Here is a 57,017-nt window from a genome sequence, read left to right on the forward strand (position 1 = left end):
AGTGTTCTTCTGCCCGGCGCCGTCCTGCCTTGCCCATTTCACGGGCGCGGGCTGGATCAGCAACCACTTCGTTGAGGGCAGCGGCGAAATCGCTGACGAACTTCTCCGGATCCAGCGGTGTGCCGGTTCCGTCCGTCACCTGTTCCAGCTCAACGAGCAGTCCTGTTTCGCCGTGCTGCACAACTTCCGGGATGCCTCCGGTGGCGCTGGCAACAACAGCTGCGCCGCACGCCATGGCCTCCAGGTTCACTATGCCCAAGGGTTCGTAAATGGAAGGGCAGGCAAAGGCCGTGGCGTGGCTGAGAACCTGGATGAGTTCGCGTCGCGGCAGCATTCGCTCGATAACGACGACGCCCTCACGCTTGGTCTGCAGCTCCTCAATGAGGCGGGCCGTCTCGGCAGCCAGCTCCGGAGTGTCGGCAGCACCGAGGCAGAGGACCAGCTGGACGTCGTCCGGCAGGCTCGAGGCGGCGCGAAGCAGGTACGGAACACCTTTTTGACGGGTGTTGCGGCCCACGAACACCACGCTGGGCTTGGCAGAATCGATGCCCAGTGCGCGGATCGCGTCATCCTCTTCATCGCGTTCCCACAGGGAAACGTCGATGCCGTTGTGGACAACACGAACCTTGTCCGGATCAACGTTGGGGTAACTGCGGAGGATGTCCTGGCGCATGCCGTCGGACACGGCAATGATGGCGGCGGCCGCCTCATAGGCCGTCTTCTCAACCCAGGAGGACAGGGCATAGCCGCCTCCGAGCTGCTCAGCCTTCCACGGGCGCAGAGGCTCCAGGCTGTGGGCGCTGAGAACGTGCGGGATGCCATGCAGGAGTGATGCAAGGTGGCCTGCCATGTTGGCGTACCAGGTGTGCGAGTGGACGAGGTCCGCTCCCGCAATGTCCGGAACGATCCGCAGGTCTACGCCGAGGGTCTGGATGGCAGCGTTGGCCTCGCCGAGGTCTTCCGGCGTGGCGTAGGACGCCACCGAAGCCCCGTGATAGTCGGCATCACGGGGCGCACCGAACGCCCGGACATGAAGGTCAACGTGCTTTGCCAGCACCCGGCTGAGCTCGGCAACGTGGACACCGGCACCGCCATAAATTTCCGGAGGGAATTCTTTAGTCACAATGTCTATTCGCACGCTAACCAACGTAGTCGTTCCGGCGTATGTGTTCTAGTGTGAAAGAGTCCGGAAAATCGGACTTTTGGGGGCTACGAAGACGTACGGGGAGCTGTGACCATGGCGTTGAAGAAAGTTTTGGCAATCGTATTGGCAGGCGGAGAGGGCAACCGACTCATGCCGCTGACGGCGGACCGGGCCAAGCCCGCGGTTCCGTTTGCCGGCGGCTACCGCCTGATTGACTTTGCACTATCCAATCTCGTTAATTCGGGATATTTGAAAATTGTTGTTCTGACGCAGTACAAATCGCACAGCCTTGACCGCCACATCTCGGAAACCTGGCGCATGTCCACGCAGTTGGGCCGTTATGTGGCATCTGTTCCCGCGCAGCAGCGTGTGGGCAAGAGCTGGTTCCTTGGCAGCGCCAATGCCATTTATCAATCGCTGAACCTCATCCACGACGACGCCCCGGACATCGTGGTAGTGGTTGGCGCTGACCACGTGTACCGGATGGACTTCTCCCAGATGGTGGAGCAGCACATTGCAAGTGGGGCGAAGGCTACGGTCGCGGCCGTCCGCCAGCCACTGAACATGGCCAACCAATTCGGCGTGATCGAAGTAGACCAAAACGATCCCCAGAAGATTGCAGCCTTTGTGGAGAAGCCTGCCAGCACCCCCGGGCTGGCCGCGGACCCCACGCAGTTCCTTGCGTCAATGGGCAACTATGTCTTTAACGCAGACGCCTTGGTTGAAGCTTTGCACGTGGATGCGGAACGCCTCGACACCAAGCACGACATGGGTGGCGACATCATTCCGTATTTCGTGGATCAGGGCGAAGCCGGCGTGTACGACTTCACACTCAACGACATCCCCGGTGCTACAGACCGCGACCGGACCTACTGGCGCGACGTTGGCACCATCGATTCGTTCTACGACGCGCACATGGATCTCATTTCCCCCGTGCCGGTCTTTAACCTGTACAACTCCGAGTGGCCCATCTACACCCGCCAGAGCATTTCTCCGCCCGCAAAGTTTGTCCGCGGTGAGAACAACACGGTGGGCACGGCGCTGGATTCCATCGTGGCGAGTGGTGTGGTTATTTCCGGAGGGATCGTGGAGGGTTCCGTCCTGTCCAACGATGCTTACGTGGCAGCCGGCAGCCGTGTACAGGACTCCGTATTGATGGACAAAGTCCGGGTCGGCGAAGGCGCCGTCATCAAGCGGGCCATCCTGGACAAGAACGTCAAGGTTCCGGCAGGCGCCGCCATCGGCCTGGACCCTGCCTTGGACAAAGCCCGCGGTTACAAGGTGACCGAGTCCGGCATCACTGTCCTGGCGAAGGGCCAAGTGGTTCCTGAGCCGGGGGAGGCAGAGTTGGCCTTGTCCGCGCAATACCGCCGGGGTCTTCCCGAGGCCGTTAAAGCTGCAACGCATGACGACCCCGACATTCGCGACTCTGCTGAAAAGGTAGCTGCCGGGATCCAGTCACGCGTGGCAGATGCTGCAACCCAGAGTGCGACGCACTAAGCGGCAGCCACTCCCCTGACGCGAACAGAACCCGAGGCAGGCCACGCGGTCCCAAGGCTGTAAAATCAGGTCAATGAGCTCCACCGATCTGACGCCTGAAGAGATCCAGGCCTGCCTCAAGGTTCTGACCACGATTCACGTCTATGACGAAGAGCACCCGGACTATGTTGCCGTCCGGCGTGCTACCGGCAAGATGTTCAAGGCCGTCAAACGACACCGCCGCGTCACCAAGCGTGACTCCATTGCCGAAGCTGACCGTGCTGTGATTGCCCTGACGGCCACCGCGGCGCCGGACAGGATTGACGACGAAACCCGCGGCAACAAGCTGGCACCCTCCACTACCGGCGAGATCGCGGGACACCTTATCCGTTCCCGTCCCTGCTACATCTGCAAGAAGCACTACACGCAGGTGGATGCTTTCTACCACCAGCTCTGCCCTGAATGCGCGGCTTTCAGCCACAGTAAGCGGGATGCGCGTACCGACCTCACGGGCCGCAGGGCGTTGTTGACCGGTGGACGCGCCAAGATTGGCATGTACATCGCGTTGCGCCTGCTTCGCGACGGTGCGCACACCACCATCACTACTCGCTTTCCCAAGGACGCGGCCCGTCGCTTCGCTGCCATGGAAGACAGCGCAGACTGGCTGCACCGCCTGCGCATCGTTGGCATCGATCTCCGTGATCCGGCGCAGGTCATGGCCCTCACGGACTCGTTGGATGAAGCCGGCCCCCTGGACATCATCATCAACAATGCGGCCCAGACCGTGCGACGCTCCGGGAATGCCTACAAGCCGTTGGTGGACGCAGAGGACGAGCCCTTGCCGGCCGCCTTGGAAGCCGCCAACGGTGGACCTGAGCTGGTGACATTCGGCCATGCGCATGACAAGCACCCACTGGCACTGGCGAGCAGCGTCACCGAACACCCGGTCCTGGCCGGCGATGCCATCACCTCGCTGGCGTTGTCCACCGGATCGGCGTCACTGGAAAGGATCGAGTCAGGGACAGCCATCGATGCCGGTGGCTTGGTTCCGGACCTCGCCTCGATCAACAGCTGGACCCAGGTGGTGGATGAGGTGGACCCCCTGGAAATGCTCGAAGTCCAGTTGTGCAACGTCACGGCACCCTTCCTGCTGGTGAGCCGGCTCCGTGGTGCCATGAAGCGGTCCTCTGCGCACCGGAAATACATCGTCAACGTCTCCGCCATGGAGGGGCAGTTCTCCCGGGCATACAAGGGCCCTGGACACCCCCACACCAACATGGCCAAGGCAGCCCTCAACATGATGACGCGCACCAGCGCCCAGGAGATGCTGGATTCCGATGGGATTCTCATGACTGCGGTGGACACCGGTTGGATCACCGACGAGCGTCCCCATTACACCAAGGTCAGGCTCATGGAAGAAGGGTTCCACGCTCCGTTGGACCTGGTGGACGGCGCTGCCCGCGTTTACGACCCCATTGTGATGGGTGAAAACGGCGAAGACCAATACGGCGTCTTCCTGAAGGATTACAAGCCGTCACCCTGGTAGAAAGACCCCGAGTTTCAGTACTGATGTTTGAGTACGAATAAGGCCCTTAAGAGCGACTCTTGAGGGCCTTATCCGTACAAAAAATCCTAAGCGAGGCGGGTGATCTCCACGGAAACGGAGAGCCCCGACCCGCCGCCACCGGACAGGATGCCCTTCAGGGGAGGAACGTCACGATAATCCCGTCCCCTGGCAACGGTGACGTGGTAGTCGCCGGCCGGCTTGTGGTTGGTGGGGTCCCAACTGCGCCACTCACCGTCCCACCATTCCAGCCACGCGTGGGACTGTCCTGCAACGGTTTCCCCGATGTCCGCCGACGACCGCGGGTGGATGTAGCCGGAAACGTAGCGGGCAGGTATGCCGCTGCATCGCAAGGCCCCAATGGCAAGGTGCGCCAAGTCCTGACAGACACCTTGCCGCTGCGACCACGCCTGCTCCGCATTGGTGGTTACACCAGTGGTGCCCTTCATATAGGTCATTTCGCCGGCCATCCACTCAAAGACCGCCAGTGCAGCCTCGTGTGGATTCTTGCCCTGCACAATACCGGGAACAATCCCCAGGACTTCCTCGCCGGGACCGCTGAGCCTGGATTGTGGTAGCCAATCGCTGAACTCGTCCTGGACCTTATCCGAGGCAATGACATCCCAGCCCACGATGTCGTCGTCAGTGGCAACGCGCTCGGTGCGATGCACTTCCACGGTGGCCGTGGCGAGGACCTCAAGGCTCTCATGGGGCATCTGCATATCAAACGCCGTGACGCGCGTTCCCCAGTAGTCGCGGTACGTGCTGACCGATGCCTGGTTGGGCGAAACCTTCAGCGAGGATTCCAGGACCACTTGCTGCCCATCGGTCAGCGGAGTCATCCGGGCCTCGTTGTAGGACAAGGTCACGCGGCGGTTGTACTTGTAGGCCGTCTTATGGACGATGCTCAGCCGGGTCATGAAACTTCTCCCACCCAGGCGTGCTCATCAGCCTGATTGAAGTACTTACGGGAAATGGCATCCGAAGCCTGCGTCACGGCCTTCTGTACGCGTTCCATGTGTTCCGGCAGCTCGGACATGAGATCGTCCGTGCGGTGGAACTCCAGGAATGTACGGGCCTGGCCCACGATGCGCCGGGCATCGTTGATGAAACCCACGCGCTGCGCTGACGGATCCAGCTTTGCAAGGCACTCGTCGGCGTCGCGCAAAGCGTAAACGATCGATCGCGGGAAGAGGCGGTCCAACAGCAGGAATTCGGCTGCGTGCTGGTCGCCGAACGCTGCCCTGCGGGTACGGATGAAGGACTCATAGGCGCCGGCGCAGCGGAGCATGTTGACCCACGACATTCCAGCGGACTGGACATCCCGCGTCGAGAGCATGCGGGCTGTCATGTCGGCCCGCTCAAGGGAGCGCCCCAGTACCATGAACAGCCAGCTCTCATCGTGGCTGACAGTGGTGTCTGCAAGGCCGCGCACCATGGCGGTCCGTTCCAGGACCCAGTTGCAAAAACGGTAGGTCCCCACAACGTCCTTACGGTGCTGGTTGAGGCCGTAGTACGTGGTGTTCAGGCTCTCCCAGAGGGACTGCGAAACGGTCTCCCGTGCACGGCGGGCATTCTCGCGCGCGGCACCGAGCGAACCGGCAATGGAGGATGCGCTCTGCTTGTCATAGGCCAGCGCGTGCAGCAGTTCAGGGAGGCCGAAATCTTCGCTCTGGGGCTTGGCGCCCATCACCGCGAGGAGTTCGCGGGCGACGCTTCGCTGTTCCTCCAGTGGCAGGTGGTTCAGTCGCTCGAGGTGCACGTCCAGGATCCTGGATGTGCCATCGGCGCGTTCTACGTAGCGTCCGATCCAGAAAAGTGACTCAGCAATGCGGCTCAGCATGGAACTGCCTCCTTCGCGTGGTGCATATCGAAGTTCAAGTGGTGGTGGAGCGCGGTCACTGCTGCTGCTCCGTTTGGCGGTCACGCCAGTTGCTTTCCACGGGCCACACGGAGACTTGTTCCCGCACGGTGACGGACTGCCGTGGGATCAACTCGGCCGGCAGTTGAGGCGAGTCGGCCAAGACCCACGTATCCTTCGAGCCGCCACCCTGGCTGGAGTTCACAATCAAGGAGCCCTCCTTGAGGGCCACACGGGTGAGGCCGCCGGGCAGGACCCAGACGTCGTCGCCGTCGTTAACCGCAAAGGGCCGCAGGTCCACGTGGCGTGGGCCGAACTTGTCTCCGGACAGAGTGGGAACCGTGGAGAGCTGCAGGACGGGCTGTGCGATCCAACCACGGGGATCGGCAATGACGCGCTTCCGCAAGGCGTCCAGTTCGTCCTTGGTGGCGTCCGGTCCAATGACCAATCCCTTGCCGCCTGAACCGTCAACAGGCTTGACCACCAGTTCGTCCAGGCGGTCCAAAACATGCTCCCTGGCTTCCTTTTCCTCGAGCCGGAAAGTGTCGACGTTGGCGATGATCGGCTCTTCGTGCAGGTAGTACCGGATCAGGTCAGGCACGTAACTGTACACGAGCTTGTCATCAGCAACCCCGTTGCCCACCGCGTTGGCGATGGTCACTCCCCCGGCGCGGGCTGCGTTAACCAATCCCGGGCAACCGAGCATGGAATCAGAGCGGAACTGAAGCGGATCCAGGAAGTCGTCATCGATGCGCTTGTAAATGACATCCACCCGCTGTTCACCGGCTGTGGTGCGCATGTAGACGCGGTTACCCCTGCAAATGAGGTCGCGCCCTTCCACCAACTCCACGCCCATGAGCCCTGCAAGGAGGGTGTGCTCAAAATAGGCACTGTTGAAGACGCCAGGTGTCAGGACCACCACGGTGGGATCGTCCACGCCTGCCGGTGCGGTTTTGCGGAGCGCGGACAGGAGCCGGCGGGGGTATTCCTCAACCGGTCGGATGTGTTGTTGGCCGAAAGCCTCAGGGAGGCCTTTGGCCATGGCGCGGCGGTTCTCCAGGACGTAGCTGACGCCGGAAGGTACCCGCACGTTGTCCTCGAGGACCCGGAAGGTGCCGGCGGCATCACGCACCACGTCAATGCCCGAAACATGCACGCGGACGCCGCCCGCCGGCTCGAAGCCATGGACAGCCCGGTGGAAGTGTGCGCTGGTGGTCACGAGTTGCCGTGGGATCACACCGTCGGTAACCACGGCCATGCGTCCGTAGACGTCATTCAGAAACGCTTCGAGCGCTTTGACGCGCTGGGCCACGCCGCGCTCCAGCACATCCCACTCATCGGCGGGAATAACCCGGGGAACAATGTCCAGCGGGAACGGCCGCTCCTCCCCCGCATAATCGAACGTCACTCCACGGTCCAGAAATGTACGCGCCATGGAGTCGGCGCGGGCAGTGACGTCAGCCAGGGAAAGCTCACGCAAAGCGCCGGAAACCTGACCGTAGGATTTTCTGGCAACGTGGCCTGGGGCAAACATCTCGTCGTAGGCGCCACTACGCGCAGCGGCCTCGGAGTAATCCTGGAATAGGTCAGACATGGGAATTAGACAATCACCTTTTTGAGTCGAGCGCATTACGCGCTGATTGTGTCGCGGTTTCCGAGTACTCCCGGTTCGCCTTTCCGTGCCCCCATCCGGCAGGGTTGAGGCATGCCCTTCAACAGTCTTGCGCCCCAGCTGTCCCGGCTGGGGCCCGGGTTGGTCCTGAGCATTGCCGCGACGGGGCTTGCCTTCACCATCCACGCGGTCATTCCAGCCATTCCGGCAATGACGCTCGCTGTCGCCTTGGGCTTGCTCTCAGCAAATATACCGGGCACGTCGGTGTTGACTGCGGGACGCGCCCGCCCAGGCCTGGACTTCGCCGGGAAGCACCTTATGCGTGCCGGGATTGTTCTGCTCGGCCTGAAGGTCAGCATCCAGGACGTGCTCGGCCTTGGCTGGGTATCCTTGCTGCTCATTGCCGGTGTGGTGCTGGTCAGCTTCGTGGGGACCTACGGCCTTGCGCGGCTGCTCCGCCTCCCAGGGGAAACTGCCCTGCTGATCGCTACCGGATTTTCCATTTGCGGTGCCTCGGCCATTGGTGCCATGGCCGCCGTGCGTCGGATCAAGCACCAGGACACCGTTCTGCCCGTGGCATTGGTGACGTTGTGTGGCACCTTGGCCATCGGAGTACTGCCGCTGCTCATGCACCCCCTGAACCTGAACCCGGAACAATTTGGGGCATGGACCGGCGCGTCCGTGCATGATGTGGGCCAAGTGGTGGCCACAGCCCAAACTGCCGGTACAGCGGCGCTGGCGATCGCCGTCGTCGTCAAATTGACGCGGGTGGTCTTACTGGCGCCCATCGCGGCAGCCGCCGGGCTCCACCAGCGATTCGACCATATGAGGCAGCGCGCCAACGGACCTGCCGATGCAGGGGCCGACGGCGATGGAAAGTTCCCCCCGATTGTCCCGCTGTTCGTCCTTGGTTTCATCGCGATGGTGGCCGTCCGATCCTTGGGATGGGCCCCACCTGTGGCTTTGGAAGTTGCTGCGGTGCTGCAGGACATCCTCCTGGCCACGGCGCTCTTTGGCTTGGGATCTGCAGTAAGGGTCCGCACCCTGATCCACACCGGAGGGCGGGCAGCGCTGGTGGCCTTGGGCTCGTGGCTGATCATCGCATCGCTGGGTCTGGGCGCTGCGTGGATCATGATTAGATAGCTGTGTGTCGAATCACAACCTGTCGCGCGATGAAGCCGCCACCCGTTCAGCCCTGATCACCACCCACAGCTACGACGTCACCCTCGATGTCCGCGACGCGGCAGATCCCGCAGTCGCCGGTTACCCGAGTACCAGTACCATCACGTTCTCAGCCACGCCTGGCTCCGCTACTTTCCTGGATTTCATCAGCGGTGGCGTGCAATCGGTGGTGCTGAACGGGCAGGAGCTGGACGTCGCGTCAGTGGTGGACCGGAACAGGATCATCCTGGAAGGCCTCGCGGACCAGAACACGGTGACAGTGGCAGGAACGGCATTGTACAGCCGTTCAGGCGAGGGAATGCACCGCTTCGTGGACCCTGCGGATGGCCAGTGCTACCTCTACACCCAGTACGAACCCGCGGACAGCCGGCGCGTCTTCGCAAATTTCGAACAGCCTGACCTCAAGGCTGAATTTACTTTCCACGTGATCGCTCCAAGTGGCTGGGAGGTCGCATCCAACGGGACGGAGACGGCCCGCACGCCGCTGACAGGTGACCCTGTTGCCGCACAATGGGACTTCGCCACCACCAAGCGCATGTCCACCTACATCACCACCGTGCTGGCGGGCCCTTATTTCAAGGCAACAGATCACTGGGGAGCAACGCTCGACGACGGCACCCGCCTTGACGTCCCGCTGGCCCTTTTCTGCCGCGCCTCCTTGGCGGACTCCTTCGATGCCGACGAGCTGTTCCGTCTGACGAAGAACGGGCTCCAATTCTTCAATGAACTCTTCGACTACCCGTATCCCTGGGGCAAGTACGATCAGGCGTTCGTTCCCGAGTACAACCTCGGGGCCATGGAAAATCCTGGATTGGTGACCTTCACGGAGAAGTACGTCTACGCTTCGCGAGCCACGGATGCCCAATACCAAGCCCGCGCAAACACGCTGATGCACGAGATGGCGCACATGTGGTTTGGAGACCTCGTCACCATGAACTGGTGGGACGACCTCTGGCTCAAGGAGTCGTTCGCCGACTACATGGGGACCCTGGGCGTGGACTGCGCCACCGATTGGGATACGGCGTGGGTGAACTTCGCGAGCAAACGGAAAGCCTGGGCCTACATCCAGGACCAACTGCCAACCACACACCCGATTGTGGCCAACATCCCGGACCTGGAAGCTGCCAAGCAAAACTTCGACGGCATCACCTACGCCAAGGGCGCCTCCGTCTTGAAGCAGCTGGTGGCCTACGTTGGTTTTGAAGCCTTCGTCGCTGGATCCCGGCAGTACTTCCGCGACCACGCCTTCGGCAACACATCCCTCCAGGATCTTCTGAAAGCCCTGAGCGTTGCGTCCGGCAGGGATCTGGCCGCTTGGGCACGCCAATGGCTGCAGACCTCGGGCATCTCCACCATCTCTGCGGACATCGTGGACGACGGCGGCACCCTGGGCGCTGTGACTCTCCGCCAAGACGCCGTCGACCCCATCACAGGCCACCAGGAACTCCGTCCGCACCGCATGCGGCTGGGTTTGTACAACTCCGACTCAACGGGCGCCTTGGTACGGACTGAAAGCATCGATGTGGACGTCACGGGACCCAGTACCTTGGTGGGTGCGTTGAACGGGAAACGGCGTCCGGCGCTGCTGCTGGTCAACGACGACGACCTGAGCTATGCAAAGGTGCGGCTGGATCCCGTTTCTGAGCACACGGTACGGACCACGCTGGACAAAATCCAGGACCCCATGGCGCGCGCCCTGTGCTGGACAGCGTTGTGGGATTCGGCCCGTGACGGCGTTACGCCTGCGGCCCGGTATGTGGCTGCCGTTGAACAGTTCGCGCCCGCAGAAACAGGAATTGGTGTCCTCCTGAACGTATTGGGCAACGCCTCAAGTGCCATCGAGCGATTCGTGCCCCCAGCCGTGCGGGACGGTGTGCGCAAGGTCTTCCTTGCCGTTGCCGCCGCGCAGTTGCGGGCCGCCCGGCCGGGGTCGGATCAGCAACTTGCCTGGGCCAGGACCCTCGCTGATGTCTCCCGGCACGGCGACAGTGAGCTTTCCCTGCTGCGGAGCATCCTGGAAGGTGCCACCGTGATCGACGGACTGGCTGTAGACGCCGAACTGCGCTGGAGCCTCTGGCAGGCACTGGCAGCCCACGGACAGGCTTCGCAAGCTGAGCTGGACAGGGAACTGTCAGCGGATAGAACCGCTTCGGGCAGAGAAGGCCACGCCCTTGCCTCTGCAGCGCGTCCCGACGCCTCGGTGAAGGCGGCAGCATGGGACTCTGCGGTTACCGGCACCGGGCTCTCCAACGAGATCCTGAGCGCTACCATCGCTGGATTCGCCACGGCCCCCAGGGTCATGCTGGAACCTTATGTGGAGCCGTACTTCGAGTGCCTTGAAAAGGTCTGGGCGGAGCGCAGTATTGAAATTGCGGGCAGGATCGTCCGGGGGCTGTTCCCGGCCGCCCAGGATCTTGGGGAGGGCATGCACGCCGCCGAGCACCCGGTCATTGTCCGGACGGACGACTGGCTTGGAGCGCATGCTGACGCACCCAGGGCACTGCGGCGCATCATAGTGGAGCAACGCAGCCACCTCTTCCGCGCACTGACAGCCCAGGGCGCCACGGGCTAGGCGGCGACCCCGGGCCTTCAGGAACAGGGCCTGCATTACCCGCACATTAGGGAACCCGGTTCAACCATTCCGCTGTGCCAAATTTCGCTTCCACGCGGTTCCTGGCCTCACTCAATTCCGCATCGGTGAGCCGGGACTCCACCGCGCCGTAGCGCTCCGTGAAGACCTCCTGCATGGCCTGAAGGATCGCTGCACGGGCGAGCCCGGTCTGTCGTCGCAAGGGATCCACTCGTTTCTTCGCACTGCGGGTTCCCTTATCGCTGAGCTTCTCCTTGCCGATGCGCAGAACCTCCAGCATTTTGTCGGCATCGATGTCGTAGCTCATGGTCACATGGTGGAGCATTCCGCCGTTGGCGAGGCGTTTCTGCGCTGCTCCGCCAATCTTGCCTTGGTCTGTGGCGATGTCATTGAGGGGAACGTAGAACGCCGTGATGCCGAGTTTCTCCAGCGCGGCCATGACCCAGGCATCCAGGAAAGCATAGGAGTCGGCGAAACTGATGCCGTCCACGAGGGTTTGCGGAAGATACAAGGAGTAGGTGATGCAGTTGCCGGCCTCCATGAACATGGCTCCGCCGCCGCTGATCCTGCGCACCACCGTGATGCCGTGACGGGACACGCCCTCTGGATCCACCTCGTTCCGGACGGATTGGAAACTGCCGATCACCACGGAGGGTTCTTCCCAGTCCCAGAAACGAAGCGTCGGGTTTCGCCGTCCAGAGCCGACTTCCTCTGTCAGGACTTCGTCCAAGGCTACGTTGACCTGTGTGGGCAGGACTGAGGGCGGGATAACTTCCCACTGGTGGTCAGCCCAGCCGGTGGCTTTTGACAGTGCACGGCGGACGGTGATGGCCACCGCTTCTGCGGAAAACCCGAACAGTACGGCCCCTTCGGGCAACCCCGCGGTGACGGCTGTGGCTATCTCTGTCGCTGTTGAGCTCTCTGGAAGGCCCGTCAGCGCCCGGTTGATGTCCTGTAGTGATTCATCGGGCTCCAGGAAGAAATCGCCGCTCAGCGAGACATTGGTGAAGCGTCCGTCCATGACGTCCAGGTCAACCACCACGAGTTTCCCGCCGGGTACCTTGTATTCCCCGTGGGGGCGCGTTCCGTCGTCGTGGGTTTGCGGTGAGTGCAGGGGCTGGGAAGTCATGCTGTCCATCTTGCCGGAAAACGCAAAGGCCCGCATTGCCGGAAATCCAGCAATGCGGGCCTTCGAAAGCCTTGGGGTGAAGTGGTTACTTCTTGCCGCCGAAGCCCTTGAAGCGAGCGTTGAAGCGCTCGACGCGGCCAGCAGAGTCCATGATGCGCTGCTTGCCCGTGTAGAACGGGTGGGACTCCGAAGAGATTTCGACGTCGATAACCGGGTAGGTGTTTCCGTCTTCCCACTCGATGGTCTTCGAGGAAGACACGGTGGACTTGGTCAGGAACTGCGTACCGGAGGCCAGGTCGTTGAAGACAACAGCTTCGTACTTCGGGTGAATATCAGACTTCATAATGGGACCTTTTGTTCGCGCAACTGGATTTTGCCAGCTGCCAGGTATGAATGGAGGTGGTCAGATACTGAAAAGTGAATATTTCAGTGCCCGGGCCAACAACCAATCATAGCGGATACCGCCATGCCATACGAAACCGGGATCAGGACTTCGGGCGAAGTTCCCAAAACGCTACCGCGGAGGCAGCTGCTACGTTCAATGAATCAACACCTGCCCGCATCGGGATCTTAACCGCGAGGTCGACGACGGCCAGCGTTTCGGCGCTCATACCTGCACCTTCGGTTCCAAGCACCAGGGCGAGTTTCGGTATTTGCTGCATCGCCAGGTCGTCCACGTCCAGGGCGTCGTCCGTCAATTCCATGGCGGCCACCGTGAAACCTTGGTCCTGTAAGCGGACCAGGTCATCGGGCCAGCTTTCCAGCCGCGCCCACGGCACTTGGAAGACCGTGCCCATGCTGACCCGAACGCTGCGCCTGTACAACGGATCGCCGCACCGGGGCGAGACGAGGACAGCATCGATACCCAGCGCGGCGGCCGAGCGGAAGATCGCACCCACATTGGTGTGGTCCACTATGTCCTCAAGAACGGCCACACGTTGAGCGTTGGCGAGGAGTTCCTCCAGTGGAACGGGAGCCGGCCGGTGCATGGCAGCCATCGCACCGCGGTGAAGGTGGAATCCGGTGATCTCCTCCAGCAGGGAAGCTTTGCCAATGAAGACGGGAACGTCGGGGTACGCCTGAAAAACGTCGTCCAGATCGTCCAGCCACTTTTCCGCCAGAAAAAAGGAACGAGGCTGATGTCCTGCAGCCAGTGCCCTGCGAAGGACCCGGGAGGACTCAGCGATGTACATGCCTTCCTGAGGCTCGCGGAGCTTCCGGAGGTGTACATCGGTGAGCGTGGTGTAGTCCGCGACGCGGGGATCAGCTGCAGACTCGAGATAGTGAAAGGTCACCGGGGGACTATTTCAGCAGGTTGGCGATCATGAAGCCAAGTGCCACGATGCCGAGCGCGAAAATGACGGCCCGCAGGACTTTCGGGGAAAGCTTCCGCCCTACTTTCGAACCGATGAGGCCGCCGATGGTGGAGCTCACGGCAATGAGGAGGACAAAGAACCACTCGATGCGGTCAAAGGCGAAAATCAGGTAGGAAACGGCGGCAACCATGTTGACGCCCAGCACCAGGATGTTCTTCATGGCATTCGCATTTTGCATGGTTCCGGAGAGGAAAACCCCCAGGATTCCCACTAGGAGGATCCCCTGGGCTGCGACGAAGTAGCCTCCATAGACACCGGCAAGGTACACGAGGACCACCAGCAGGATGCCGTGGCTTCGATCGCGGATGGCATGCTCAGGGTTTTCTTCCCGGCTGCGCACCCATGCCTGCAGTCTGGGCTGGAAGACCACCATCAGCAGGGCAACCACCAGCAACACCGGGGCAACGTAGTGGAACACCTTCTCCGGCAGGTGCAGCAGCAGCCAGGCTCCGGTGATACCGCCCAGCAAAGAGGCCGGCAACAGCTTCATCAGCTGCCTGCCGCGACCGGCAAGTTCGCGCCGGTAGCCCCATGCGCCGGCGGCGTTGCCCGCCACAAGGCCCATCGCATTGCTCATGGAGGCAACAACAGGCGTCACGCCAATAGCGATGAGTACGGGGAACGTGACCAGCGTGCCGGAGCCGACAACGGCGTTGATGGTGCCGGCCCACAAGCCCGCGAAAAAGACCAGGATGCTGCTAAGAATCTCCACTTTAAGTTACCGGATCCTTTTAGCGGCGGGCAGTAGCCGTGTAACGGCCACCGTTTTCGGAAACGTCCAGCGCGAGCCCGAAGGTATTGCTGAGGTGCTCGTCAGTGAGGACTTCCTTGATGGGGCCCGCGGCAACCACGCCACCTTCACGAAGCAGCATTGCGTGGGTAAAGCCAGGAGGAACTTCTTCAAGGTGGTGGGTCACCAGGACCATGGCTGGAGCAGCTTCGTCGCTGGCAAGCTCGCCGAGCTTGTGGACCAGTTCTTCACGGCCGCCGAGGTCGAGGCCGGCCGCTGGTTCATCAAGGAGCAGCAGTTCAGGGTCCGTCATGAGGGCACGCGCGATTTGGACACGCTTGCGCTCTCCCTCCGACAACGTGGCAAACGTCCGGTTGAGCAGGGGGCCCATCCCCCAGTCATTCAGGAGGCTGAAGGCGCGGCGTTCGTCGTCGCGCTCGTAACCCTCGCGCCAGCGGCCCGTGACGCCGTAGGCGGCGGTGACCACAACGTTCAAGACGTTCTCGTGCTCGGGAATCTGGGTAGCCAACGCAGCGGAGGAAAGACCGATCCGGGGGCGGAGTTCAAAGACGTCTACGCGGCCCAGGGTCTCATCAAGGATCCCGGCCTGGCCGCTGCTGGGATGCAGTCGGGCTGCAGCGATCTGGAGAAGGGTGGTCTTACCGGCCCCGTTGGGTCCCAGGATGACCCACCGTTCGCCTTCGTTGACCTGCCAGTCAACCTTGTCCAGCAGGGTCTTCTTGCCTCGGACAACGCTGACGGAAGCCAGTTCCAGAACATCACTCATAGCAGTAGACACTAGGACAAAAATCCATATGACTGATAACCGGTCAGCGTGCAGGCTTTGTGTCGCGAAACGAATTCGGGCGCATGCAGCGCCCTCAGTAGGATTGGGGCCATGACTTCGAACTTGGCTGCGGTCAGCTATGGCGTGAATTTGTCCCCTGAATCCCTCGACAATGTGCGAAAAACACTGGCCGAATCCGGCGTCGCAGTGTCGTCGGAATCACACGGTGGGGATGATCGATTTGCTGTCGTCACGGCGAGCCTCACTGCAGGCACAGAGACTGCAGCGGACCTGGCAGTTGTCCGGCGGAAGATAGCAGAAGCGGCCCAAGCGGGAGTGGACACCGCAATCGTTCCCGAAGGATTGCGGCAGGCTTCCCGGAAACTGCTCATCATGGACGTTGACTCAACGCTGATCCAGCAGGAAGTGATTGAGCTACTGGCAGAGCATGCAGGCAAGCGCGAAGAAGTTACGGCCGTCACTGAAGCAGCCATGAGGGGCGAACTCGACTTCGCCCAGAGCCTGCACGCCCGCGTCGCCGTCCTCGCCGGCCTTCCGGCCGCCGTCGTCGATTCCGTCCGGCACGAGGTGCGGCTTAGCCTCGGCGCCGCAGAGCTCGTGGCAGCTTTCAAAGCAGCCGGCCACGTTGTGGCTGTCGTTTCCGGAGGCTTCAATCAGATTCTGGGTCCCATCGCCCAAGAGCTGGACCTTGATTACTGGATTGCCAATGAGCTTGAAATCGTCGACGGCGCGTTGACCGGCAAGGTGCTGGGCGCAGTTATTGATCGCGCAGCCAAGGAAAAGTACTTGCGCGCGTGGGCAGCGGCGGAGGGAATCAACCTGGAGCACACCATCGCGGTGGGCGATGGAGCCAACGACCTCGACATGCTCAATGCTGCCGGCATTGGTGTTGCCTTTAATGCCAAGCCGGCTGTCCGTGCCGCAGCTGACGCCGTGATCAACATTCCTTACCTGGATGCTGTCCGGCACATCGCCAACGTCTAAGACTCAACCGCCCCTCTTTGACTCCTGTCGGCGGCCACGCTGCCCATCGGTGGCTTCCGTGCGCCCAAAATACCTCCGAAACACTAAACCTTATTTCGTGACGCAGAAACGCGTTAAATTTATTGAATTGTCGTGAACTGATAGCTCAAATAGATGCCGTCGGTCGTTAACTTCACGACGGTTTATGAGAATGTCCCATAATGACCAGTCGCTGGGTTATTAATGTGTAAAGTTTAGAACTCGACGACGAAATCCGTGATGCCTTCGGCAGGGCGGGATGACGGAAGAGCAGGGATAGGGAGTGAACCGTACGGAGCGCACGTGGAAGTGGTGGAAACGGCGCGAAGGAGTCGAGCTGGCGCATCATGAGCTGACTTCCCCCGACGTGCTACCAATGCCGCTTCACGATATCTTCCATGAGCTCACGGATTCCGGTGAATACACAACAGAAGAGGATGAATATCTTATGAGCTCACTCGATGAAGCCACCAAGCAACTACTATCCATTGAAGGCGCCACAGGGGCGGCAATCGTGGATTACTCCAGTGGCATGGCCCTGGCCCAAGGTGGCAACCCCGGCTTCGACCTTGGGGTTGCTGCTGCCGGAAACTCCAATGTTGTCAGCTCCAAGCTGAGGACCATGGCTGACCTTGGCCTGAACAGCAATATCGAAGATATCCTCATCACCCTGGACACCCAGTACCACCTGATCAACGTCCTGAACTCGGACGGGTCCAAGGGCCTCTTCGTGTATCTGGTGTTGGACCGTACCTACGCAAACCTCGCTTTGGCACGGCACAAGCTCAAGAACATCGCAAAGGAAATCGCCATCTGATAGCTCACGGAACCACTCAGGGACGGTCGCGGGATTCGCGACCGTCCCTTGTTGTTAACCGGACGGGCGTCTTCAACCGGACAGGCGTCTTCAACCGGACAGGCGCCTACAACCGGACGGGCGCCTTCTGCGGGTCGGACTAGTTTCTTGCGCGCCGGGCTTCGCCGTTTCCAGATTCAAATTTCACGCCAAGCATGTGATGTACCAGGACATCTTCATTGGTGTTGGCATTGGCCTCAATAGTCACGAGTTCCCCGTCCCGCATCACGCCGATGCGCTGACACCAACTGACCATTTCTGACAGGTCTGAAGACAGGAGGATGATCGCAACCCCGGTCCGGCTCAGCTCGTTCAGCATCTTGTAGACGACTTCTTTGGCGCCGATGTCGATTCCGCGGCTGGGATGGCTAAGGATCAGCACATCGCAGTCGGTGGCCATCCACTTGGCGAGCTGCACTTTCTGCCGGTCGCCACCAGACAAGGTGCTGATGGAGCCTTGAATGTTAGTGGTGTTGATGCGCATCCGGCGGACCACGTCCACCACACCACGTAGCTGGGAGATTTCGTCGTTCAGGGTCACGCCGGCCGTGCCGGCATCCGATTGAAGCCCGTCCACGATGCTGGTGCTGGATTCCAGTGAGTCGGAGCTCTCCGACGAATAGCCAATCTTCAACCGCCGGGCATCCTGCCGGCTCCGTATCTGCACCGGCGTTCCGTTCATGAGGATTTTCCCGGCCGTGCTGGGATGAATGCCTGCGATCGCCTCTACGAGTTCGTGGACCCCCGAACGGTGTGTGCCTACCAGGCCGAAGATTTCCCCTTTAGCGACAGTAAAGGTCACATCCCGAACCGTATCCCCCACACCGAGGTTCAGGACGCTCAACGCGTCACCGCTTCCCTCCGGCGCAGTGGGCCGGGAGACTTTCTCCCGTTCCTGCTGAAGCAAGAGGAAAGCGAGTTCGTCTTCGTTAACACCGCCGGCGTCCAGAACCTTGTGCACCCTTCCGTCGCGCATGACCGCGATGCGGTGCGCAATGGATCGGACTTCGTCGAGGCGGTGGGTGATGTAGATGATGGCCCGCCCTTGCCGGATGAGCATCCGCAGGACCTGATGCAGAACAGCAACATCGTGGTCGGGCAGTGAGGCGGCAACCTCATCCATGATCACCAACTGCGCCTCTTCGGCAACCATCCTGAGGACTTCCACGAGGGCTTGCTCGGCACGAATCAGGGTGCCGACTTTGGCGTCCGGATTCATGCTGATGCCGATGTCCCGAATCAACTGACTGGCTTGATCCCGGAGCTGTTCATGGGATTTCCCTGACTGGAAGGTTCCCCGAAAGATGGCTTGGGTGATGGTCAGCTGGGGGTCGATTTTGAAGTTCTGGGGTATGAGTCCAACCCCGCAGGCCTGGGCCTCGTCCATCGAGTCCGGCTTGTATGTTTCGCCGCCCAGGGTGATCCGGCCACCATCGTGCTGATGGGATCCGGCCAACACGCCCATAAGGGTGGTCTTCCCTGCGCCGTTGGTTCCGATCAATCCCAGGATCTCTCCCCGATGCAGGGATAGTTCTACGCCTTTGAGGATTCGCCGCTGGTCATAGGAGGCGTGAATATCGTCAGCATGCAATAACAGGTCCAAAGAAGCTCCTAAGGCCAGGGACAAAGTCCGCCCGTCATCAGCATTCATTTATCCACACTGCTGGGAACTATGGACGAGGGCGCCTTTGAGAGTCAAACAGATGGAATCCCTTAATGCAAAAGACTAAAACTGAAACAGCAAGGAACATGTCGTGACGCGAAATTTCCAATAATTTATAGAATTGTCATCATAGTGTTTCGCTGGTTGAAGGATTCGGAATCACGTGCGCACCGATGGCCAACGATTGGAGGCTTAAATAGATGTGGTCCGGGACAGGTGTCCCGGACCACAACTAATAACGAGTGCTCTATTCGGCTGCCTTGTTGAAGTAATCGGCGCCGCCCACGTATTCGGTGTGGCCGGTTTCGACATCGGCGGTAACCATTCTGGCCACCTCAGCAGCGAACTCCTCTACGGAATACAACTTGCCCGCTTCCGCGCGGCGGGCCTCAATGGCGCCAGGGTTGGAGCGGTCAAGAAGCGTTGCCGTGACGGTGCCCTCGATCATATCGCCGGATACCACCACCAGGGAGATGCCCTTGTCAGCCAGGTTTGGGACGAGGGCGCGCAGCGCGTCTTCCCCGGCGCGCTTGCTCTTTGCCACCGGCTCGTACTCGGGCATGGTGGGCACGGTCTCAACGAAGTGCGCCTGATGGCTGGTGACGAAGACAACGCGCGAGCCTTCAGGCATGAGCGGGACGGCCGCATTGAGCATGTTGATCTGGGCATCGCGGTTCAGCTTGAGCGCATAGCCTTCTTCCATGCCCGATTCCATGCCACCGGAGGCGTTAAGGACCAGGACGTCCAGTGAGCCGAATTCCTCCATGGCAGTGCTGGCAAGTGCGTGCACGCCTTCATCGGTGGTCAGGTCAGCGCCGACAGCCGCTGCGCGTCCGCCTGCGGCCTGAATCCCGGCCACTACCTTGTTGGCGCGCGGCGCCTTCTGGCGGTAATTAACAACGACGGCGGCACCCTCGCCGGCGAGAATCTTGGCAACTTCAGCGCCAATTCCGCGGGAAGAACCCGTGACGATGGCGGTCTTGTTATCCAGCAGTCCCATTCGTGCTCCTTTTGTTCACTTCATCCAAATTCCGTGGGCTCGACATCCATCATGCCAGCGGCAGGGATGAAATCTGTTGTCGACCCCGGACAAAAAACTGCGCTAGCGGCTAGTGGCCCATTCCGAGGCCACCATCCACCGGGATGACCGCACCTGAGATGTACGCGGCTTCGTCACTCGCAACCCAGCGCACGACGTCCGCTACCTCGGAGGCTTCGGCGAAGCGCCCTGCGGGAACGCTGGCCAGATAGGACTTCTGGGTATCCTCCGGCAATTCTGCGGTCATGTCGGTGTTGATAAAGCCCGGTGCCACCACGTTGGCCGTGATACCCCGGCTTCCGAGCTCGCGGGTCAGTGAGCGCGCGATCCCCACCATGCCGGCTTTGGAGGCGGAGTAATTGATCTGGCCGGGTGCACCATAGAGGCCTGACACCGAGGAGATGAGGACCACACGTCCCTTGCGAAGCCGGATCATGCCCTTGGACGCCCGCTTGATGACACGGAAAGCGCCGGTCAGGTTGGTATCCAGCACCGACGTGAAGTCTTCTTCGCTCATGCGGAGCAGGAGCGTGTCCTTGGTGATGCCTGCATTGGCTACCAGGACCTGGACCGGCCCGTGTGCCTCTTCGACAATCTTGAACGCCGCATCAATGGAGGCCTCGTCCGTGACGTCGGCTTTCACGCCCAGGATGCCTTCAGGCAATTCTGTTTCACTTCGGTAGGTGACCGCTACTTTGTCACCATTGGCAAGGAACGATTCCGCAATGGCAAGGCCGATCCCTCGGTTGCCGCCGGTGATGAGGACGCTCCGGCCGGTGGATACTGCTTCAGTCATGCTTTCGCTCCAGGTTCCGCGGCACTTAACGGCCGCTATGAAGAGGGATTTTCCTGTGTCGATCTTATCCGCCACCCGCCACAACCGGCCGGTAACCAGCAACGCGCGTGGTTTGGGCGCATAGAGCGTTGGTGAGAGAATTGACAGAGGCCTTTGGAGCGTGATGATTCAGTTGTGACACGAGAAGACAGTCCCCTGCAGCAAGTGCCCGGGGAACCGGACGCTGTTTCCAGTGATCCCGAAGTCCACAGCATCACTGATGCCGCTGCTGCACATTCAGAAGACATGCGCGACCGCATGATCAAGTACGCCGTGGCCATGGGTATCCGCATGGTCTGCATCATTCTGATCTTTGTTGTGGACGGCTGGTTCAAGATCATTGCCATCGCAGGCGCCGTCTTCCTTCCATGGATCGCCGTGGTCATCGCCAATGGGAACGACAAAGCCGAGGACCACAGTGAATCGCTGCTGGACTATGTGGCCGTTCCGGAGATTGAAGGCTCCACACAGCCCGAGCACGAAGTTTCAGAAGAGCCCACTGTTCTCCAGGGCGAACTCGTGGACGACGAACCAGCAAGCAAAGAAGAGGGCCCGTCCACCGGGCATTCAAGCGAGGCCGGACACACCGGCAACGAACGGGCGGCTTCATGAACATCTTCAACCTTGGCGGAGCGAATGCTGCCGGCCAAGCAGATCAACGCGCCACAGCATCGGCCATGTGCTCCCGCAAGGGCTGCCGGGCCGATGCTGACTGGCAGCTTCTATGGAATAACCCACGCATCCATACTCCTGAGCGGCGGAAAGTCTGGTTGTCCTGCGACGAACACCGGGCTTGGCTGGAGGACTACCTCCAGACGAGGGGCCTTTGGAAAGAAAGCGTGCCGTTTTTGGCCGACGAAGAATCTGCGAACGAGGCCCGCTGAATGTACCGTTTCCTTTTCTCCAGCAAATGGCTGGGGTACTTCGTCTTGGCCGTCATCTTCGCCACAGCCTGCGTGTTTCTGGGACGCTGGCAAATGGACCGCAGGGCTGAGACCTTGGCAGAGATCAACCGCGTGGTCAGCAACTATTCGGCCACTCCTGTCCCCTTCGCAGAGGTCAAGGATCAGTTCAACGCCCTGGACCCTGAGAAGGAGTGGACCCAGGTTGAGCTTCGGGGCAGGTACGACATTGACGGTCAGCGGGTTGTCCGGAACCGGCCGCTGAACGGCCAGCCAGGCTACGACGTCGTGGTTCCTTTTCGCCTCACCACCGGCGAAGCAGTGGTGATTGACCGCGGTTGGCTGCCCATCGGCAACAACACGCCGGGGCGTCCCGACGTCGTTCCCGCACCTCCCACAGGTGAGGTCACCGTGGTTGCCCGCCTCAAGCCGGCAGAGCCCAAGCTTGACCGCGGCGCCGTGGACGGGCAGCTCGCCTCGATCGATCTGGCCAGTTTTGCCACGGAACTCCCCTACCCCCTGGCCACCGGCGCTTACGGCCAATTGGCCAGTGAGGATCCTGCGGTCCAGGAGATGCCCACGCCGTTCCCCAAACCAGCCACGGAAGAGGGCACCCATCTCTCCTACTCCCTGCAGTGGTTCGCCTTTGGCGTTTTGATGTTCATCGGCTTTGGCTACGCGGCCCGCCAACAGGCCCGTAATGCCGCCATCGATGCCGAAGACGAAGAGGACGAGCAGATCATCGCTGCAGGCGGAGCGCCCAAGAAGCGGACCCCTGCTCCACGGAAGAACAAACGCCCATCGTCAGAAGAAGAGGAAGACGCGATCCTTGATGCACAAGGCTACTGATTTGAGCGCCGACCCTGTACAACACGTCCGGGCTTCTTTAACAGCAGCCGGCGCCAAGGACACTGTCCGGACTTTTGGCGAGAAGGTTCCTACCGCGGCGGCCGCTGCTTCAGTCCTGGGGTGCGACGTTGCCGCGATCACCAACAGCCTCATCTTCGAGCTCAACGGTGAACCACTGCTCATCCTTGCCAGCGGCGCGGCCAAGGTAGATACATCGCTGGTGGCAGATCAGCTGGGATCCGGCAGAATCCGCCGTGCAAAACCCGACTTCGTGTTGCAACACACGGGCCAGGAAGTAGGCGGAGTCGCCCCTGTAGGCCACCCTGAGAAACTCCGAACCATCCTGGACACCTCGCTCCAAGAACACCCACTACTCTGGGCGGGTGCCGGAGACCACAACTCGATGTTCTCCATCAGCTATGAGGAACTAAGGACCATCACCAACGCTGAGGAACTTCAAGTCCGTTAGTCGCCGTATGGGCTAACAACCCGCAAGCGAAGCGACGCAACCAGGGCTTACGCCAGCGTAATGAGGTCCAGGTAGTCCTCGTTCCAGTGGTCTTCCACGCCGTCCGGAAGCAGCACTACACGCTCTGGATTCAGCGCTGACACCGCACCTTCGTCGTGGCTGACCATGACGACGGCGCCACTGTAGTTCTTGAGCGCCCCCAGGATTTCCGCGCGGCTGGCCGGATCCAGGTTGTTGGTGGGCTCATCCAGGAGAAGCACGTTGGCGCTGGAAGCCACAATGGTGGCAAGCGCCAGGCGCGTCTTCTCGCCACCGGACAATACGCCTGCAGGCTTTTCAACATCGTCACCGGAGAACAGGAACGAGCCCAGGATGCCGCGTACTTCGGCATCTTTCATGTCCGGCGCTGAGGAGCGCATGTTTTCCAGGACGGTGCGATCGTGGTCCAGCGTTTCGTGCTCCTGGGCGTAGTAGCCCACCTTGAGCCCGTGGCCCGGAATGATATCGCCGGTATCAGGCTTGTCCACACCGGCGAGCATACGGAGCAAGGTGGTCTTGCCTGCGCCGTTCAGGCCGAGGATAACTACCTTGGAGCCACGGTCGATTGCCAGATCCACATCGGTGAAGATTTCGAGTGATCCGTAGGACTTGCTGAGGCCCTCGGCGGTCAAGGGGGTCTTGCCGCAGGGCGAGGGATCCGGGAAGCGCAGGGCTGCCACGCGGTCGTTTTCGCGGACGGCCTCCAAACCGCCCAGGAGACGTTCGGCTCGCTTGGCCATGTTCTGCGCGGCGACGGCCTTGGTGGCCTTGGCGCGCATCTTGTTGGCTTGGTCGATGAGGACCTGGGCCTTCTTTTCAGCGTTCGCACGCTCGCGCTTGCGGGCACGCTCATCTGTTTCGCGTTGCTGGAGGTACCGCTTCCAGCCCATGTTGTAGTAGTCGATCTGGGCCCGGTTGGCGTCCAGGTGGTAGACCTTGTTGACTGTGGCCTCGAGGAGTTCCACATCGTGGCTGATCACGATCAGTCCGCCCTGGTGGTCCTTGAGGAAATCCCGAAGCCACGTGATGGAGTCGGCGTCCAAGTGGTTGGTGGGTTCGTCCAGGAGGAGCGTTTCGGCCGAAGAGTAAAGGATACGGGCCAGCTCCACACGGCGGCGCTGGCCACCTGAAAGGGTCTTCAGCGGCTGATTGAGGATGCGTTCCGGCAAGGCAAGGTTGGAGGAGATGGCGGCCGCCTCGGCTTCTGCCGCGTAACCGCCTCCAGCCAGGAATTCAGCTTCCAAACGGTCGTAACGGTTCATGGCCTTGCGTTGGACGGCTGCGTCCTCGCTGGCCATCTCCATCTGGGCCTTCTTGAGCTTGCCCACCACCACGTCCAGACCACGCGCGGAGAGGATACGGTCCCGGGCGAGCTGTTCCATGTCCGGTGTCCGAGGATCCTGGGGCAGGTAGCCGATCTCGCCGCTGCGGGTTACCTTGCCACCTGCCGGAAGGCCTTCACCTGCCAACACGCGGGTGAGTGTGGTCTTGCCGGCACCGTTGCGCCCCACAAGTCCGATCTTGTCCCCTTTGTCCACCCTGAAGTTGACCTGGTCCATGAGCAGGCGTGCGCCGGCGCGGAGTTCGAGTTCCTGGACGGTAATCAATTCGGGTGATGCCTTTCAATGGGGAACGCTCGCGGGGACCGGTGGGCCCGATAAGTGCGGCGGGGACGGCCGTGAGAACAGCCTGTCCAAGTCTACCGGCACCCCGGGCGCAGGCTGACATCGGCCCAGATAGAGGAAAACTGTGCCACCCGCCAAAGAATTGCCGGGTTGTGTTGTGGAGAGGCTCCAAAAAATGTTGTCAGGGCCGTCCGTATTCTCGTCAACAGGGGAAAACGCACTTTCATCGCATCGCATCACACCTGATTGGACCCACCATGAGCAACACCGACGCTGCCACCGTGCAGCGAACAACAGCCACCCGTAAACACTGGACTGCCACAGACCTTGGCCTTATCGCCGTCTTCGCTGCGCTTGTGGCAGCTTCAGCTATTGTTCCCGGCATTCCGGTGGGAGCTCTTGGTGTCCCCATCACCCTGGTCACCTTGACGGTGATGCTCAGCGGTCTGGTACTGGGGGCTGGGCGGGGCTTTGCCGCCGTCGGGCTTTATGTACTGCTGGGCTTCGCGGGGCTGCCCATCTTCAGCGGTGGCCGCAGCGGCCTGGGTATCCTGGCCACGCCGTCGGCCGGCTACATCATCGCGTTCCCCCTGGCTGCAGCCGCTGCGGGCTACCTGGCAGGCATCGTGATCCGCAGGACGGTCAAGTACCGCGGGCTGTGGCTTTTCGCCGCAGCCATGGCGAGCAGCATCGTGATCATTCACGGCCTGGGCATCCTGGGCATGATGATCAACGGCAAGCTGGACTTCGGCAAGGCGTTCATCGCAGATCTCGCGTTCTACCCCGGTGACATCCTCAAGAACGTGTTGGCGGTTGTCATTGCCTTGGCCATCCACAAGGCCTTCCCGGACGTCCTGGTACGTCGGGTCAAGTAAAGCGGGAACAATCAGTACATGAGCTCCATTAATTTCAGCAGCGTCTCGGTGCGCGTCGCAGTTGACGGCAGCGACGCGCCCAAGACCTTGCTGCGTGACGTCTCCCTGGAATTGTCCGAGCGTCGAATCGGCGTCATCGGGGCCAACGGTTCCGGAAAGTCCACACTCCTCAGGCTCCTGAACGGCCTGGTTGAGCCCAGCGAGGGCACAGTTGTGGTTCACGGGGACAGCACAACTGCTGCCGTCCGTCGGGTGAGGGCCAACGTGGGCTTCGTCTTCACCGATCCTCTATCGCAGCTGGTGATGCCAACCGGCCGCGAGGATGTGGAACTGTCCCTGCGCCGTTCCGTGAGGAATTCAAAAGAACGTGCGTGCCGGGCCGAGTCTGTCCTGGAGCGCTTTGGGCTCTTGCGCCTTGCCGACCAAAGCATCTACGAGCTCTCCGGCGGTGAGCGCCAACTGCTGGCCTTGGCCGCAGTTCTCGCGGTGGACCCAAAGGTTCTGGTCCTGGATGAGCCCTCAACTCTCCTGGATCTCAGGAACCGCGAGCTCCTGCGCCGAACCATCGCCGGGCTGGATCAGCAGGTGGTCATGTCCACCCACGACCTTGACCTTGCCATGGATATGGATCGGGTTTTGGTGGTGGAAGCCGGCCGCATAGTGTTCGACGGCAGCCCGGCCGAAGGCGTCTCCTTCTACCGGGCGCTGTGCGCGGCGACACTGGACGCACCATCACTGGGTCAGGCGCCACAGTGAGGGGCCACGGTTTCCTGATCGGCAACTACGTCCGCGGCAACTCGATCATCCATCGCACTCCCCTGTGGCTTAAGTTCCTGGTGGTGGCAGCCTGCGGCGCTGCCTCCTTCCTGATTGAGGACTGGACGGTTTCCCTGCTTGCCTTCGCTGTGATGAGCGGTTTGTTCCTGTTGAGTGGCGCCGGATACCGACGTCTGGGGCGGGCCATCTGGATGGTGGCTCCGATTCTTTTGATCATCGGCCTTTTCCAGTGGTGGCAGCTGGGTGGACCAACTGCCGCGCGCATTGTGCTGAACGTCCTGGTGTGTGTGGTGGCAGCCTCTGTGCTTACGGCCACGACGCCTGTGCAGGGACTTCTGGATGGAGTGGTTGGCATCGCCAAGCCATTCCGACGTTTCGGTGCGGACCCTGAACGTTTCGCGCTCACCATCGCCGTGATGCTGAGGAGCATCCCCTTCATTGCAGGCGCTTTCTCAGACGTACGGGACTCGGCGCGTGCACGCGGGCTGGAACGCAACCCCCGGGCACTGGTGCTCCCGGTGTTCATCACCACGGTGGCCTACGCGCGGCAGACCGGCGACGCCTTGGCTGCACGCGGTCTGGGGGAACCGGACGACCCGGCGTCCGGGCGCTGGATGTACAGCTAGAGCGCCAGAGTCGACTATTTCACAGCGTCGAATGCTTCACAGATTGGCATACTTAACAAGGGTTGCCGTTCCGAGTCCACCGGCACTGCTGATCATCGCCAAACCCAGAGGCATCTCCAACCCCATGTCGTTGCGCCGTCGAGCTTGAGCCAGAAGACGGGTTATCAGGACAGCACCCGAGGCACCGTAACCGTGCCCCAAAGCCAGAGCCCCACCATCCAGGTTGGCCCTCTCCGGATCAATCCCTACGTGATCCATGCAGGCAATCGTCTGTGAAGCGAAGGCTTCGTTGAACTCGATCAGGTCAACGTCGTCCGATGCCACGCCCAGCGTCGTCAACAACCGGTTGGCCGCATACGCGGCGCCGATACCCAGCAGTTCCGGCTCAACGCCGGTAGTGTCACTGCCGAGCACCAGCAGCCCGTCTGCGGCGCCCAGGGCGCGTGCGCGCTTCAGTGAGGTGACCACGACGGCGGATGCGGCGTCCGCGTCGAAGCAGGAGTTTCCGGCCGTCACCGTTCCGCCGGGCACGAAGGCAGCCGGGAACCGCTCCATGAGGGCCGCCCGGAGCGCAGGCCTGGGGCCGTCGTCGGCGTCCACTCGGGCTCCGTTGCCCGGGAGCGGAACGATCTCCCCTGCGAACCGGCCACCCTTGGCGGCGTCCACTGCGCGACGATGGCTTCGGAGGGCGTACTCATCCTGCCGTTGGCGGGTGACGCCGAACGTCCGGGCAACATTTTCTGCCGCAACCCCCATGTCCGGGTCGCCAAACTGTGGCGGCACAAAGGCAGCCCGGGAGTAGAAGTCCAGTCCGCCGTCGTCGTTCCTGTTGGCGCGGGCAGGTGCGGTACTGATGCTCTCCACTCCGCCTGCGAGATACAGCGGATCGCCGCCCGCCGCCACCAGCCTGGACGCCAAAGCGATGGCGTCCAGGCCCGAGCCGCATTGGCGATCCACCGTCAGCCCAGGCACGCTGGTGGGCATTCCGGCCTGGAGGGCGGCGAACCGGGCCACGTTCCCGCCCCCACCCACGGCGTTTCCCATAATGACATCGTCCACATCAGCGGGCGGCACGTTCAGGGACTCCACCAAGGAGCGCAGGACCGGGGCCAGGAGGTCAGGGGCGCGTAGCTGTTTCAGCTGGCCGTTGGCGCGGCAAACCGGCGTTCTCAGCGCTGCGATGATGACCGGTTGCCGTGATTCGTCGGTGGTGCCGTCCCATGGCGCCGGGCTAAGCAAGGGGCTGCGCCCGCGGGTCATGATTCTTGATCCAATCCAGAAGGACTTTCCTGCTGACCTTGCCACGGTCTGTCATGGGCAGCTCCGACAACAGGAAATACTGCAACGGGCGTTTGTCGCGTGCCAACAACCCGTCCAGACCGCTGCGGAGTTGAGTGGCGGTGACGGCGCCATAAGCAGGCACGACGCCGGCAATCACCTTCTGGCCGCGGATATCGTCGGGCGCTCCGGCGGCTACTGCGAGCTCAATACCGGGAACTGACGCGAGAGCCAGTTCCACCTCGTGCGGGTAGACGTTCTTCCCCGACGTGATGATCATGTCCGAACGACGGCCAAGAATATGCAGCGTCCCCCGATCAAGGTACCCCTGGTCGCCCACCGTGAACCAGCCATCCAGGCACCGCAGGGCCTGGCCGTCGTCGCCCCATAGGTAACCGTTGCTGACCATGCCGCTGCGCACGCTGATGTTGCCATGTTCGCCGTCAGCCAGGGAGCGGCCGGCATCGTCAAGGATGCCTAAGTCCACTCCCGGGAACGGCGAACCGATGCCGGTACCGCTGGCGTCAAGCGGCTGGCCGGCGGCCAGACGGGTGCCGGACACAAAACTCAACTCTGAGGCACCGTAGTACTCATAGATGGCTGCATGGGGTGCCCAGCGTCGTGCGGCCTCCAACGTGCGGGCATCCAGCTTGGAACCGGCACAAATGATGCTGCGGATACCGGACGCGTCAACGTCACCAGCGAGCCCGCGCTCACTGAGCAGCCGGAGAATGGTAGGTGCCAGCACCAGCCTGGTGATGCCGTCATGGCTGATAGCGGCGTGGGCATCTCCGACGTCGAACGTGGGCAGGGTGTGGAAGGCAGCTCCCGCATAGAGGCACTCCGAGAGCGCATACAGGTTCAGGCTGGCGGACAGGGGCCCCGGAGCCAAGGTCCTGTCGTCCTGGGAGAGGCCAAAGAACTCGATGGACGCATCGAATGAAACCTGCCACGAACGCCGCGAACGCGTGAAGGCCTTGGGAACCGACGTGGTGCCAGAGGTGAGCCCGATGAGGAAAGTGCTGGAAGGGTCGCCGTCCACCAGCTCATCTTTGCCGGTGGCAGGAACGGCAGCCGCCCGGATCCGCGCAGTGACGTCTTCGATCATGGGGGCCGGCCATTGCGGGTCCAGCACCGCACAGCGGCGCTCCCCCGCGACAGCGGCCGCATAGCGTTCGATGAACTGGCTCGAGTTGGGTTCGGCGAGGACAGTGGTGTTGGTCGACTGGCCGGGGAGCGCTGCAGCGGCATCGCGAAGTCCGGCCCAGGTGAGCCGGCTGCTGCCCACAACGACGGCGGTGTCGTGGGGGCGCTCATCGGCCCAGAGCTGAATTTTGTCCAGGAAGGGCATCCACGTAATTTTACGGCAGTGTCCGACCCCGGTCACCAAAAGTGACGTCTATTCTGACTGTATGAGTTTCAACGATGGCGCGCAGCTTGACCCTTCCCAGGTGGAAGACCGACGTGGCGGTGGAATGGGCAGGGGAACCAAGATTGGCGGTGGCATCGGAGGCGGCATTGTGGTTCTCCTCCTGGCACTGTTCGGGATCAACCCCAACATTCTCGGCGACTTGACGGGCGGCGGCAGCCAGCCTCCCGCCGTCGAAAGTGGAGGCGCCGGAGGCGTCCAGGAATGCCAAACAGGTGCGGATGCGGACAAGCGTCTCGACTGCCGGATCACGGGCACTGTGAATAGCCTCAACGCTTTCTGGCCGGACTATCTTGCTCAGTACAACGTGAAATACTCCCGCCCAGGAACGGTCATTTTTGATGCCGCCACGAATACCGGATGCGGCCCGGCTACCACAGCAGTGGGACCCTTCTATTGCCCGGCGGACGTTAAGGCGTATTTCGATCCCGGCTTCTTCGATGAACTGGTGACGCGTTTTGGCTCCTCGGGCGGTCCCTTGGCCCAGGAGTATGTGGTGGCCCACGAATTCGGGCACCACGTTCAGAACATCCTGGGCACCCTGGACCAGGCACAGCAGGATCCGCAGGGGCCGCAGTCAGGTGCTGTGCGCGTTGAGTTGCAGGCTGATTGCTATGCAGGCCTATGGGTCCGCCACGCGACCACTCAGACCGATGCCAGCGGAAAACCGTTCCTCGATCCCCTTACTGAGCAGGACTTGCAGGACGCCCTCTCGGCCGCGTCCGCCGTCGGCGATGACCGGATCCAGCAGGCCGCCACCGGAAGAGTATCGCCCGAATCGTGGACGCACGGTTCCAGCGAGCAGCGGCAGAAGTGGTTCTACCAGGGGTACACCACGGGCGACATCAACAAGTGCGACACTTTTGGGGTGGCTTCTCCTTAGGGTTCTCCGCCTCAACGAAGAATGGTTCCGGGCAACCTGCCCGGAACCATTCTTTTACCCGCTGAGAGCAGGAGAAACTTACTGATCAGATGTTGAAGCCGAGGGCCCGCATCTGGTCCTTACCGTCGTCCGTGATCCGTTCAGGACCCCATGGCGGCATCCATACCCAGTTCAGGCGCCAGTCATCGACGACTCCATCGAGTGATTTGCCAACCTGCTCTTCAAGCACGTCAGTCAACGGGCAGGCCGCTGTTGTCAGTGTCATGTCGATCAGGAGGGCGCCGTCCTCATCCGAGTACTTGAGTCCGTAGAGAAGGCCCAAGTCCACCACGTTGACCCCAAGCTCGGGGTCAATGACGTCCTTGAGCGCTTCCTCGACGTCCTCGAGGCTGGTTCGCGCCGTGTTGATTTCGGTCATGGAAAGATCCTAACTAGGCCTGCACAGCAGGAGCAACGGCAACGCCTGCGCCCGGGGCGTAGCGATCGTAGCCTTCGTCTTCAAGACGGTCAGCGAGCTCAGGGCCGCCCTCTTCAACAACCTTGCCGTCTACGAAGACGTGAACGAAGTCCGGCTTGATGTAGCGCAGGATGCGGGTGTAGTGGGTAATGAGCAGGGTGCCCATGTTGCCCTCTTCGTGTGCGCGGTTGACGCCCTCGGAGACAACCTTCAGAGCGTCGACATCCAGGCCGGAGTCGGTCTCGTCAAGGATGGCGAACTTCGGCTTGAAGAGTTCGAGCTGGAGGATTTCAACTCGCTTCTTCTCACCGCCGGAGAAGCCTTCGTTGACGTTGCGCTGTGCAAAGTCGGCGTCGATACGCAGCTGCTGCATGGCAGCCTTGACGTCCTTGGTCCAGGTACGGAGGGCCGGAGCTTCGCCGTCAATGGCGGTCTTGGCAGTGCGAAGGAAGTTGGTCATGGTGACGCCGGGGACCTCTACCGGGTACTGCATGGCCAGGAAGACGCCGGCACGGGCGCGTTCGTCGACGCTCATCTCCAGGACGTCTTCGCCGTCCAGGGTGATGGTGCCGCTGGTGACGTTGTAGCGGGGGTGGCCTGCGATGGTGGAAGCCAGCGTGGACTTGCCGGAGCCGTTGGGGCCCATGATTGCGTGCGTCTCACCGGTCTTGATGGTGAGGCTGACGCCCTTCAGGATCTCCTTGGTGCCCTGCTCCGTCTCAATGCTGACGTGCAGATCCTTGATCTCAAGAGTTGACATGCTCTTCTTTCTTTTCGTTCGTAAGTCTGGCGGTACTGGGCGCTCAGTAGTTATCTACCGAGGCGCCGTTCACAACGTTGGTCACATCCACGTAGACGTCGTCACCATCGATGGTGACGGCGAAAACGGGGACGGGGTCGTAAGCAGGCAGCTGGAGGGGCTGTCCACTGCGGAGGTCGAACTGGGAACCGTGTCCCCAGCATTCGATCGCGCAGCCTTCAACCTCGCCCTCGGACAACGAGATGTCCGCGTGCGAGCAGGTATCGGCGATGGCGTGGATATCGCCCATCGAATCCTTCACGATGGCTACGGGGTAGTCATCGATCAGGACGCGCAGCGCCTGCTTGACCTGGATGTCATTGGCGTTGCATACCAGTTCGCCCTTGGTGTCTTCACTCATTGTTGTCCTGCCTGGCCTGTCTTAGTTGTCGGTCGCGGCGAGTTCGCGCTCAACAGCTGCGGTCAGGCGCTCTTCGATTGCCGGAACCTTGATCTGCTGGATGATCTCGTTGAGGAAGCCTCGGACCACCAGGCGGCGGGCAACCTTTTCGGGAATGCCACGGGCCATGAGGTAGAACAGGTGCTCATCATCGAAACGGCCGGTGGCGCTGGCATGGCCGGCACCCTCAATCAAGCCGGTTTCGATTTCGAGGTTGGGAACTGAGTCCGCGCGGGCACCGTCGGTGAGGACCAGGTTGCGGTTGGCCTCGTAGGTGTCGGTGCCTTCTGCTTCCTTGCGGATAAGGACGTCGCCAACCCACACGCTGTGAGCATTGCGGCCCTGCAGTGCACCCTTGTACAGAACGCGGGACTTGCAGTTGGCCACTGCGTGGTCAACGAACAGGCGCTGCTCAAGGTGCTGTCCTGCATCGGCGAAGTACAGGCCGAACATTTCGACGTCGGCGCCCGGCGCAGTGAAGCGGGTGGACGGGGTGACGCGGACGAGGTCGCCGCCAAGACTGACAACGATGTGCTTGAACTTGGCATCGCGGCCGATCTTTGCCTGCTGCGATGAAGCGTGAACTGCGTTGTCTGCCCACTCCTGCAGCGACACAACGGTCAGTTCAGCGCCGTCTTCAACGATGATCTCCACATTCTCGGAGACAACTGCGGTGCCCTGGTGGTCCAGGACCACAACGGCTTTGGAGAAGCGCTCTGCCACAATCACGATGTGCTGGGCAGAAGGTGCCTCACCGGCGCCGGTAATCAGGACGGAAACCTCAGACTCCGCCTGCAGCTCGGCAGGCACGGTCACAACCGTTGCCTCCGCGAAGTTCTCCCAGGCATTGGCAGACACAAGATCTTCCGGTATGGCCGCTTGGCCGATGCGCTTGTCATCGCGTCCCACAGTTTCAACAACGACGCCGGCAGGTGCGGTGACGCTGACGGCCGGAGCTGCGCCGTTGAGGACTTCGGTGTGAAGGCCACGCAGGCGCTTGAGCGGTGTGAACCGCCAGTCTTCCTCAAGGCCGTTCAGCGGCTTGAAGTCAGCAAGCTTGTACGAGGTGAGGCGGCCGGCCCGCGAGCTGTCCGGAATCCCCACGCCGCCACCGTGCGAGTGGCTCTTGGCCGAAGCACCGGCGAGCGGACCAGCGGAGGGCTGCTCCGACGTCGTGGACGTATTTGTACCTGTGTTGACGGGCGAAAGGTTCTCGCCTTCCTCGGTGAAGCCGTTGATAAACGGCTGGGCCGAGGGCGCGCCGATGCGCGCCTTTTCAGTAGTGATATCAGTCATTGTTAACCGACGGACCCTTCCATCTGCAGTTCAATCAAGCGGTTCAGCTCGAGGGCGTATTCCATGGGCAATTCACGGGCAATCGGCTCGATGAAGCCGCGAACGATCATGGCCATGGCCTCGTCTTCAGGCATGCCGCGGGACATCAGATAGAAGAGCTGCTCTTCGCTGACGCGGGAAACGGTGGCCTCGTGGCCCATGACAACGTCATCCTCGCGGATGTCGATGTACGGGTACGTGTCCGAGCGGGAAATCGTGTCCACCAGGAGAGCGTCGCAACGGACCGTGTTGGCCGAGTGCTTGGCGCCTTCGCGGACCTGGACCAAGCCGCGGTAAGCGGCACGGCCGCCGCCGCGGGCCACGGACTTGGAAATGATGGAGCTCTTGGTGTTCGGCGCGATGTGCACCATCTTGGAGCCGGTGTCCTGGTGCTGGCCCTCGCCTGCGAAGGCGATGGACAGCGTCTCACCCTTGGCGTGCTCGCCAACCAGGTAGACGGCCGGGTACTTCATGGTCACCTTCGAGCCGATGTTGCCATCGATCCACTCCATGGTTGCGCCCTCTTCGCAGATGGCGCGCTTGGTGACCAGGTTGTACACGTTGGTGGACCAGTTCTGGATGGTGGTGTAGCGGACGCGGGCGCCCTTCTTCACGATGATCTCCACAACGGCGGAGTGCAGCGAGTCCGAGGTGTAGATCGGAGCCGTGCAGCCTTCGATGTAGTGAACGTAGGAGTCCTCATCAGCAATGATCAGCGTGCGCTCGAACTGGCCCATGTTCTCCGTGTTGATACGGAAGTAGGCCTGCAGGGGGATGTCCACGTGCACGCCCTTGGGCACGTACACGAACGATCCGCCGGACCATACAGCCGTGTTCAACGAGGCGAACTTGTTGTCGCCCACGGGGATGATGGTTCCGAAGTACTCCTGGAAGATCTCCGGGTGTTCGCGCAAGGCGGTGTCAGTGTCCAGGAAGATAACGCCCTGGGCTTCCAGGTCCTCGCGGATCTGGTGGTAGACAACCTCGGACTCATACTGTGCGGCAACACCCGAGACGAGCCGGCTGCGCTCGGCTTCCGGGATGCCCAGTTTCTCGTACGTGTTGCGGATGTCCTCGGGAAGGTCTTCCCACGTTGCCGCCTGCTTCTCGGTGGAACGCACGAAGTACTTGATGTTGTCGAAGTCGATGCCCGAGAGGTCTGCACCCCAGGTAGGCATGGGCTTGCGGTCGAAGTACTTCAGGCCCTTAAGCCGCAGATCGAGCATCCATTCGGGCTCGTTCTTCTTCGAGGAGATGTCGCGGACAACCTCCTCGTTGAGGCCACGACGGGCATTTGCGCCTACGTCGTTCTTGTCGGCCCAGCCGTACTCGTAGTTTCCGATACCGTGCAGTTCGGGATTCTTCTCCAGAATCTCCGAGATCACAGTGCCTTCGGCTACCGCTTTCTCTGCTATTTGGTCCGTCATCACGGCCTTTCTTGCTGGTTGTTTGATTCCTGGTACGGACTCCCGGACTGCTCTGCGGCATCCGGAGATGCCGTGGCAGCCGGGCGCCCGGTAGGTATGTGGGTGGTGCAAACGTGTCCGCCCTGGGCGAGAGTGGATAGGCGCCGGACATCGACGCCCACCAGGCGGGAGAAAACCTTGGTCTCGGTATCGCAAAACACCGGGAACTCCGCAGCAAGGCGTTGGATGGGGCAATGCCCCTGGCAAAGCTGCACGCTGGACAGCGCTGCCGGCAGGGGCGATTTGGCCTCAATGGAGTGGGCAGAGGCAACAAAACCGTCGCGACTGAGGGCCTTGGACAGTGCCATGGCCCGCGCTGTGATGTCATCCCCGGCAGCTTCGACGTCCGGGGCATAACGGCGCTCCATGTCGGAGAAACGTTCCTCCGCATACTCGCGGACGGCGTCTTCCCCGGCGAGTTCCTGGAGGCGCCTGAGGGCTGAACTGGCAATATTCAGGTAATCGTCGCCGAGTCGGGATTGTCCCTGGGAGCTGAGGACATAGCGGCGGGCGGGTCGCCCTGCGCCGGAACCTGCCTTGGCTACGCGCTTGACCTCGATCTCACCGCTGCGTTCCAAATGGTCAAGATGCCTGCGAACCGCGGCGGGCGTGAATCCGAGGAGGTCGCCGAGTTCGGCGGCGCTCACTGGACCATTTTCGAGCACGGCGCTGAGGACGCGGTCCCGGGTGCGGTCATCCGCGTCCGGCAGCGCAGGCGAGGCGACCAGGGCCTCTGCCGCTGCAGCATGCCGTTGTGAAGGCATGGAAACTGGACTGCTCATGGAATACACAACACAATCATGTCGTAATTTGTTTCATGCATCCAGTAAGGCAAGACTGACCTGGGCTCCCTGCCAAGTGTGACCGTACTACTTCCCGTAGAATACTCTGGTGCGATCCCCTGATTCCCCTGTCCTCACCATAGATGGACTCATTAAGGATGTAGGCCCCCTGGCCTCCCTTGACGGCAAAATGCTCCGGGTGGTCAGTGGACTGTCCATGGTGGCCGAGCGAGGCCAAGTCACCGCGCTGTTGGGAGCGAACGGCGCCGGGAAGACCACCACGCTGGAGTGCGCCCAAGGTCTGCAGAAGCGAACCGGGGGGACCATTTCCCTGCTGGGCGCAGACCCTGATACCGCCGGTGCCGGCCTGCGGTCCCGCGTCGGTGTGATGCTCCAGGACGGTGGCTTGCCGCCGTCGGCCCGTCCTATCCCGCTGTTGCGACACGTTGCCGGCATGTACCGAAACCCGATGAATATCGATGCCCTGGTGGAACGCCTCGGCATCAACCAGTTCAGCCGGACCAATGTGCGCCGCCTGTCGGGCGGCCAGAAACAACGGCTGGCGCTGGCAGCCGCACTGGTGGGAAACCCCGAGATCCTCTTCCTCGACGAGCCCAGTGCAGGGTTGGACCCACAATCCCGCCAGATGGTTTTCGACTTGATCGCCGAACTTCGGGACGCCGGTATGGGCATCGTCCTCACCACGCACCTGATGGACGACGCCGAACGCCTGGCTGACTACGTGTACATCATTGATGGCGGTCACAACGTGGTGGAGGGGACCGTTTCCGAGCTCCTCAAGCATGACCACACGGCCGGGGCCGCCATCACTGATCGCACCCTGTACTTCGACGCCCCGGCCGGACTCGAGTTCGCCGGAGTTCTCAGAGCGGGCCTGCAAGTATCGGAAACGCGCTCCGGTAGTTACTCCATCACAGGCGAACTCACGCCGCGGGATCTGGCAACGCTGACTGCCTGGTGGGCGGAACGGAACATCATGCCTGCCTCACTGCGCCTGGAAGCCCGAAGCCTGGAAGACGTGTTCCTGGATATTTCCGGAAGGGACCTCCGATGAGCAAGCTCCTCTCCCCCAACGCCGGACCGGCGTCACTGCCCCGCCGGATCGTTCAACAGGGGCGGTACGAGACCATCACTATGCTGCGGAACGGCGAGCAACTCATTCTCGCGATCGTCCTGCCCTTGATGGCCTTGGTGGGGCTGGTAGTCACTCCACTGCTTGATGGTCTGGGTGGAACCCGTGTTGACGTGGCCACCCCGGGAATCCTGGCTCTGTGCGCCATGTCCACGGCCTTTACCGGCCAAGGCATTGCTACCGGATTTGATCGTCGCTACGGAGTCCTTCGCTTCCTGTCCACCACGCCCCTGGGCAGGGGCGGGCTCATAGCCGGAAAAATCCTCGCTGTGCTGGTGGTCCTCCTTCTCCAGGTAGTAGTGGTTGGAGTCATCGCCGGCTTCCTGGGCTGGCAGCCGCGGCTCGAGGCGTGGCCCGCGGGAATCGGGTTGCTGGTGCTTGGCGCCGCCGCCTTCACAGCACTTGGCCTGCTGGTTGCGGGCACGGTTCGTCCTGAAGCAACCCTGGCCATCACCAACCTGCTGTGGATCCTGCTGGGCGCGCTTGGTGGGATTGTGGTGCCGTCCGAACGGCTCCCTTCTGCGGTCCAGGGAATCGTCCAGTTCCTGCCTTCAGGAGCGTTGGGCCAAGCCCTCAGAGACGCGTTCTTGCTGGGAGCCGTACCATTTCCCGCTGTCTTGATCCTCTTGCTGTGGACTGTCCTGGCCGGGGCCGCAGCCATCCGCTGGTTCAAGTGGAACTAACCAACCTGGCACCGACAACAATGCAGAACTGAGAAGTGAGAAAACTGTGAGCACGGCATCGCGCCTTCCCAAGACCATCCAGCGGTTCACGTCCAAGTTGCCCACCGAGGTCAACAAAGCCGTACGTAGACTGGCTTTGCTGTCACTCATTGGACAGACAGTACTGGTGGTCACCGGTGGTGCAGTGCGCCTTACGGCCTCCGGCCTTGGTTGCCCTACGTGGCCGCGATGCACCAGCGACTCGCTGGTCAACACCCCTGAGATGGGTGTTCACGGGTTCATTGAATTCGGCAACCGCCTCCTCACGTTCGCCCTCGCAGCTGTCGCAGCCCTGATGTTGGTGTACTTGTGGAACCTGCGCAAGCAGCGCCGAGACCTGTTCATGCTTGCCCTGGGTCTGTTGGCAAGCATCCCCACGCAGGCGGTTATCGGCGGTATCACAGTACTGTCGGGCCTGAACCCTTGGGTGGTGGGCCTGCATTTCCTCGTGTCCATGGCCTTGGTCGTCTTCTCAACCTTGCTGGTCAACCGCGCTTACGGGCGCACGGGGGGCTTCATGAACAGGACATTGCAGTCCCTCCCGGGCATTGCCCGGCCCCTGACCATGGCTGTTGCGGTCTTCGCTGCCATTGCCGTGATGCTGGGTGTAGTGGTGACTGGCGCCGGCCCGCACGCCGGGGATGCGGATGCACCGCGCAACGACCTCGACTGGGACCTCTTCTCCCACATACATGCGGTTCCTGCGTACCTCATCACCGCAGGCACACTTTTCGCCGTGTATCTGGTGGTCCGGCACAAGATCGGTGGTCCTTTCCGTACCGCCACGTATCTCCTGCTCGGCGTGACGTTGCTGCAGGCTGTCATTGGCTTCACGCAGTACTACAACGGCATCCCTGCATTGCTTGTAGGCGCTCACATGCTCGGCGCAGCCCTGCTGATGAGTGCTGCCACCAACGCAGCGGACGTGGCAAAGTCCAGCCCGGTCCACCAACAGGTGTCCTAGGCGCGAATGAGTTGGGCGGGGTTGGACTGCATGGCCAGTACGGCCGGGTAGACGGCGGACAGGATGCCGCTGGCGAGCCCCGCTCCAACACCCCACAACGACGCATACCAAGGGATCGCTGATGCCCAGCCCTGACTTGACGCGTAGGCCTGTACAGCCCCCATGCCCACAGCTGCGCCCGCAGCACCGCCCAAGGCTCCCACCACTGCCCCTTCGGTGACGAACATCGATGCCAGTACTCCGCGTCGCATGCCCAGAGCGAGCCGGAGTGCAATCTCGCTTGATCGCGTCAGCACGCCCAAATACATGGTGGTTCCGGCGCTGAGACTGGCCATGGCGAGCAATACCACTGAAACGATGGCCACCAGCCTGCCGAGGTCCGAATTGATCCCTTGCTTGAGCTCGCGCAGATCCGCCACGGTCTGCACCTTCACGTTGCCGGGATCGCTCGGCTGGAGCGCTTTCGGCAGCGCCTCCGCTATGGCGGCCGGCATCCCTGGAGTGGTTCGAAGGACCAGGCTCGCTGCGACGTTGCTGGCCGAGGGATAGGATCCAATACCCACCAGGACCGCTGCCGGCAGAACTGGGTCCCGGCCCGGGTCGTCAATAATTCCCACCACTGGGACGGGCTGGCCATACAGCCACACCACGACGCCGGGTCCTGGCTTTGCGGCTCCCAGTTGGTCGGCGGCTTCCCGGCCCAGGATGGCAACGGGTCCCCCGAACGACTGGTCGAGCAGGGCGGCGTCGCCGAAAGAGACCGTTGCGCCTTGGAGGCGAAGGTAGGCAGAGTCAATTACCCGTACGGCTCCGTTGAATATCGGTTGTTCGGGAAATGTGGCGGGGCGGAACGTTGATGGCTGCACCACCGACGATGAGAGCTCGGCAATGACGCCGGCATCGTGAACACCGAAAAGTCCCGCGGATGCCTGGAGATCGTTCCTGACGGCCTCCCATGATGCATAACCTCCCTCGCGCGTCACCCGTACTTCGTCTCTTGCGGCTGCGTCGATCCGAGCAGATACCTTGACGGAGGCGCTCTCGCTGAGACCGATGGCCGCTACCAGCCCTCCGCTGCCCAGAAGGAATGCCATGATCAGCAAGAGGGCCTTGGCGGGACGAACCGTGAGCGCGGACAGTGCGTCAGCAATAACATCCGCGGCCTCGTGGCGTCGGCGCCGGACGAAGGTGGGTTTGTCCTTTCCTCGAACGGGAACCGAATCTTTTGGAATGACGAGGCGGTTCCGGTGCTCACCTGTGTCCTTGACGATGGCTCCATCGCGCATGGTGATGATGCGGTCCGCAGCTTTGGCAATGTCCGGATCGTGGGTCACCATGGCCACGGTGGTTCCAGAGTCACTGAGCTCGCGCAGGTGGTGGATGACGATCTCGCCGTTCGCCGTGTCCAGGCTGCCCGTGGGTTCGTCGGCTAGTACTACCCTGGGCGTGCCCATTACTGCCCTGGCAATGGCGAGCCGTTGCCGCTCTCCCCCGGACAAAAGCGCAGCCGGGATCGCGGCCCTGCCCGCAAGGCCAAATCTGGCAAGGGCCGGTATGACCAGTTGTTTCTGAACACCAATCCCAATTCCCCGTGCGCGCAGGCCCAGCACGGCATTCCGGGCTGCTGCGTCCCGCCCCACCATGTGTGATTCCTGAAAGACGAAACCAAAAACGTCTGCCCGCCGTTGCGCTCTCTGCTTCTGGTTAAGTCCTTGGACGTCTGCACCATCGATCAGATACACACCGCGCGTCGGTGTGTCCAGGAGTCCGAGAATGTTGAGCAGGGTCGACTTTCCCGAACCCGAGGGACCGACGATAGCGACGAACTCACCCTCCTGGATGTCCAGAGACACATCGTCCAGGGCCTTCGCTCCGGAAAACAGCCGATCCACTGCACGCAAGCTGAGAATCGGCTGGCGTTGTTCGGGATCAGGCGATCCCGGGGAAGATACGGGAGTGCTCATTGCAGCTTGACCTCGTCCCCAACAGCCAGTCCGTCGACGTCAGCGATGGCCACCCAACCGTCCGCCTGCGCTGTGATGTTAACGTCCAATCGTCGGGACTCGCCGTTCCCCTCAACCAGGAGGTAGGGCTTACCACTCTCTTGTCGAATGGCTATCAGCGGAACGGCCAAGGACTCCATGGCCGCGCTGCCTGCAGTGACGGTGACTGATTGGCCGGCCGCGAATCCCTGTGTCCCCGGTGGCAGAGTCACGGTGATGTCTTTTCCTGGAAATTCGTTCGTACTTGGGTCCCCCTCCCGAAAGCTGCTGACCTGCGCCACGGCTGTCTCCAGGACTGTGGATCCTGCCCTGACCGTTGCAGGCATGCCCACAGGGAATTGTTCCGCTTGGACAACATCGGCCCGGGCCACAATTGAGTCGGCGGCGACATTGATCCGTGCCACGATCCCATCCTCTGCCAGAATGGCACCAGGCCCAGCTATGAACGCGATCGTCCCGGTGTCACCGGGTACCTGCATGAATTCCCGCCAGTGGAACACGACGTCTGACGGGGATGCCTTGGCTGAAGGACCAAACTCCGTGGGTGCCTGAAACCCCGCCGCCTTGTACCAGAAACCCAATGCCTGCTGGGTTGGCAGATCAAAGGTTCCTGTTACGGGACACCCATAACCCAACGAGGCCAAGCCGGTCTGAAGGGCCTCCACATCGGGTCCCGTGTCACCGTGGGTGATGTCCCTGTATAACGGGACACTGGCGGGCAGGATCAGTAAAGGTCTGCCGGACACGACGGCCAGCAATTCTCCTGGGACAACCAGGCTTCCGGCCTCTTTGGCCGCTGATGTCACCACCAGCCTGTCAACACCATCGGCAAGGCTTGCCCTAAGAACGGCCTGTGCTCCCGCGATGACTTTTCCTGCAACGACCGTCTGTTTAACCACCGCCCGACGCTCCACGGTTGCCGACACTGGAACAACGACCGCCAGGGACGGCGTCGGCTCCGCCCCTGCCATGCTGGAACCACCGGCCCAGTACGCGGCGCCCAACCCTGCCAGCACAACAAGAACCGCCACGGGAATCAGCCACCAACGCGGAACACGCCGCATGGCACGGGTAAACTTCAGTGACTCAGAGCCTTGCATCAGCCACGCCGTGATCCCGCAGTATCTGCTTTGCATGCTCCACTGCAGCCGCCTTCTCTTCTGCCAAGGCGTTGAGTTGTGCTTGATGGTCCTTCATCTGTGCTGCCTGATACTGCGCCAGAATGTCATAAGGTTTTCCTGCTCCGCCACTGGCCTCCTTACAATCAAGGTCCAACAAGGCACCACGAATCTCGTCTTCCTTGGAGCCGCTCGACTTTAGGTTCCACGAACCTTCCTCGGCAACCTTGAGGCCCTTGGCGGCGACGCACTCCTCCCAGCCCTGCCGGAAGGCTACGTAGTCCGAATCGCGTTCAGTTAGTGCCACAGCGTTGCGCGTGATCTGGTTTTGCAGAGACGTGTCGCCGGCCAGGCCCTCAAGGAGTTCAGGCAACCCAGCGCGCCCCACCGAACTGGTGCACTTCACTTCCATTGCCTGTTGCTGTGCGCTGAGGGGAGGGCGCTCCGGTTGTTCATCCATCACACCCGGAATCATGCGGATCTCCGGCATGGCACCATTACGCGCGGCCAGGGAACGGGACCACTGACCATATCTATAGTCCTGCAGAGCCTTGCCTCCGCCTCCCCAGGGTGCAACCGTGAAGCCCGCGTCCTCGACGCAGTCGTAAATGAGGAAGGCAACCGCCGTATTGACCATGACGTTCTCGCGGTCTGAGTACCAGTAGGCACTCATGGGGAGAACCACCTCACCGGTTGTTTCGTTGAGGGATGCCCTTGCCCCGGCACCGGCGGAACGATCGACGGACGGCAAGCTGGCGGTGGCAGGTTCGATGGGCGGTGCCGCTGACGGGGCGGAACAGGCCGTGGTGAGACTCACCACAACAGCCAGCGACACGGCAATCTGCACGATGGATCCAAGGGTGGGAGGTCGCAAGGCTAGCCCCAGATGCTGGAGATCTCGTCGTCCCAGTTCACGCCTGAATACATTGACACGCCCCGAAGATCGTTCACTGCGTTGCCACCACGGAAAATGACGGCATGGCCCGAGTAGTTGAGGTCCCGGTACAGATAGACGTAGGGCGATTGAACGTTCGCCGGCGGGCCAATGACGATCGAACTGGCCTTATCGTTTGCTGCGTCACCCACATATGATGCGACCCAGTTATAGGACCGCTGTGTTCCTGTGAACCAGTAGTCGTCATAGAGACATACACGCGCCGTGGAGCATGCCGGTGCGGCTTGGGCGGCAGTCACCCCGGTCAGGACTGACGCTGAAGCCACTGTCATAATTCCGGCTGTACGAAGGATTGCTTTCACTGTTTTCCCCAGTGCTCGAGGTGATTGGAACAGCTTTGTTCCACCACGAACGCTAAGCGCCTACGCCCACCACCTAGACGCAAGAACTCAAACTAGGTGACGTTTAGCGGCAAATTTGAGTGCTCAACAGTCAAATCTAGGTGGTTGCGGGAGGTCTCTAGGTGGCGGCCCGTCCCTTCCTGGAGCATCAGAAGTTCTGTCCTGGAGAACCAGAAAAGGTTCGACGCCGGCACTCAGGTGAGTACCGGCGTCGAACCTTTTTGCTGTGGGGGCTGGCGCTTGGCTTAGCCGCCGATGATCGGTGAGCCGATGAACGGGTCCACGGCCAGCGCGATAAAGAGCAATGTCAGGTAGCTGATGGAACCGTGGAAGACCTTCATGGCGCCCTTGTTGGAAACGTCGCCTCCCTGTGCGCGCTTGTACAAGGCGTGGCTCTCATAGAGGAACCACGCTCCGGCGGCAACGGCAACAACTGTGTAGACCCAGCCGGCCCCGCCGACGGGGATCATCAGGAGGGAGCAGGCAACCATGGCCCAGGCGTAGAGAACTACCTGTACAGAGACCACTTTTGCGCCGGCGATGGCACCGAGCATGGGCACCTTTGCGTTGCGGTAGTCCTCGCCGTAACGCATGGACAGGGGCCAGTAGTGAGGAGGCGTCCAAAGGAAGATGACCATGAAAAGGACGATTGCGGGCCACTCAACGGTGTTGGTGACGGCCGCCCAGGCGATGAGTACCGGGAAGCATCCGGCAGCCCCGCCCCATACGATGTTCTGGGCCGTCCGGCGCTTCAGGATCATGGTGTAAATGACCACATAGAAGACGATCGCGCCGAGGCCCAACCAAGCGGATAGCGGGTTGGCGCCGAACCACAGGATCGCGATGGAGGCAGCCCCCAGAATCCAAGCGAACACCAAGGCCTCGCGTGGAGTAACCTCGCCGGTGACCAGGGGTCGCTTTTCAGTGCGGTGCATCAATTTGTCGATGTCGCGGTCGATGTAGCAGTTGAACACCCCCGCGCTGCCGGCTGCGAACGCACCGCCTACGAGCGTTGCCAGGATCAGGCCAATGGACGGGAAACCGCGCTGCGCAAAGATCATGGTGGGAAGAGTGCTGACCAGGAGCAACTCGATGACACGGGGTTTCGTCAGAGCCAGATACGCCTTCAACTTACGGGAAATTCCGATGCTTCCCCGGGCCGGGGACGCGTTAAGGGGCGTATCAGTTGTGCTCACGGCGGCAGTCACTCTGTTCTATGCTCTGGGGTTCTCACAGCGGCTGCCATCCCGGTTTTCAAAGAGACGCGGGCGCACGAACCGCTGGTGGCCTCCAAATATCATACCGTGGCCGGAAGTGGCCCGTTGTCCGCAAAATGCGTCAATGTTTCCGAATCTTCACACCACCACCGGGCCATTGTGATTCATATAAGGGAATTTCTGTCCAGTTAGTGGGATTCCCTGAGTTACATGACACGTTTAGGGCTAAGCTGTTGAGCAGATCAGCACACGTTGACGATCCGGGAAACCGTATTCTCGGATATCCGTGCGTCTGGATGAGAGATCAACGTTTCAATGGTGAACGGCTGGTAGACACATTGCAGCGGGCGCCATCCTGTGCTTCCTGCGTGCCGTGTCCGTACGCCTGCCGTCAGCACAGAGAGGGGCTCGGTTTTCGTGCCACATTTGGAAGAGCAAGAACTGTCATGGACCGATCTGGACAAAAAGGCAGTTGACACCGTTCGCGTGTTGGCCGCTGACGCCGTGGAGAAGGTCGGCAACGGCCACCCTGGTACGGCGATGAGCTTGGCTCCGGCAGCGTACCTGCTGTTCCAGAAGCTGATGCGTCATGACCCGAAGAACCCGGACTGGATTGGCCGTGACCGGTTCATCCTGTCCCCTGGCCACACCTCCCTGACCCTGTACATCCAGTTGTTCCTCTCCGGATACGGCCTGGAACTGAAGGACCTTGAGGCGCTGCGCACCTGGGGTTCGCTGACGCCGGGCCACCCCGAGTACAAGCACACCGCAGGCGTTGAAATCACCACCGGCCCGCTGGGCCAGGGCCTTGCGTCCGCAGTTGGTTTCGCATACTCCCAGCGCCGCCAACGCGGCCTGTTCGACGCCGATGCTCCCGCTGGCGAGTCGCCGTTCGACCACACCATCTGGGTGATCGCTTCCGACGGCGACCTCCAGGAAGGCGTCACGTCCGAGGCTTCCTCGCTCGCGGGGCACCAGGAGCTGGGCAACCTCGTGGTGATCTACGACGAGAACCACATCTCCATCGAAGACGACACCGACATCGCGTTCACCGAAGACGTCCTGAAGCGTTACGAGGCCTACGGCTGGCACACCCAGCGCGTCGACTGGACCAAGACCGGCGACTACGTCGAAGACGTCCAGGAGCTCTACTCCGCACTGCAGGCAGCCAAGGCAGAGACGAACAAGCCGTCCATCATCTCGCTGCGGACCATCATCGGCTACCCGGCTCCGAAGAAGCAGAACACCGGCAAGATCCACGGTTCCGCCCTGGGTGCCGAGGAAGTCGCAGCACTGAAGACCGTGCTCGGCTTCGATCCCGCCAAGTCCTTCGACGTTGACGAGGAAGTCCTGGCCCACGCCCGCAAGGTCCTGGACCGCGGCGCCGAGTCCCGCGCAGCATGGCAGACCTCTTTCGAGGCATGGCAGTCCGCCAACCCGGATGCTGCTGCCCTGCTGGAGCGCGTTGAAGCGAAGAAGTTGCCCGTGGGCATCGACGCCGCGCTTCCCGTGTTCGAGGCCGGCAAGGACGTTTCCACCCGTGCAGCGTCGGGTAAGGTCCTGAACGCGATCGGCCCGGTTCTTCCCGAGCTGTGGGGCGGTTCGGCTGACCTCGCCGAGTCGAACAACACCACTATTGAAGGTTCGCCGTCGTTCATCCCGACGTCGCGTTCCACGGATGCCTGGAAGGGCAACCCTTACGGCCGGGTGCTGCACTTCGGTATCCGTGAGCACGCCGCGGCATCCATCGTGAACGGCATCTCGCTCCACGGCCGCACCCGCGCGTTCTCCGGCACGTTCCTGATCTTCTCCGACTACCAGCGCCCGGCCATCCGCCTCGGCGCGCTGATGGGTGTCCCGTCCCTCTACGTATGGACGCATGACTCCATCGGCCTGGGCGAGGACGGACCCACCCACCAGCCGGTGGAGCAGCTCGCCTCCCTGCGCGCTATTCCGGGCCTGGATGTGGTCCGCCCCGGCGATGCCAACGAGGTCTCAGCTGCCTGGAAGGCGATGCTGGAGAACCACGAGAACCCGGCAGGCATCGTCCTGACCCGCCAGAACATCCCCACCTACGCCCGCGGCGAAGGTGAAGCCACCGGTGACACCTTCGGTTCCACCGCAGGTGTGGCCAAGGGCGGCTACGTCCTTGCCGAAGCTTCCAAGGACGGCGAAACCGTTGACGCGCAGGTCATCCTGATCGGCACCGGTTCCGAGGTCCAGCTCGCAGTCCAGGCCCGCGAAGCCCTCCAGGCTGAAGGCATCGCAGCACGCGTTGTCTCCATGCCCTGCGTTGAGTGGTTCAACAAGCAGGACGAGGCCTACCGCGAAGCCGTGCTCCCGGCAGCGGTGAAGGCCCGCGTCTCTGTTGAGGCAGGCCTGGCGCTCGGCTGGCGCGAATTCGTTGGCGACGCCGGCCGCTCCATCTCCCTGGAGCACTTCGGCGCCTCGGCTGACTACAAGCGGCTCTTCAACGAATTCGGCATCACCGCCGAAGCCGTCGCAGCCGCAGCCAAAGACTCCCTCGCAGACTCGAACGCATAACAGTCTGTTTCCCTCTCACAGGAGAAAAACACATGTCTAGCACTCCCACGCAGCAACTTTCTGACGCCGGCGTTTCCATCTGGCTCGATGACCTCTCCCGCACCCGCCTTGACACCGGCACCCTGCAGAAGCTCATCGACGAAAAGAACGTCGTTGGTGTAACCACCAACCCGTCCATCTTCCACGCCGCCATCACCGCCGGCACGGATTATGACGCCACCATCGCAGCGCAGGCCGCGGCCGGTGCCAGCGTCGAAGAGACCATCTTCGAAATCACCACCACGGACGTGGCCGACGCCTGCGATCTCTTCGCGCCGATCGCCGCTGCCACCCATGGAGTGGATGGCCGTGTCTCCATCGAGGTGGACCCCCGCCTTGCTTGGGACACCGCCGGTACCATCGCCGAGGCCAAGCACCTTTACGCCAAGGTCAACAAGGACAACGTCCACATCAAGATCCCGGCAACCTTGGAAGGCCTCGAAGCCATCACGGCTACCCTGGCCGAGGGCATCAGCGTCAACGTGACGCTGATCTTCTCCCTGGAGCGCTACCGCGCGGTCATCAACGCTTTCCAGTCCGGCCTTGAGCAGGCCAAGGAAAACGGCCACGACCTCTCCAAGATCCACTCGGTGGCGTCATTCTTCGTCTCCCGCGTTGACTCGGAGATCGACAAGCGCCTTGACGCCATCGGCACCGATGAAGCCAAGGCACTCAAGGGCAAGGCAGGCGTTGCGAACGCACGTCTGGCTTACCAGGTCTACGAAGAGCTCTTCTCCACCGAACGCTGGGCAGTGCTCGCCGAAGCCGGCGCGCTCCCCCAGCGCCCCCTGTGGGCCTCAACCGGTGTGAAGGACCCGGCGTACCCGGACACCCTCTACGTGACCGAGCTCGTTGCAGCCGGCGTAGTGAACACGATGCCGGAAAAGACGCTCGACGCCACCTTCGACCACGGCGTGGTCACCGGTGACACCATCACCGGCACGTACGACGAAGCGAACGAGACCCTCAACGCCCTCGAAGCACTCGGCGTCTCCTACAACGACGTCGTGACCCTTCTCGAGACCGAAGGTCTTGAGAAGTTTGTGGGCTCTTGGAAGGAACTCCTCGCCGACGTTGAAGGCGCACTCGTCACCGCACGGAAGGCTTCCTAAGTAACTATGAGCACAATCAGCTACGACGCCAGCGGCGCCGCCCAGCAGGCAATCGCCCAGCATATTGACGGTTTGGTCGAAGAAAAGATCGCAACCCGGATTTTCGCCAAGGACCACACCTTGTGGGGCCCTGATGCAGAGTCTGAGTCCGCGATCCGCCTTGGCTGGGTAGAGGCCGCCACCGTGTCCCAGGCTCTGGTCGGGGACATCCTGGAGCTTCGTGACGCCCTCCGCGCCGAGGGGGTTACCCGCATTGTTCTTTGTGGCATGGGTGGGTCTTCCTTGGCTCCTGAGGTTATTGCCGGCACCGCCGGCGTCGAGCTGACTGTGCTGGACAGCACTGACCCTGAACAGGTCAGCGCTGCCCTGAATGACCGGTTGGAAGAGACGGCCATTGTCGTCTCTTCCAAGTCGGGCTCCACCGTTGAGACTGATTCCCAGCGACGAGTCTTCGAGAAGGCGTTCAACGACGCCGGTATCGATGCCAAGAGCCGCATCATCATTGTTACGGATCCTGGCTCGCCCCTGGACAAGGCTTCCCGCGAGGCTGGCTACCGTGCCGTGTTCAACGCCGATCCCAACGTCGGTGGACGATTCTCAGCACTCACTGCATTCGGTCTGGTCCCTTGTGGTCTGGCAGGCGTGGACATCCAGGCCTTCCTGGATGAGGCAGAAGAGGCGGCGGAGGTCCTCAACGAGGACTCAGCTGACAACATCGGGCTGGCCCTGGGCATTGCCCTGGGTGGTACCAGTCCGTTGCGCAACAAGATTGTCATCGCGGAAGACGGATCCGGCATTGTCGGTTTCGCCGACTGGGCCGAGCAGCTGATCGCTGAATCCACCGGCAAACTCGGCACTGGTGTACTGCCGGTGGTCGCGGGCCCGGATTCCCCCGAAGCCCTTAACGGGGCCGACGACGTTCTGGTGGTTCGGCTGGTAAGCGCGGACGCCGACGTCGAACTTCGGGACAACGAGGTGGCAATCGCCGGTGGGCTGCCTTCCCAGATGTTCGTTTGGGAATTTGCCACGGCAGTTGCAGGTCGCCTGTTGGGGATCAACCCGTTTGACCAGCCCGACGTCGAGGCTGCGAAGGTGGCTGCACGCGGCCTGCTGGACGCACGCCCCGAACCCACCCCGGCGGCCTTCACCGATGGCGCAGTGGAAGTACGCGGCGGCGATTGGCTTGGCTCCGCGACGACTGCCTCGGAAGCTGTGCAGGCCCTCCTGGGCCAGCTGGGCGCGGATGGCTACTTGAGCGTCCAGGCCTACCTTGACCGGATTTCGCACGCACCGCTGGAAGGCATCCGTGACGAACTCGCAGCTGTCAGCGGCCGTCCGGTGACGTTCGGTTGGGGCCCGCGGTTCCTTCACTCCACCGGCCAGTTCCACAAGGGCGGACCGGCAATCGGCGTCTTCCTTCAGATCACTGCGGCATCGTCCACCGATCTGGAGATCCCGGAGCGACCGTTTACTTTCGGTCAGCTCATTGCCGCCCAGGCTTCGGGCGACGCTCAGGTCCTTGAGGGCCATGGCCGCCCAGTCCTGCGCCTGCACCTCACCGAACGTGCAGCAGGCGTGGCACAACTCCAGGAAGTCGTCGCTGCGCTGGCCGGCCAGGCCAGCGCACTCGAAAGCTAAGGCACAGAACCAAACATGCCAGAAACTGAAAACGGCAGGAAGAATACCGGTCTGCGGAACCCTTTGCGGGATCCGCGGGACCGGCGCCTGAACCGCATCGCCGGGCCATCGTCGTTGGTGTTCTTCGGAGTCACCGGCGACCTCGCCCGTAAGAAACTCATGCCTGCTGTCTACGACCTCGCCAACCGCGGCTTGCTCCCGCCCAGCTTCGCGTTGGTGGGCTTCGGACGCCGCGATTGGGACAACGCCGACTTCGCGGCCGAGGTCAAAGAGAACGTCAAGGCCCATGCCCGGACAAAGTTCGATGAAGCCGTGTGGGAGCAGCTTGCTTCCGGTATCCGCTTTGTCCAAGGCGAGTTCGACGACGACGACGCTTTCGAGCGTCTCGGCGATGTCCTCGACGAGCTCGATGAGACCCGCGGCACCCGCGGCAACCATGGCTTCTACCTGTCCATCCCGCCCAAGGCGTTCGAGCAGGTCTGCCGCCAACTGTCCAAGCACGGCCTGGCGCAGGCCAAGCCGGGCCAGTGGCGTCGTGTGGTGATCGAAAAGCCGTTCGGGCACGACCTCGAGTCCGCCCGACAGCTCAACGACATCGTGGAATCCGTGTTCCCGGCCGATGCCGTGTTCAGGATCGACCATTATCTGGGTAAGGAGACAGTGCAGAACATCCTGGCGCTGCGCTTCGCGAACCAGCTGTTCGAACCGCTCTGGAACGCTAATTACGTGGACCACGTCCAGATCACCATGGCGGAGGACATCGGCACCGGGGGTCGTGCAGGGTACTACGACGGCGTGGGTGCTGCCCGCGACGTCATCCAGAACCACCTGTTGCAGTTGCTTGCCCTCACCGCGATGGAAGAGCCCATCTCCTTCAACGCCGATGACCTGCGGGCAGAGAAGGAAAAGGTCCTCGCTGCCGTCAAGCTCCCTGACGACCTTTCCACTCACTCAGCGCGGGGTCAGTTCACCGGTGGCTGGCAGGGCGGCGAAGAAGTCCTCGGCTACCTGGACGAGGACGGCATCCCAGCCGATTCCAAGACAGAGACTTATGCGGCGATCCGGGTGGACATTAATACCCGCCGTTGGCACGGAGTGCCGTTCTACCTGCGCGCCGGCAAGCGCCTTGGGCGCCGTGTCACGGAAATCGCCGTGGTGTTCAAGCGCGCACCAAACCTGTTGTTCCGCGATCATGGTGAGGACGACTTCGGTCAGAATGCCGTGGTGATCCGTGTCCAGCCCGATGAAGGCGCCACGATCCGGTTCGGGTCAAAGGTTCCGGGCACGCAGATGGAAGTCCGCGACGTCACCATGGACTTCGGCTACGGCCACTCCTTCACCGAGTCCAGCCCCGAGGCCTACGAACGCCTCATCCTCGATGTGCTCCTGGGCGAACCGCCGCTCTTCCCGCGTCACCAGGAAGTGGAGCTGTCCTGGAAGATCCTTGATCCCTTTGAGGAATACTGGGCCGGGCTGGATGAACAACCGCAACCTTACGCACCCGGCAGTTGGGGACCGGCCTCGGCTGATGCCCTGCTGGCCCGCGACGGACGAACCTGGAGAAGGCCATGATCGTAGATCTTCCCGACACAACCACCTCCAAGATCTCCAAGAAGATCATGTCGCTGCGCGAACAAGGAGGTGTGATCGCCCTGGGCCGTGTCCTGACCTTGGTGGTTGTCACCAAGTCCGGGCAGGAAGAAGAAGCCATCGAGGCAGCCAACGAGGCCAGCAGGGAACACCCCTGCCGGATCATCGTCCTTGCCGACGCAGGTGTTGAAGGTCCGGACCGCCTCGACGCGCAGATCCGTGTGGGTGGCGACGCCGGAGCCTCCGAGGTTATCGTCTTGCGCGGGCACGGACACATGGCCCACGAAAGCGAATCCCTGGTGGCGGCCCTGTTGCTGCCGGACGCGCCGATCGTGGCTTGGTGGCCGCACGGCGCCCCGGAGAGTGCTTGCGAAACCTCCATCGGCCGCATCGCGCACCGTCGCATCACAGACTCCGCCAACGAGCCGGATCCGCGGCGCGCCTTGGAAAACATCCGTGCAACGTACAAGGCCGGAGATACCGACCTCGCCTGGACCCGCCTGACCAACTGGCGCATGCAGCTCGCGGCTGTCTTCGACCAAGTGGACGGCGATCCAGTGTCGGCCGTTGCCGTTGAAGGTGCCTCGGACTCCCCCAGCACACTGTTGCTGGCGGCCTGGCTGAGCCTGGCCCTGCAGGCCCCGGTCACGATCGTGGCTGACCCTGCCGGTACCGGCATCCGCCGGGTCCGCTTGACCCGCGCCAGCGGCGATGTGCAGCTGTTCCGCCCCGGCTTGTCGGTGGCAGAACTGACTCAGCCCGGTCAGCCGGCGCAGCGTATCACGCTTCCCCGTCGAAGCCTCAAGGATTGCCTCGCGGAGGAACTGCGGCGCCTCGATCCGGACGAAGTCTTCGGAGAAGTGATTACGATGGGACTGCCACTTACCAGCCAGAGGAGAGTCCAGACCAGTGCACGCTGAGCCAAGAGTAAGCATTCACCCCGATTCCAAGGTGTTGATGGCCGCTATTGCGGCCCGTCTCATCACCAAGCTCGTGGATGTCCAGGACAAGCACGGTGAGGCGACGGTGGTGCTTACCGGCGGAACCGTCGGCATTGGTACATTGAAGGCGGTTGCTGATTCTGCCGCAGCTCCCGCGGTCGACTGGTCAAAGGTCAACTTCTGGTGGGGAGACGAACGTTTTGTTGCCTCCGACAGCGAAGACAGAAACACCCGCCAAGCCCACCAGGCCTTGTTGTCCCACTTGGCTGTTGACCCGGCCCGGGTTCACCAGCCCGGCTCAACAGACGAGTTCGCCACTGCCGAGGAAGCTGCTGAAGCCTACGCTGAAGAACTCAAGGCGGCGGCCCAAGCCGAGCACGCTGCGGACACCTCTGATGACCGTGCTGATCACGCGGGGATCCTCCCCCGATTCGACATCCTTCTCCTCGGCGTAGGCCCGGACGCCCACGTTGCCTCACTGTTCCCCGAGCAGGCAGGCATTCGCGAGAAAGAGCGCACTGTGGTGGGCGTGGAAAACTCTCCCAAGCCGCCGTCGTCGCGTATTTCACTGACGCTGCCGGCTATCAACACCGCCCAGGAAATCTGGATGGTGGTGGCCGGCGAAGACAAGGCGGGGGCCGTCGGCCTGGCGTTGGCGGGCGCCAACCCGGTCCAGGTCCCGGCAGCGGGTCCGATCGGGCGTGCGCGGACCCTGTGGCTTATCGACGAGAACGCAGCTTCACGCGTCCCCCAGCAGTTGGTCCGGAAGGACCCCGCGGGCGCGTAACCGCTCCAACGCTCCAGCCAGGACAACTTCTGCGTCTTGGCTGGAGCGTCGCTCTTTAACGTAATCCAGGTGTGATTTGAAGATTTCGTCGTCGGGCCTGGCTGAAGAGGCAATGCCAGGCTCGCGTGAGGCGGGCTGTCCACACTTGGGGCAATCCCAGGTTTTGGGAATCTGTTCATCGGGCAACTTAAGAAAAACAAGCCGCGTTTCGTGTCCCTTGGCGCACCAGTAGGGAACTCGAATCCGCGGCAGTTGTTCGCCCTCGCCGTGATCGCTTTGATGTCGAGGAGCCGAACCTTGGGCCACACCCACACGGGTGCCTCGATAACCAGGCGTGCCATGAACCATTTTTCGAACCCCTAGCGACTCGGTGGTCGGCCGTCACGGCCCGTAGGCCTTTCAGCCAACAGTGCAAGTCTAATGCGAGGGGCTCGGCGACGGCACTAGTGTGGGGAGCCGTCGGCCAGAAAAAAGGGGAGACTCCCGTTAAGGAGCCTCCCCTTTTTTAGGGCGACTAGGAGTCGCCACCCGACGTAAAGCGCATGATCAGGCCCAAGCCGATGATCACAGCACCCCACGTAATTCCAAGAATGATGGTAAAGCGGTTGAGGTTGCGCTCGGCCACACCGGACGAACTCAATCCGGAGCTCATTCCGCCACCGAACATGTCGGACAAGCCGCCTCCACGTCCCTTGTGAAGGAGGATGAGCAGCGTCAGCAGAAGGCTGGTAATACCCAGCAGGATCTGCAGAATGACTTGAAGAACGTCCACGACGGCCTTTCGAAGAAGCGGAAAACGGGAGCCGGACTAGTCCGTGACGAGGTGGCTCTCGAACCTGACAATGTTAGCAAACTCAGCGGGGTCCAAGCTGGCGCCACCCACAAGCAATCCATCAACATCCGTTTCAGACATGATGGCCGCAGCATTGTTGGCCTTGACCGAGCCGCCGTAGAGGAGGCGTGTCTTCGACGCGACGTCCTCATCAAAGAGATCCGCAAGTTCGGCGCGGATGGCGGCGCACATCTCCTGTGCATCCTCCGGGCCTGCCACCTCTCCGGTACCGATGGCCCACACGGGTTCGTAAGCGACCACGAGTTCGGCGGCCTGCTCGGCGGTGAGTCCTTCGACGCCTGCGCGCAACTGCGCCAACGTGTGGTCCACATGGGTGCCGGCCTGTCGGATTTCCAAGCCCTCGCCAACGCACAGCACAGGAGTTACTCCATGACGGAAGCCTGCCTTGACCTTGGCGTTCAAGACCTCGTCCGACTCGTTGTGGATGGTGCGGCGCTCACTGTGCCCCACCAGGACGTATGCGCAGCCCAGCTTGTTGAGGAACTGGCCTGAGATGTCGCCGGTGTAGGCGCCGGAGTCGAATTGGGAAAGGTCCTGGCCGCCATAAACAACGTCCAGGTCATCGCCCTGCACCAACGTCTGCACGCCGCGGAGATCCGTGAACGGCGGGAACACGGCCACCTCAACCCGCTTGTAATCGTGCTTGGCGTCGGACAAGGTCCACGCGAGCTTCTGCAGCAAGGTGATGCCCTGGACGTGATCCATGTTCATCTTCCAGTTGCCGGCGATGAAGGGCTTGCGGACAAAGTTGCCGTTGGCAGAGGTAGTCACATGAACTCCAAAGAATGCGTTGAGATATGGAACGGCCGGCAGGACGCCGTTGCGTCCTGCCGGCCGGTTTGGTGCTTAGCGGTCCAGGACGCTCAGGCCGGGAAGTTCCTTGCCTTCAAGGTATTCCAAGCTGGCGCCGCCACCGGTGGAGATGTGGCCGAATTGTGAATCCTCGAAGCCGAGAGTCCGGACGGCAGCGGCAGAGTCGCCACCGCCCACCACCGTGAAGGCCACGGTGTCCGTCAGGGCCTGGGCGATGGCACGTGTGCCACTTGCGAAGGCCTCGAATTCAAAGACGCCCATGGGTCCGTTCCAGAAAACGGTCTTGGCCCCTTCGATCTGTGCTGCGAAGGCCGAGGCGGACTCCGGGCCGATATCAAGGCCAATGCCGGAAGCGCCGAAAGCACTCTCTTCAATGGCGTCAGCCTTGACGACTTCGTGTTCGGCATCCGCTGCGAAGCGGCTGGCCACCACAACATCCGTGGGGATGACGAAGGACGTACCGGCGTCAGCGGCCCGTTTGAGATAATCCTGGACAACCGGGATCTGGTCCTCCTCAAGGAGGCTGCCGGCTACCTTGTGGCCCGCTGCCGCCAGGAAAGTGAACAGCATGCCACCACCCACCAGGATGGTGTCTGCTTTGCCCAGCAGGTTGTCAATCACGGCCAGCTTGTCGGAGACCTTGGAACCGCCAAGGACCACAACATACGGACGCTGCGTGTCGGTGGTGAGCTTCCTGAGAACTTCTACCTCGGTGTGGACAAGGTCGCCCAGGTACGACGGGAGCCGGGTGGCGACGTCGTAAACACTGGCGTGTTTACGGTGGACCGCGCCGAAAGCATCATCCACGAACGCGCCGTTGCTTCCCGTAAGGGCTACCAATTCGTCAGCGAAGGCACCACGCTGCGCGTCGTCCGTGCTTGTTTCGCGGGCATCGAAGCGCACGTTCTCCAGGACGAGTACTTGACCGTCCTGCAGGCCGGCCGCGAGCTCCTTGGCGGAGTCGCCGACAGTATCTGCGGCGAGTTCCACTGGGAAGTCAGCCAATTCAGCAAGGCGCGCAGCAGCAGGCTTCAGGGAGTACTTGTCTTCAGGAGCGCCCTTGGGGCGTCCGAGGTGTGCGGTAACGAGCACACGGGCACCGGCGTCCGAGAGCTTCTTGAGGACCGGGAGTGAGGCCTTAATGCGGCCGTCATCGGTCACTGTAGAGCCGTCGAGCGGCACATTCAGGTCACTTCTGACCAGAATGTACCGCCCGCGGACACCTTCAGCGATGAGTTCGTTGAGGGTGTGAGATGTCATGTGTCTACCCTAGCCCAGCTTGGATGCGACGAGCTCCGTGAGGTCTACGAGGCGGTTGGAGTAACCCCACTCGTTGTCATACCAGGAAACAACCTTGACCTGGTTGCCGATGACCTTGGTCAGGCCGGAGTCAAAGATGGAGGACGCAGGGTCTCCTACAATGTCCGAGGAAACGATGGGGGCATCGGTGTAGCTGAGGATGCCTGCGAATTGCTCGGACTCAGCGGCAGCCTTGACGGCCGCGTTGACTTCCTCAACCGTTACTTCGCGGGAAACCGTGACCGTGAGGTCGGTAGCTGAGCCGGTGGGGACGGGGACGCGGATGGCGTAGCCGTCCAGCTTGCCCTTGAGCTCCGGCAGGACCAGGCCGATGGCCTTGGCGGCACCGGTGGACGTGGGGACCATGTTGATGGCTGCAGCGCGGGCGCGGCGGAGATCGCCATGCGGGCCGTCCTGCAGGTTCTGGTCGGCAGTGTAGGCGTGCACCGTCGTCATGAGGCCACGCTCGATGCCGAAGGCGTCGTTGACCACCTTGGCCAGCGGGCCGAGGCAGTTGGTGGTGCAGGAAGCGTTGGAGATGATGTTGTGTGCTGCGGGGTCGTAGAGCTCGTGGTTGACGCCCATGACGATGGTGATGTCCTCGTCACTTGCAGGGGCCGAGATGAGGACCTTCTTTGCGCCGGCGTCAATGTGCTTCTGGGCAGCTGCTGCCTTGGTGAAGAAACCGGTGGATTCGATGACGATGTCCACGCCCAGTTCGCCCCAGGGAAGGTTGGCGGGATCGCGCTCGGCGAGAACCTTGATGGACTTGCCGTCGACTACCAGGTTTCCATCGACAACTTCCACAGTCTGGGCGAGACGTCCACCGACGGAGTCGTACTTCAGGAGGTGGGCGAGGGTCTCAGGGCTGGTGAGGTCGTTGACTGCGACGATCTCCAGGTCAGCGCCCTGGGCCAGTGCTGCGCGGAAGTAGTTACGGCCGATGCGGCCGAAGCCGTTGATACCAATACGGGTGGTCACTATGTGTCAATCTCCTTGGTGCTCTTGCAAGCACGCCTAGTGAGTCGGATTTAGATATTTCCAACTAACAGACCCCGCACGTCTTT

The 57,017-nt window shown here is 61.8% G+C and carries 54 protein-coding genes (1 of these 54 running past the window's edge); 23 read left to right on the forward strand and 31 right to left on the reverse strand.

What is annotated here, in order from left to right:
- Positions 1 to 1,138, reverse strand: the 5' portion of a protein-coding gene (gene glgA / locus BLW08_RS07410; protein WP_091324152.1) for a glycogen synthase. 59 nt of this gene lie to the left of the window's left edge; the window shows 1,138 of its 1,197 coding nt (coding positions 1–1,138); the start codon lies at positions 1,136 to 1,138; the stop codon falls past the left edge of the window.
- A 93-nt stretch (positions 1,139 to 1,231) separates the two neighbouring features.
- Here glgA and glgC point away from each other — a divergent pair, with 93 nt between their 5' ends.
- Entirely contained in the window at positions 1,232 to 2,644 is a 1,413-nt protein-coding gene (glgC, locus tag BLW08_RS07415) for a glucose-1-phosphate adenylyltransferase (RefSeq protein ID WP_175538611.1), read from the forward strand.
- 73 nt (positions 2,645 to 2,717) lie between these two features.
- Positions 2,718 to 4,169, forward strand: a complete 1,452-nt coding sequence (locus BLW08_RS07420) for an SDR family NAD(P)-dependent oxidoreductase (protein ID WP_091324153.1) — start codon at positions 2,718 to 2,720, stop codon at positions 4,167 to 4,169.
- 86 nt (positions 4,170 to 4,255) lie between these two features.
- On the opposite strand, the gene BLW08_RS07425 is transcribed toward BLW08_RS07420, so the two are convergent.
- Genes BLW08_RS07425 through BLW08_RS07435 form a run of 3 tightly spaced genes read right to left on the reverse strand, consistent with a single transcriptional unit; the run spans position 4,256 to position 7,642 of the window.
- Positions 4,256 to 5,107, reverse strand: coding sequence for a transglutaminase family protein (locus BLW08_RS07425; RefSeq protein WP_090821394.1), 852 nt, complete (start codon positions 5,105 to 5,107; stop codon positions 4,256 to 4,258).
- Entirely contained in the window at positions 5,104 to 6,030 is a 927-nt protein-coding gene (locus tag BLW08_RS07430; RefSeq protein ID WP_026540668.1) for an alpha-E domain-containing protein, read from the reverse strand. Before BLW08_RS07430 ends, BLW08_RS07425 begins: the two co-directional genes overlap by 4 nt.
- A gap of 55 nt (positions 6,031 to 6,085) precedes the next feature.
- Positions 6,086 to 7,642, reverse strand: coding sequence for a circularly permuted type 2 ATP-grasp protein (locus BLW08_RS07435; protein WP_091324155.1), 1,557 nt, complete (start codon positions 7,640 to 7,642; stop codon positions 6,086 to 6,088).
- 111 nt (positions 7,643 to 7,753) lie between these two features.
- On the opposite strand from BLW08_RS07435, the gene BLW08_RS07440 reads away from it, so the two are divergent.
- Together BLW08_RS07440 and pepN are read left to right on the forward strand one after the other, a co-directional pair.
- Positions 7,754 to 8,803 (forward strand): YeiH family protein, encoded by a 1,050-nt coding sequence (locus tag BLW08_RS07440; RefSeq protein WP_090821390.1) that lies wholly within the window; start codon positions 7,754 to 7,756, stop codon positions 8,801 to 8,803.
- 4 nt (positions 8,804 to 8,807) lie between these two features.
- On the forward strand, positions 8,808 to 11,414 hold the full coding sequence (gene pepN, locus BLW08_RS07445) for an aminopeptidase N (RefSeq protein ID WP_091324157.1): 2,607 nt from the start codon (positions 8,808 to 8,810) through the stop codon (positions 11,412 to 11,414).
- Positions 11,415 to 11,460: 46 nt separating this feature from the next.
- Here pepN and BLW08_RS07450 read toward each other — a convergent pair whose 3' ends face one another.
- The 5 genes from BLW08_RS07450 to BLW08_RS07470 form a co-directional block, all read right to left on the reverse strand.
- The gene (locus BLW08_RS07450) at positions 11,461 to 12,561 is read right to left on the reverse strand and encodes a lipoate-protein ligase LplAB (protein ID WP_175538612.1); all 1,101 of its coding nucleotides are present in this window, start codon (positions 12,559 to 12,561) and stop codon (positions 11,461 to 11,463) included.
- 85 nt (positions 12,562 to 12,646) lie between these two features.
- Positions 12,647 to 12,904 carry a type B 50S ribosomal protein L31 gene (locus BLW08_RS07455; protein ID WP_017200906.1) on the reverse strand — a complete coding sequence of 86 codons (258 nt, stop codon included), beginning with the start codon at positions 12,902 to 12,904 and terminating at the stop codon, positions 12,647 to 12,649.
- Between the two features lie 142 nt (positions 12,905 to 13,046).
- Positions 13,047 to 13,856, reverse strand: coding sequence for a TrmH family RNA methyltransferase (locus BLW08_RS07460; protein WP_090821385.1), 810 nt, complete (start codon positions 13,854 to 13,856; stop codon positions 13,047 to 13,049).
- Positions 13,857 to 13,863: 7 nt separating this feature from the next.
- Complete coding sequence (locus tag BLW08_RS07465; protein ID WP_090821383.1) at positions 13,864 to 14,649, reverse strand: sulfite exporter TauE/SafE family protein; 786 nt, start codon at positions 14,647 to 14,649, stop codon at positions 13,864 to 13,866.
- Positions 14,650 to 14,668: 19 nt separating this feature from the next.
- A complete protein-coding gene (locus tag BLW08_RS07470) occupies positions 14,669 to 15,454 on the reverse strand; it encodes an ABC transporter ATP-binding protein (RefSeq protein ID WP_091324160.1) in 786 nt (261 codons plus the stop codon).
- A 111-nt stretch (positions 15,455 to 15,565) separates the two neighbouring features.
- Between BLW08_RS07470 and serB the strand changes: the two genes are divergently transcribed.
- Together serB and BLW08_RS07480 are read left to right on the forward strand one after the other, a co-directional pair.
- A complete protein-coding gene (gene serB / locus BLW08_RS07475) occupies positions 15,566 to 16,459 on the forward strand; it encodes a phosphoserine phosphatase SerB (protein WP_091324162.1) in 894 nt (297 codons plus the stop codon).
- A 466-nt stretch (positions 16,460 to 16,925) separates the two neighbouring features.
- A complete protein-coding gene (locus BLW08_RS07480; RefSeq protein WP_090821765.1) occupies positions 16,926 to 17,294 on the forward strand; it encodes a hypothetical protein in 369 nt (122 codons plus the stop codon).
- Positions 17,295 to 17,433: 139 nt separating this feature from the next.
- On the opposite strand, the gene BLW08_RS07485 is transcribed toward BLW08_RS07480, so the two are convergent.
- The 3 genes from BLW08_RS07485 to fabG form a co-directional block, all read right to left on the reverse strand.
- Positions 17,434 to 18,984 (reverse strand): ATP-binding cassette domain-containing protein, encoded by a 1,551-nt coding sequence (locus tag BLW08_RS07485; protein WP_254779753.1) that lies wholly within the window; start codon positions 18,982 to 18,984, stop codon positions 17,434 to 17,436.
- A gap of 259 nt (positions 18,985 to 19,243) precedes the next feature.
- The gene (locus BLW08_RS07490; RefSeq protein ID WP_090821376.1) at positions 19,244 to 19,996 is read right to left on the reverse strand and encodes an SDR family oxidoreductase; all 753 of its coding nucleotides are present in this window, start codon (positions 19,994 to 19,996) and stop codon (positions 19,244 to 19,246) included.
- A 109-nt stretch (positions 19,997 to 20,105) separates the two neighbouring features.
- Complete coding sequence (gene fabG, locus BLW08_RS07495; RefSeq protein WP_090821374.1) at positions 20,106 to 20,831, reverse strand: 3-oxoacyl-ACP reductase FabG; 726 nt, start codon at positions 20,829 to 20,831, stop codon at positions 20,106 to 20,108.
- A gap of 153 nt (positions 20,832 to 20,984) precedes the next feature.
- On the opposite strand from fabG, the gene BLW08_RS07500 reads away from it, so the two are divergent.
- Genes BLW08_RS07500 through BLW08_RS07515 form a run of 4 tightly spaced genes read left to right on the forward strand, consistent with a single transcriptional unit; the run spans position 20,985 to position 23,090 of the window.
- Positions 20,985 to 21,482: a DUF3099 domain-containing protein gene (locus BLW08_RS07500; RefSeq protein WP_091324165.1), complete on the forward strand. Its 498-nt coding sequence runs from the start codon at positions 20,985 to 20,987 to the stop codon at positions 21,480 to 21,482.
- Positions 21,479 to 21,754 (forward strand): hypothetical protein, encoded by a 276-nt coding sequence (locus tag BLW08_RS07505; RefSeq protein ID WP_090821369.1) that lies wholly within the window; start codon positions 21,479 to 21,481, stop codon positions 21,752 to 21,754. The genes BLW08_RS07500 and BLW08_RS07505 overlap by 4 nt, the downstream gene beginning before the upstream one ends.
- Positions 21,755 to 22,621 (forward strand): SURF1 family cytochrome oxidase biogenesis protein, encoded by an 867-nt coding sequence (locus tag BLW08_RS07510; RefSeq protein ID WP_090821367.1) that lies wholly within the window; start codon positions 21,755 to 21,757, stop codon positions 22,619 to 22,621. It abuts the gene before it with no gap.
- Positions 22,605 to 23,090, forward strand: coding sequence for a YbaK/EbsC family protein (locus BLW08_RS07515; RefSeq protein WP_090821365.1), 486 nt, complete (start codon positions 22,605 to 22,607; stop codon positions 23,088 to 23,090). Before BLW08_RS07510 ends, BLW08_RS07515 begins: the two co-directional genes overlap by 17 nt.
- A 47-nt stretch (positions 23,091 to 23,137) precedes the next feature.
- On the opposite strand, the gene BLW08_RS07520 is transcribed toward BLW08_RS07515, so the two are convergent.
- Positions 23,138 to 24,736, reverse strand: coding sequence for an ABC-F family ATP-binding cassette domain-containing protein (locus BLW08_RS07520; RefSeq protein WP_090821363.1), 1,599 nt, complete (start codon positions 24,734 to 24,736; stop codon positions 23,138 to 23,140).
- A gap of 275 nt (positions 24,737 to 25,011) precedes the next feature.
- Here BLW08_RS07520 and BLW08_RS07525 point away from each other — a divergent pair, with 275 nt between their 5' ends.
- The 3 genes from BLW08_RS07525 to BLW08_RS07535 are packed head-to-tail and all read left to right on the forward strand — an operon-like array spanning position 25,012 to position 27,032.
- Positions 25,012 to 25,629 carry a biotin transporter BioY gene (locus tag BLW08_RS07525; protein WP_091324168.1) on the forward strand — a complete coding sequence of 206 codons (618 nt, stop codon included), beginning with the start codon at positions 25,012 to 25,014 and terminating at the stop codon, positions 25,627 to 25,629.
- Positions 25,630 to 25,647: 18 nt separating this feature from the next.
- Positions 25,648 to 26,385, forward strand: a complete 738-nt coding sequence (locus tag BLW08_RS07530) for an energy-coupling factor ABC transporter ATP-binding protein (RefSeq protein ID WP_091324170.1) — start codon at positions 25,648 to 25,650, stop codon at positions 26,383 to 26,385.
- Positions 26,382 to 27,032 carry an energy-coupling factor transporter transmembrane component T family protein gene (locus BLW08_RS07535; protein WP_091324172.1) on the forward strand — a complete coding sequence of 217 codons (651 nt, stop codon included), beginning with the start codon at positions 26,382 to 26,384 and terminating at the stop codon, positions 27,030 to 27,032. Before BLW08_RS07530 ends, BLW08_RS07535 begins: the two co-directional genes overlap by 4 nt.
- 36 nt (positions 27,033 to 27,068) lie before the next feature.
- Here BLW08_RS07535 and BLW08_RS07540 read toward each other — a convergent pair whose 3' ends face one another.
- A complete protein-coding gene (locus BLW08_RS07540) occupies positions 27,069 to 28,292 on the reverse strand; it encodes a thiolase family protein (protein ID WP_091324175.1) in 1,224 nt (407 codons plus the stop codon).
- Entirely contained in the window at positions 28,264 to 29,661 is a 1,398-nt protein-coding gene (locus tag BLW08_RS07545; protein WP_091324177.1) for a class I adenylate-forming enzyme family protein, read from the reverse strand. The genes BLW08_RS07540 and BLW08_RS07545 overlap by 29 nt, the downstream gene beginning before the upstream one ends.
- A 61-nt stretch (positions 29,662 to 29,722) precedes the next feature.
- On the opposite strand from BLW08_RS07545, the gene BLW08_RS07550 reads away from it, so the two are divergent.
- Positions 29,723 to 30,622 (forward strand): KPN_02809 family neutral zinc metallopeptidase, encoded by a 900-nt coding sequence (locus BLW08_RS07550; RefSeq protein WP_091324179.1) that lies wholly within the window; start codon positions 29,723 to 29,725, stop codon positions 30,620 to 30,622.
- An 85-nt stretch (positions 30,623 to 30,707) separates the two neighbouring features.
- Here the strand turns inward: BLW08_RS07550 and BLW08_RS07555 are convergent, their stop codons facing one another.
- From BLW08_RS07555 to BLW08_RS07580, 6 genes are read right to left on the reverse strand one after another with little or no spacing between them, the layout of a single operon-like run.
- The gene (locus BLW08_RS07555) at positions 30,708 to 31,040 is read right to left on the reverse strand and encodes a metal-sulfur cluster assembly factor (RefSeq protein ID WP_011774796.1); all 333 of its coding nucleotides are present in this window, start codon (positions 31,038 to 31,040) and stop codon (positions 30,708 to 30,710) included.
- A 13-nt stretch (positions 31,041 to 31,053) separates the two neighbouring features.
- Positions 31,054 to 31,839, reverse strand: a complete 786-nt coding sequence (gene sufC / locus BLW08_RS07560; RefSeq protein WP_014921882.1) for a Fe-S cluster assembly ATPase SufC — start codon at positions 31,837 to 31,839, stop codon at positions 31,054 to 31,056.
- A 43-nt stretch (positions 31,840 to 31,882) separates the two neighbouring features.
- On the reverse strand, positions 31,883 to 32,239 hold the full coding sequence (locus BLW08_RS07565; protein ID WP_090821348.1) for a non-heme iron oxygenase ferredoxin subunit: 357 nt from the start codon (positions 32,237 to 32,239) through the stop codon (positions 31,883 to 31,885).
- Between the two features lie 21 nt (positions 32,240 to 32,260).
- Positions 32,261 to 33,574: a Fe-S cluster assembly protein SufD gene (sufD, locus tag BLW08_RS07570; protein WP_090821346.1), complete on the reverse strand. Its 1,314-nt coding sequence runs from the start codon at positions 33,572 to 33,574 to the stop codon at positions 32,261 to 32,263.
- Positions 33,575 to 33,576: 2 nt separating this feature from the next.
- Positions 33,577 to 35,040 (reverse strand): Fe-S cluster assembly protein SufB, encoded by a 1,464-nt coding sequence (sufB, locus tag BLW08_RS07575; protein WP_062068692.1) that lies wholly within the window; start codon positions 35,038 to 35,040, stop codon positions 33,577 to 33,579.
- Complete coding sequence (locus BLW08_RS07580; protein ID WP_090821763.1) at positions 35,040 to 35,861, reverse strand: helix-turn-helix transcriptional regulator; 822 nt, start codon at positions 35,859 to 35,861, stop codon at positions 35,040 to 35,042. Before BLW08_RS07580 ends, sufB begins: the two co-directional genes overlap by 1 nt.
- Before the next feature lie 109 nt (positions 35,862 to 35,970).
- On the opposite strand from BLW08_RS07580, the gene BLW08_RS07585 reads away from it, so the two are divergent.
- The 3 genes from BLW08_RS07585 to BLW08_RS07595 are packed head-to-tail and all read left to right on the forward strand — an operon-like array spanning position 35,971 to position 38,700.
- Complete coding sequence (locus tag BLW08_RS07585) at positions 35,971 to 36,936, forward strand: ABC transporter ATP-binding protein (protein ID WP_091324182.1); 966 nt, start codon at positions 35,971 to 35,973, stop codon at positions 36,934 to 36,936.
- Positions 36,933 to 37,697: an ABC transporter permease gene (locus BLW08_RS07590; RefSeq protein ID WP_091324184.1), complete on the forward strand. Its 765-nt coding sequence runs from the start codon at positions 36,933 to 36,935 to the stop codon at positions 37,695 to 37,697. The genes BLW08_RS07585 and BLW08_RS07590 overlap by 4 nt, the downstream gene beginning before the upstream one ends.
- Before the next feature lie 46 nt (positions 37,698 to 37,743).
- A complete protein-coding gene (locus BLW08_RS07595) occupies positions 37,744 to 38,700 on the forward strand; it encodes a COX15/CtaA family protein (protein ID WP_091324186.1) in 957 nt (318 codons plus the stop codon).
- Here the strand turns inward: BLW08_RS07595 and BLW08_RS07600 are convergent.
- The 5 genes from BLW08_RS07600 to BLW08_RS07620 form a co-directional block, all read right to left on the reverse strand.
- Positions 38,697 to 40,664, reverse strand: a complete 1,968-nt coding sequence (locus BLW08_RS07600) for an ABC transporter ATP-binding protein/permease (RefSeq protein WP_091324188.1) — start codon at positions 40,662 to 40,664, stop codon at positions 38,697 to 38,699. The genes BLW08_RS07595 and BLW08_RS07600 overlap by 4 nt on opposite strands.
- Positions 40,661 to 41,803 (reverse strand): RND family efflux transporter, encoded by a 1,143-nt coding sequence (locus BLW08_RS07605; RefSeq protein ID WP_091324190.1) that lies wholly within the window; start codon positions 41,801 to 41,803, stop codon positions 40,661 to 40,663. Before BLW08_RS07605 ends, BLW08_RS07600 begins: the two co-directional genes overlap by 4 nt.
- Complete coding sequence (locus tag BLW08_RS07610; RefSeq protein ID WP_091324191.1) at positions 41,790 to 42,668, reverse strand: hypothetical protein; 879 nt, start codon at positions 42,666 to 42,668, stop codon at positions 41,790 to 41,792. The genes BLW08_RS07605 and BLW08_RS07610 overlap by 14 nt, the downstream gene beginning before the upstream one ends.
- Positions 42,669 to 42,697: 29 nt before the next feature.
- Complete coding sequence (locus BLW08_RS07615) at positions 42,698 to 43,048, reverse strand: peptidase inhibitor family I36 protein (RefSeq protein WP_091324193.1); 351 nt, start codon at positions 43,046 to 43,048, stop codon at positions 42,698 to 42,700.
- A gap of 314 nt (positions 43,049 to 43,362) precedes the next feature.
- A complete protein-coding gene (locus BLW08_RS07620) occupies positions 43,363 to 44,325 on the reverse strand; it encodes a heme o synthase (protein ID WP_091324195.1) in 963 nt (320 codons plus the stop codon).
- A 426-nt stretch (positions 44,326 to 44,751) separates the two neighbouring features.
- Here BLW08_RS07620 and tkt point away from each other — a divergent pair, with 426 nt between their 5' ends.
- Genes tkt through pgl form a run of 6 tightly spaced genes read left to right on the forward strand, consistent with a single transcriptional unit; the run spans position 44,752 to position 52,985 of the window.
- On the forward strand, positions 44,752 to 46,878 hold the full coding sequence (gene tkt, locus BLW08_RS07625) for a transketolase (RefSeq protein ID WP_254779756.1): 2,127 nt from the start codon (positions 44,752 to 44,754) through the stop codon (positions 46,876 to 46,878).
- Positions 46,879 to 46,910: 32 nt separating this feature from the next.
- Complete coding sequence (gene tal / locus BLW08_RS07630; protein WP_091324198.1) at positions 46,911 to 48,029, forward strand: transaldolase; 1,119 nt, start codon at positions 46,911 to 46,913, stop codon at positions 48,027 to 48,029.
- 6 nt (positions 48,030 to 48,035) lie between these two features.
- Positions 48,036 to 49,667: a glucose-6-phosphate isomerase gene (locus tag BLW08_RS07635; protein WP_091324199.1), complete on the forward strand. Its 1,632-nt coding sequence runs from the start codon at positions 48,036 to 48,038 to the stop codon at positions 49,665 to 49,667.
- Between the two features lie 15 nt (positions 49,668 to 49,682).
- On the forward strand, positions 49,683 to 51,239 hold the full coding sequence (zwf, locus tag BLW08_RS07640; RefSeq protein WP_091324201.1) for a glucose-6-phosphate dehydrogenase: 1,557 nt from the start codon (positions 49,683 to 49,685) through the stop codon (positions 51,237 to 51,239).
- Positions 51,236 to 52,177 carry a glucose-6-phosphate dehydrogenase assembly protein OpcA gene (locus BLW08_RS07645; protein WP_090821326.1) on the forward strand — a complete coding sequence of 314 codons (942 nt, stop codon included), beginning with the start codon at positions 51,236 to 51,238 and terminating at the stop codon, positions 52,175 to 52,177. Before zwf ends, BLW08_RS07645 begins: the two co-directional genes overlap by 4 nt.
- The gene (gene pgl, locus BLW08_RS07650) at positions 52,167 to 52,985 is read left to right on the forward strand and encodes a 6-phosphogluconolactonase (RefSeq protein ID WP_090821324.1); all 819 of its coding nucleotides are present in this window, start codon (positions 52,167 to 52,169) and stop codon (positions 52,983 to 52,985) included. Before BLW08_RS07645 ends, pgl begins: the two co-directional genes overlap by 11 nt.
- Here the strand turns inward: pgl and BLW08_RS07655 are convergent.
- The 5 genes from BLW08_RS07655 to gap form a co-directional block, all read right to left on the reverse strand.
- Positions 52,938 to 53,333, reverse strand: coding sequence for an RNA polymerase-binding protein RbpA (locus BLW08_RS07655; RefSeq protein ID WP_090821322.1), 396 nt, complete (start codon positions 53,331 to 53,333; stop codon positions 52,938 to 52,940). The two genes, pgl and BLW08_RS07655, sit on opposite strands and share 48 nt — an antisense overlap.
- Before the next feature lie 166 nt (positions 53,334 to 53,499).
- Complete coding sequence (gene secG / locus BLW08_RS07660) at positions 53,500 to 53,757, reverse strand: preprotein translocase subunit SecG (RefSeq protein ID WP_024821019.1); 258 nt, start codon at positions 53,755 to 53,757, stop codon at positions 53,500 to 53,502.
- A 36-nt stretch (positions 53,758 to 53,793) separates the two neighbouring features.
- Complete coding sequence (gene tpiA / locus BLW08_RS07665; RefSeq protein WP_091324203.1) at positions 53,794 to 54,609, reverse strand: triose-phosphate isomerase; 816 nt, start codon at positions 54,607 to 54,609, stop codon at positions 53,794 to 53,796.
- A gap of 75 nt (positions 54,610 to 54,684) precedes the next feature.
- A complete protein-coding gene (gene pgk / locus BLW08_RS07670) occupies positions 54,685 to 55,911 on the reverse strand; it encodes a phosphoglycerate kinase (protein ID WP_091324205.1) in 1,227 nt (408 codons plus the stop codon).
- 9 nt (positions 55,912 to 55,920) lie between these two features.
- Complete coding sequence (gene gap, locus BLW08_RS07675) at positions 55,921 to 56,931, reverse strand: type I glyceraldehyde-3-phosphate dehydrogenase (protein ID WP_089595055.1); 1,011 nt, start codon at positions 56,929 to 56,931, stop codon at positions 55,921 to 55,923.
- Positions 56,932 to 57,017 lie beyond the last annotated feature (86 nt).

It is taken from the genome of Arthrobacter sp. cf158 (assembly GCF_900106835.1).
Taxonomy (GTDB): domain Bacteria; phylum Actinomycetota; class Actinomycetes; order Actinomycetales; family Micrococcaceae; genus Arthrobacter.

Excerpts from the sequence above, each read along its gene's own strand:
- BLW08_RS07420 (WP_091324153.1), top strand. The coding sequence starts at position 2,718 with ATGAGCTCCACCGATCTGACGCCTGAAGAGATCCAGGCCTGCCTCAAG.
- BLW08_RS07425 (WP_090821394.1), bottom strand. The coding sequence starts at position 5,107 with ATGACCCGGCTGAGCATCGTCCATAAGACGGCCTACAAGTACAACCGC.
- BLW08_RS07430 (WP_026540668.1), bottom strand. The coding sequence starts at position 6,030 with ATGCTGAGCCGCATTGCTGAGTCACTTTTCTGGATCGGACGCTACGTA.
- BLW08_RS07435 (WP_091324155.1), bottom strand. The coding sequence starts at position 7,642 with ATGTCTGACCTATTCCAGGATTACTCCGAGGCCGCTGCGCGTAGTGGC.
- BLW08_RS07440 (WP_090821390.1), top strand. The coding sequence starts at position 7,754 with ATGCCCTTCAACAGTCTTGCGCCCCAGCTGTCCCGGCTGGGGCCCGGG.
- BLW08_RS07450 (WP_175538612.1), bottom strand. The coding sequence starts at position 12,561 with ATGACTTCCCAGCCCCTGCACTCACCGCAAACCCACGACGACGGAACG.
- BLW08_RS07455 (WP_017200906.1), bottom strand. The coding sequence starts at position 12,904 with ATGAAGTCTGATATTCACCCGAAGTACGAAGCTGTTGTCTTCAACGAC.
- BLW08_RS07470 (WP_091324160.1), bottom strand. The coding sequence starts at position 15,454 with ATGAGTGATGTTCTGGAACTGGCTTCCGTCAGCGTTGTCCGAGGCAAG.
- serB (WP_091324162.1), top strand. The coding sequence starts at position 15,566 with ATGACTTCGAACTTGGCTGCGGTCAGCTATGGCGTGAATTTGTCCCCT.
- BLW08_RS07480 (WP_090821765.1), top strand. The coding sequence starts at position 16,926 with ATGAGCTCACTCGATGAAGCCACCAAGCAACTACTATCCATTGAAGGC.
- BLW08_RS07485 (WP_254779753.1), bottom strand. The coding sequence starts at position 18,984 with ATGAATGCTGATGACGGGCGGACTTTGTCCCTGGCCTTAGGAGCTTCT.
- BLW08_RS07490 (WP_090821376.1), bottom strand. The coding sequence starts at position 19,996 with ATGGGACTGCTGGATAACAAGACCGCCATCGTCACGGGTTCTTCCCGC.
- fabG (WP_090821374.1), bottom strand. The coding sequence starts at position 20,831 with ATGACTGAAGCAGTATCCACCGGCCGGAGCGTCCTCATCACCGGCGGC.
- BLW08_RS07505 (WP_090821369.1), top strand. The coding sequence starts at position 21,479 with ATGAACATCTTCAACCTTGGCGGAGCGAATGCTGCCGGCCAAGCAGAT.
- BLW08_RS07510 (WP_090821367.1), top strand. The coding sequence starts at position 21,755 with ATGTACCGTTTCCTTTTCTCCAGCAAATGGCTGGGGTACTTCGTCTTG.
- BLW08_RS07515 (WP_090821365.1), top strand. The coding sequence starts at position 22,605 with ATGCACAAGGCTACTGATTTGAGCGCCGACCCTGTACAACACGTCCGG.
- BLW08_RS07525 (WP_091324168.1), top strand. The coding sequence starts at position 25,012 with ATGAGCAACACCGACGCTGCCACCGTGCAGCGAACAACAGCCACCCGT.
- BLW08_RS07530 (WP_091324170.1), top strand. The coding sequence starts at position 25,648 with ATGAGCTCCATTAATTTCAGCAGCGTCTCGGTGCGCGTCGCAGTTGAC.
- BLW08_RS07540 (WP_091324175.1), bottom strand. The coding sequence starts at position 28,292 with ATGACCCGCGGGCGCAGCCCCTTGCTTAGCCCGGCGCCATGGGACGGC.
- BLW08_RS07545 (WP_091324177.1), bottom strand. The coding sequence starts at position 29,661 with ATGCCCTTCCTGGACAAAATTCAGCTCTGGGCCGATGAGCGCCCCCAC.
- BLW08_RS07550 (WP_091324179.1), top strand. The coding sequence starts at position 29,723 with ATGAGTTTCAACGATGGCGCGCAGCTTGACCCTTCCCAGGTGGAAGAC.
- BLW08_RS07555 (WP_011774796.1), bottom strand. The coding sequence starts at position 31,040 with ATGACCGAAATCAACACGGCGCGAACCAGCCTCGAGGACGTCGAGGAA.
- sufC (WP_014921882.1), bottom strand. The coding sequence starts at position 31,839 with ATGTCAACTCTTGAGATCAAGGATCTGCACGTCAGCATTGAGACGGAG.
- BLW08_RS07565 (WP_090821348.1), bottom strand. The coding sequence starts at position 32,239 with ATGAGTGAAGACACCAAGGGCGAACTGGTATGCAACGCCAATGACATC.
- sufD (WP_090821346.1), bottom strand. The coding sequence starts at position 33,574 with ATGACTGATATCACTACTGAAAAGGCGCGCATCGGCGCGCCCTCGGCC.
- sufB (WP_062068692.1), bottom strand. The coding sequence starts at position 35,040 with ATGACGGACCAAATAGCAGAGAAAGCGGTAGCCGAAGGCACTGTGATC.
- BLW08_RS07580 (WP_090821763.1), bottom strand. The coding sequence starts at position 35,861 with ATGAGCAGTCCAGTTTCCATGCCTTCACAACGGCATGCTGCAGCGGCA.
- BLW08_RS07590 (WP_091324184.1), top strand. The coding sequence starts at position 36,933 with ATGAGCAAGCTCCTCTCCCCCAACGCCGGACCGGCGTCACTGCCCCGC.
- BLW08_RS07600 (WP_091324188.1), bottom strand. The coding sequence starts at position 40,664 with ATGAGCACTCCCGTATCTTCCCCGGGATCGCCTGATCCCGAACAACGC.
- BLW08_RS07605 (WP_091324190.1), bottom strand. The coding sequence starts at position 41,803 with ATGCAAGGCTCTGAGTCACTGAAGTTTACCCGTGCCATGCGGCGTGTT.
- BLW08_RS07615 (WP_091324193.1), bottom strand. The coding sequence starts at position 43,048 with ATGACAGTGGCTTCAGCGTCAGTCCTGACCGGGGTGACTGCCGCCCAA.
- tal (WP_091324198.1), top strand. The coding sequence starts at position 46,911 with ATGTCTAGCACTCCCACGCAGCAACTTTCTGACGCCGGCGTTTCCATC.
- BLW08_RS07635 (WP_091324199.1), top strand. The coding sequence starts at position 48,036 with ATGAGCACAATCAGCTACGACGCCAGCGGCGCCGCCCAGCAGGCAATC.
- zwf (WP_091324201.1), top strand. The coding sequence starts at position 49,683 with ATGCCAGAAACTGAAAACGGCAGGAAGAATACCGGTCTGCGGAACCCT.
- BLW08_RS07645 (WP_090821326.1), top strand. The coding sequence starts at position 51,236 with ATGATCGTAGATCTTCCCGACACAACCACCTCCAAGATCTCCAAGAAG.
- BLW08_RS07655 (WP_090821322.1), bottom strand. The coding sequence starts at position 53,333 with ATGGTTCATGGCACGCCTGGTTATCGAGGCACCCGTGTGGGTGTGGCC.
- pgk (WP_091324205.1), bottom strand. The coding sequence starts at position 55,911 with ATGACATCTCACACCCTCAACGAACTCATCGCTGAAGGTGTCCGCGGG.